The 44,515-nt window shown below is 71.1% G+C and carries 38 protein-coding genes; 18 read left to right on the top strand and 20 right to left on the bottom strand.

All coding sequences use genetic code 11. The annotated features are described in order from the left end of the window. Positions 1-76: 76 nt before the first annotated feature. Entirely contained in the window at positions 77-1,495 is a 1,419-nt protein-coding gene (locus tag E2651_RS11860) for a tetratricopeptide repeat protein (RefSeq protein ID WP_135331044.1), read from the bottom strand. A gap of 176 nt (positions 1,496-1,671) precedes the next feature. On the opposite strand from E2651_RS11860, the gene E2651_RS11855 reads away from it, so the two are divergent. After that, positions 1,672-1,815 (top strand): hypothetical protein, encoded by a 144-nt coding sequence (locus E2651_RS11855; protein ID WP_167828769.1) that lies wholly within the window; start codon positions 1,672-1,674, stop codon positions 1,813-1,815. On the opposite strand, the gene E2651_RS11850 is transcribed toward E2651_RS11855, so the two are convergent. The 4 genes from E2651_RS11850 to xylB form a co-directional block, all read right to left on the bottom strand. After that, complete coding sequence (locus E2651_RS11850; RefSeq protein ID WP_348541628.1) at positions 1,807-2,322, bottom strand: class I SAM-dependent methyltransferase; 516 nt, start codon at positions 2,320-2,322, stop codon at positions 1,807-1,809. The genes E2651_RS11855 and E2651_RS11850 overlap by 9 nt on opposite strands. 41 nt (positions 2,323-2,363) lie before the next feature. Continuing rightward, positions 2,364-2,492 carry a hypothetical protein gene (locus E2651_RS46120; protein WP_348541627.1) on the bottom strand — a complete coding sequence of 43 codons (129 nt, stop codon included), beginning with the start codon at positions 2,490-2,492 and terminating at the stop codon, positions 2,364-2,366. Positions 2,493-2,589: 97 nt separating this feature from the next. Then, positions 2,590-3,789, bottom strand: a complete 1,200-nt coding sequence (locus tag E2651_RS11845) for an ROK family transcriptional regulator (RefSeq protein ID WP_135331042.1) — start codon at positions 3,787-3,789, stop codon at positions 2,590-2,592. 28 nt (positions 3,790-3,817) lie between these two features. Further along, the gene (gene xylB, locus E2651_RS11840) at positions 3,818-5,281 is read right to left on the bottom strand and encodes a xylulokinase (RefSeq protein WP_135331041.1); all 1,464 of its coding nucleotides are present in this window, start codon (positions 5,279-5,281) and stop codon (positions 3,818-3,820) included. 192 nt (positions 5,282-5,473) lie between these two features. On the opposite strand from xylB, the gene xylA reads away from it, so the two are divergent. Continuing rightward, complete coding sequence (xylA, locus tag E2651_RS11835) at positions 5,474-6,640, top strand: xylose isomerase (RefSeq protein WP_135331040.1); 1,167 nt, start codon at positions 5,474-5,476, stop codon at positions 6,638-6,640. Between the two features lie 309 nt (positions 6,641-6,949). Beyond that, the gene (locus tag E2651_RS45215) at positions 6,950-7,219 is read left to right on the top strand and encodes a hypothetical protein (protein WP_135331038.1); all 270 of its coding nucleotides are present in this window, start codon (positions 6,950-6,952) and stop codon (positions 7,217-7,219) included. A 34-nt stretch (positions 7,220-7,253) separates the two neighbouring features. Here the strand turns inward: E2651_RS45215 and E2651_RS11820 are convergent, their stop codons facing one another. The 3 genes from E2651_RS11820 to E2651_RS11810 all read right to left on the bottom strand — a co-directional run bounded on the left by E2651_RS11820 (position 7,254) and on the right by E2651_RS11810 (position 13,247). After that, a complete protein-coding gene (locus E2651_RS11820; protein WP_135331037.1) occupies positions 7,254-8,606 on the bottom strand; it encodes an esterase-like activity of phytase family protein in 1,353 nt (450 codons plus the stop codon). A gap of 454 nt (positions 8,607-9,060) precedes the next feature. Continuing rightward, positions 9,061-10,383 (bottom strand): SWF or SNF family helicase, encoded by a 1,323-nt coding sequence (locus E2651_RS11815; RefSeq protein WP_245238751.1) that lies wholly within the window; start codon positions 10,381-10,383, stop codon positions 9,061-9,063. Further along, positions 10,380-13,247, bottom strand: coding sequence for a DEAD/DEAH box helicase (locus E2651_RS11810; protein WP_135331036.1), 2,868 nt, complete (start codon positions 13,245-13,247; stop codon positions 10,380-10,382). Before E2651_RS11810 ends, E2651_RS11815 begins: the two co-directional genes overlap by 4 nt. A 248-nt stretch (positions 13,248-13,495) precedes the next feature. Here E2651_RS11810 and E2651_RS11805 point away from each other — a divergent pair, with 248 nt between their 5' ends. From E2651_RS11805 to E2651_RS11795, 3 genes are all read left to right on the top strand, one after another. Then, positions 13,496-14,551: an acyl-CoA desaturase gene (locus E2651_RS11805; protein WP_135331035.1), complete on the top strand. Its 1,056-nt coding sequence runs from the start codon at positions 13,496-13,498 to the stop codon at positions 14,549-14,551. A gap of 154 nt (positions 14,552-14,705) precedes the next feature. Continuing rightward, positions 14,706-14,888 (top strand): hypothetical protein, encoded by a 183-nt coding sequence (locus tag E2651_RS11800; RefSeq protein ID WP_135331034.1) that lies wholly within the window; start codon positions 14,706-14,708, stop codon positions 14,886-14,888. Positions 14,889-15,083: 195 nt separating this feature from the next. Then, a complete protein-coding gene (locus tag E2651_RS11795) occupies positions 15,084-18,503 on the top strand; it encodes a hypothetical protein (RefSeq protein WP_135331033.1) in 3,420 nt (1,139 codons plus the stop codon). A gap of 33 nt (positions 18,504-18,536) precedes the next feature. On the opposite strand, the gene E2651_RS11790 is transcribed toward E2651_RS11795, so the two are convergent. Both E2651_RS11790 and E2651_RS11780 read right to left on the bottom strand, forming a co-directional pair. Continuing rightward, the gene (locus tag E2651_RS11790; RefSeq protein ID WP_135331032.1) at positions 18,537-19,409 is read right to left on the bottom strand and encodes a hypothetical protein; all 873 of its coding nucleotides are present in this window, start codon (positions 19,407-19,409) and stop codon (positions 18,537-18,539) included. A gap of 468 nt (positions 19,410-19,877) precedes the next feature. Beyond that, complete coding sequence (locus E2651_RS11780; protein ID WP_135331031.1) at positions 19,878-20,156, bottom strand: hypothetical protein; 279 nt, start codon at positions 20,154-20,156, stop codon at positions 19,878-19,880. 103 nt (positions 20,157-20,259) lie between these two features. On the opposite strand from E2651_RS11780, the gene E2651_RS11775 reads away from it, so the two are divergent. Continuing rightward, positions 20,260-21,165, top strand: coding sequence for an oxygenase MpaB family protein (locus E2651_RS11775; protein ID WP_135331030.1), 906 nt, complete (start codon positions 20,260-20,262; stop codon positions 21,163-21,165). Here the strand turns inward: E2651_RS11775 and E2651_RS11770 are convergent. Then, the gene (locus tag E2651_RS11770) at positions 21,154-21,675 is read right to left on the bottom strand and encodes a PadR family transcriptional regulator (protein ID WP_135331048.1); all 522 of its coding nucleotides are present in this window, start codon (positions 21,673-21,675) and stop codon (positions 21,154-21,156) included. The genes E2651_RS11775 and E2651_RS11770 overlap by 12 nt on opposite strands. 118 nt (positions 21,676-21,793) lie before the next feature. Here E2651_RS11770 and E2651_RS11765 point away from each other — a divergent pair, with 118 nt between their 5' ends. Continuing rightward, the gene (locus E2651_RS11765) at positions 21,794-22,543 is read left to right on the top strand and encodes an alpha/beta hydrolase (protein ID WP_135331029.1); all 750 of its coding nucleotides are present in this window, start codon (positions 21,794-21,796) and stop codon (positions 22,541-22,543) included. A gap of 14 nt (positions 22,544-22,557) precedes the next feature. Here the strand turns inward: E2651_RS11765 and E2651_RS11760 are convergent, their stop codons facing one another. From E2651_RS11760 to E2651_RS11750, 3 genes are all read right to left on the bottom strand, one after another. Then, complete coding sequence (locus tag E2651_RS11760; protein ID WP_135331028.1) at positions 22,558-23,784, bottom strand: cytochrome P450; 1,227 nt, start codon at positions 23,782-23,784, stop codon at positions 22,558-22,560. Positions 23,785-23,885: 101 nt separating this feature from the next. Continuing rightward, positions 23,886-24,737 carry an aminoglycoside 3-N-acetyltransferase gene (gene aac(3) / locus E2651_RS11755; protein WP_135331027.1) on the bottom strand — a complete coding sequence of 284 codons (852 nt, stop codon included), beginning with the start codon at positions 24,735-24,737 and terminating at the stop codon, positions 23,886-23,888. 92 nt (positions 24,738-24,829) lie between these two features. Further along, complete coding sequence (locus E2651_RS11750) at positions 24,830-25,429, bottom strand: class I SAM-dependent methyltransferase (RefSeq protein ID WP_135331026.1); 600 nt, start codon at positions 25,427-25,429, stop codon at positions 24,830-24,832. Between the two features lie 151 nt (positions 25,430-25,580). Here E2651_RS11750 and E2651_RS11745 point away from each other — a divergent pair, with 151 nt between their 5' ends. From E2651_RS11745 to E2651_RS11725, 5 genes are all read left to right on the top strand, one after another. Then, the gene (locus E2651_RS11745) at positions 25,581-26,354 is read left to right on the top strand and encodes an MHYT domain-containing protein (protein WP_135331025.1); all 774 of its coding nucleotides are present in this window, start codon (positions 25,581-25,583) and stop codon (positions 26,352-26,354) included. Between the two features lie 66 nt (positions 26,355-26,420). After that, positions 26,421-28,988, top strand: a complete 2,568-nt coding sequence (locus E2651_RS11740; protein ID WP_135331024.1) for a nitrate- and nitrite sensing domain-containing protein — start codon at positions 26,421-26,423, stop codon at positions 28,986-28,988. Next, positions 28,985-29,419, top strand: a complete 435-nt coding sequence (locus tag E2651_RS11735; protein WP_135331023.1) for a roadblock/LC7 domain-containing protein — start codon at positions 28,985-28,987, stop codon at positions 29,417-29,419. The genes E2651_RS11740 and E2651_RS11735 overlap by 4 nt, the downstream gene beginning before the upstream one ends. A 19-nt stretch (positions 29,420-29,438) precedes the next feature. Then, a complete protein-coding gene (locus E2651_RS11730; protein WP_135331022.1) occupies positions 29,439-29,852 on the top strand; it encodes a DUF742 domain-containing protein in 414 nt (137 codons plus the stop codon). After that, positions 29,833-30,438 carry an ATP/GTP-binding protein gene (locus E2651_RS11725; RefSeq protein WP_135331021.1) on the top strand — a complete coding sequence of 202 codons (606 nt, stop codon included), beginning with the start codon at positions 29,833-29,835 and terminating at the stop codon, positions 30,436-30,438. The genes E2651_RS11730 and E2651_RS11725 overlap by 20 nt, the downstream gene beginning before the upstream one ends. 22 nt (positions 30,439-30,460) lie before the next feature. Here the strand turns inward: E2651_RS11725 and E2651_RS11720 are convergent, their stop codons facing one another. Beyond that, complete coding sequence (locus E2651_RS11720) at positions 30,461-30,889, bottom strand: PPOX class F420-dependent oxidoreductase (protein ID WP_135331020.1); 429 nt, start codon at positions 30,887-30,889, stop codon at positions 30,461-30,463. A gap of 92 nt (positions 30,890-30,981) precedes the next feature. Between E2651_RS11720 and E2651_RS11715 the strand changes: the two genes are divergently transcribed. Together E2651_RS11715 and E2651_RS11710 are read left to right on the top strand one after the other, a co-directional pair. Further along, a complete protein-coding gene (locus tag E2651_RS11715) occupies positions 30,982-31,398 on the top strand; it encodes a roadblock/LC7 domain-containing protein (protein WP_135331019.1) in 417 nt (138 codons plus the stop codon). 110 nt (positions 31,399-31,508) lie between these two features. Then, positions 31,509-32,456, top strand: coding sequence for a DUF6397 family protein (locus E2651_RS11710; protein ID WP_167828768.1), 948 nt, complete (start codon positions 31,509-31,511; stop codon positions 32,454-32,456). A gap of 43 nt (positions 32,457-32,499) precedes the next feature. Here E2651_RS11710 and E2651_RS11705 read toward each other — a convergent pair whose 3' ends face one another. Next, the gene (locus E2651_RS11705; RefSeq protein ID WP_135331046.1) at positions 32,500-32,997 is read right to left on the bottom strand and encodes a tetratricopeptide repeat protein; all 498 of its coding nucleotides are present in this window, start codon (positions 32,995-32,997) and stop codon (positions 32,500-32,502) included. A gap of 187 nt (positions 32,998-33,184) precedes the next feature. Between E2651_RS11705 and E2651_RS11700 the strand changes: the two genes are divergently transcribed. Further along, positions 33,185-35,449, top strand: coding sequence for an MMPL family transporter (locus E2651_RS11700; RefSeq protein ID WP_135331018.1), 2,265 nt, complete (start codon positions 33,185-33,187; stop codon positions 35,447-35,449). Positions 35,450-35,458: 9 nt separating this feature from the next. Here the strand turns inward: E2651_RS11700 and E2651_RS11695 are convergent, their stop codons facing one another. Beyond that, a complete protein-coding gene (locus tag E2651_RS11695; RefSeq protein ID WP_135331017.1) occupies positions 35,459-36,364 on the bottom strand; it encodes an acyl-CoA thioesterase II in 906 nt (301 codons plus the stop codon). Positions 36,365-36,404: 40 nt separating this feature from the next. Further along, on the bottom strand, positions 36,405-38,978 hold the full coding sequence (locus E2651_RS11690) for a DEAD/DEAH box helicase (RefSeq protein ID WP_209446120.1): 2,574 nt from the start codon (positions 38,976-38,978) through the stop codon (positions 36,405-36,407). 61 nt (positions 38,979-39,039) lie between these two features. On the opposite strand from E2651_RS11690, the gene E2651_RS11685 reads away from it, so the two are divergent. Further along, positions 39,040-39,834: a metal-dependent hydrolase gene (locus E2651_RS11685; protein ID WP_135331016.1), complete on the top strand. Its 795-nt coding sequence runs from the start codon at positions 39,040-39,042 to the stop codon at positions 39,832-39,834. 166 nt (positions 39,835-40,000) lie between these two features. Here E2651_RS11685 and E2651_RS11680 read toward each other — a convergent pair whose 3' ends face one another. Continuing rightward, complete coding sequence (locus E2651_RS11680; RefSeq protein ID WP_135331015.1) at positions 40,001-41,782, bottom strand: ABC transporter ATP-binding protein; 1,782 nt, start codon at positions 41,780-41,782, stop codon at positions 40,001-40,003. Next, entirely contained in the window at positions 41,779-43,656 is a 1,878-nt protein-coding gene (locus E2651_RS11675) for an ABC transporter ATP-binding protein (RefSeq protein ID WP_135331014.1), read from the bottom strand. The genes E2651_RS11680 and E2651_RS11675 overlap by 4 nt, the downstream gene beginning before the upstream one ends. A gap of 306 nt (positions 43,657-43,962) precedes the next feature. Between E2651_RS11675 and E2651_RS11670 the strand changes: the two genes are divergently transcribed. Continuing rightward, a partial coding sequence (locus E2651_RS11670; RefSeq protein ID WP_135331013.1) for a hypothetical protein occupies positions 43,963-44,515 on the top strand: 553 nt, incomplete at its 3' end.

The raw sequence follows: 44,515 nt of genomic DNA, 5'->3' as shown, positions 1-44,515 counted from the left end.
CGAAGGAGGATGGGTGGGCGTCGAAGGGGGATATGGGTGAGCGTTGACCGGACCGTTCAGGCTGGGTGCGGCCCCATCACCCCAAGGCTGCGGCACCGGCGGCGGCCTGTTGCTCGGCGCGAGTACGGGCGGCGACGGCCTGGCCGGGGTCGCCAAGGCGGTCGGCCAGCCGCGCCCGCGCCTGCCAGTTGTAGGGGCAGATGGGGCGCAGACTGATCCGCTCGCTGAGCAAGGTGCGCGCGAGGTCGTCGTGTCGGCCGGAGCGGATGGCGGCCTCCACCAGCGTGCGCTGGATGGCGTCCCGCTGCGCGTGGCTGCCGCCGAAGAAGTTGAGGCGGTACCGGATCGGCGCGAGCAGCTCGACGACGCGGGTGTACTGCTCCCGGCGGTGGGCGATGAGCGCCTGGCACACCGGCAGCCCGATCTCGCGCGTCATCGCCTGGTTGGACACCGCGGGGTCGGTGCGGGCGAGCCACAGCTCGCGGTCCTTTACGAGTTGCTCGGCATCGGCGATCCGGCCGGCCCCCGCGTACGCCATCACGGCGTGTACGTCGTTGAAGGCGTAGTACGCGCCGTCCTCCCGCCCCGCCCAGGCATCGGCGAGCGTCGCCCAGCGCGGCCCGACGTCGACACCGGCGAGGAGGAGCCGCCACAACAGGGCCGACGCGTCCAGGAGTTCCATGGCGATGGCGTGCGACGACTCGTTGTGGAGGGTGTTGTCGTAGACGGCGAGGACCCGTTCGATGCTCCCCGACTCCAGCGCGTACAGGGCGTAGTGCCATGAGTTGTGCACGGACAGGAAGTTGCCGTCGGCCCAGTCCGCCGTCCGCGCGTCCATGTAGCGGATCCCGTCGGCGAACCGTCCGCGCATCTCGTACGTGTGGACGACCGCGTGGATGCCCCACACGTCACGCGGATGGCGTTCCACGGCGCGTAGCCCGGTCTCCTCGGCGTGGCTGTAATGCCCGGACTCCTCGAGGCCGAAGGCGTACATCCCCAGCAGCGGGCCGAAGTGCGGGTCATCGGCGTCCCACGACGTCAGCGCGCCGCCGATCCGGTCGCGCAGCCGCTGGGCGTCGCCCGAGAAGAAGTCGATCTGGTGACCGACGGCCAGCGCGAGGGCGTCGCGGGGATGCTCGCAGCTGAGCTCGCCGAGGATCTCCCCCGCGCGGAACATGTCCCCGTCGAGCCAGGCGTCGGCAGCGGCTGCGTGCATGCGCTCGCGCGGTGAGAGCCCCGCGAGGTCGACGGCGCCGAGGAAGGCGCTGAAGGACTTCCGCGCCGCGGCGGCCTCCTTCTCCTCGGTGCCGAGCAGCCCGAGATAGGCGCCGAAGACCTGCGCCATGGCGGACCGGGGAGCGGCCGCCGCCATCGCCTGCGCCTCATCGGCCACCTCCCCCCGGAAGAACAACAGCGCGTCGAGTGCGCGCTCGTAATGCCGCGCGGCTTCATCGCCGGTGCCACTCATGGCGTGGCCATGCCGGTCCATTTCCATGACTGTCCCTGCTCCCGTCGGCTCCCTCGCAGTCTCGCGATTCTGCCCGGGCGATGCCACGACGACGCTCGGTTCACCGGAAGGAGGCTGAGGTACGCACATGCTGACGGAAATGCGCCAGGGCGAGCCCGCGCACAGCCGTGGGCACACTGTGCGGTTCACTGGCCCGTGACGTCGTGGCCGCCGCCTCCGTACGCCGCCCGCGCCGTCGCCGCCGCGCCCATGCCGTCGACGCGGCCCCGCACACGGGAGTCATCCGCGCCCTCGTCACCGAAACGCGGGTGGCCGACGCGCTGTCGGCCACCCGCGCCTCACGCTGACCCGTTGGGCCGCGGGGGTTCCGCGATGCCGACGATGAACTTGCCGGCCACGGTCCGGATGCGGGTCGACCAGCCCAACGCCGTCAGCTCGTCCGTGAGCGTCCGGGGATCGTGGAACACCTCCACGATGCGGTCCCGGCTCCCGTCGTCGAGTCGGCGCACGGCCGCCGGGACGGACCGGTCGGCGTGGACCTCCTCCCGTGCGGCCTCGGCGGGCCCGTCGTCGATGAAGATCGCTTTACCGCCCGGCGCGAGCGCGGCCGCGATGGTGTTCCAGAAGTCGGACAGCCGCCCCGGTGGGACGTGAGAGAGCCAGAAGCCGAAGAAGACCGTGTCGTAGCGCCTCGGCGGCTGCCACGCGAACATGTCGGCCTGGACGAACCGGACGTGTGCAGAAGCGGCACGAGAGCGGGCGAGGGCCAGGGGCTCGGCCGCCGCGTCGACCGCCGTCACCGAACGCGCCCGCGCGGCGAGCATCGCGGTCCACTGACCCGTCCCGCAGGCCAGCTCCAGTACGTCCCTGCCGATCGGGAGGTCGTCGGCGACCGTCAGCAGGTCCTGTAGGTCCTACGTTCCGCGTAGGGCTGGTCGTACTCGGCCGCGCAGGCCCGGTAGGAGGCGATCTGCTCTGCCAGAAGTGCGTCGTCATCCAGAAGCGCGTCGTCATCGCTTCCCATGGCCCGGACCATAGTCAACAGGGGGCGACTGCCCCAGACCATGGGCGAGGGGGAGCGAGGCTGTCCCCGGAGGCCTGCCGAGCCGGTTGGAGGTCCGTCAGGACACCCCCGCCGGATCGTCGAGGACCGCCCGTACGACCGAGTGTGCGGCGCCCAGCAACGGGCCTTCGGAGCCCAGGCGGGAGACCGCGACGCCGCAGGCCGTGCCCGCGGTGCGACGCTCCAACTCGGCCTCCAGCGGCGGCAGCAGCCACGGCGCGAGCCGGGAGAGCGCCCCGCCGAGCACCACGGACCGAGGGTCCAGGAGGTTCACCGCACCGGTGAGCGCGATGCCCAGCGCGGTCCCGGCCTCGCGCAGCGCGCTCCGTACGTCCCGGTCGCCCTGGGCGGCGCGCTCGGTGAGGAGCCCCACCCGGTCCGCGCCAGGGGCAAGGCCCGCCCTGCGCAGCACCGCTTCCTCACCCGCGTACTGCTCAAGACAGCCATGACCGCCGCACGGACACGCCGGGCCATCGGGCCGCACCGGAACATGGCCCAGCTCGCCCGCGAATCCGCGCGTCCCGCGCAGCAGCCGCCCGTCGACGACCAGCGCGGCACCGATCCCGATCTCGGCGGAGACATGGAGAAAGTCCTGCGGCACCTCGTCGCCGAGCCACAGCTCGGCCAGCGCGCCGAAGTTCGCCTCGTTGTCCACCGTGAGCGGCAGCTTGCCCGGCAGCAGCGCGGCGAGGTCGACGTCGTGCCAGTCGAGGTTGGGGGCATGGACGACCTTGCCCGTGTCGCGGGCGACCAGACCGGGCACGGCGACGGCGAGCCCCGCGGGGCGCAGCCCCTCCCGGCCCGCCTCGGTGTTCACCTGCCGCACCAGCGCGAGGAGTTCCTTGAGGACCGGCTCGGGGGAGCGCCCCCGGTTGCTGCCCTGACGCACGGCACGCGCGCGTACCTCTCCGCGCAGATCGACCGCGCACACCGCGAGATGGTCGACGCCCACCTCCGCGCCGATGCCGGCCGGACCGCGCCCGCTGATGGCGAGGGCGGAGCCCGGTCGGCCCACCCTGCCTGGGCGCTCGGGACCCAGCTCGTCCAAGAGCCCCGAACGGATCAACTCGTCCACCAAGGTGGAGACCGCGGCCCGGGTCAGGCCGATCCGGGAGGCCACCGCCGCACGGGACAACGGCCCGTGCGCCGCGACGGCGTGCAGGACACGCGAGAGATTCCGGCGGCGCATCCCCTGCTGGGTGTCGGGCAGCTGGGCGCCGGACGCACCCTGCCGCGTACCGTGCGGTGGTGCGGTCATGCCCCCGTCAGCCCCTGCTCGTCATCACTCATGGTTTTCCCTGCTCATGGGCCGCCTTCTCAAGAAGGGGCGCCGCGTCGGAGATTACCCCGGCGATCCGCGCCAGCGCCGTCTCGTCCCGCTCCACGGGGTCGAGCACGGGCCCCGCGGCCGTGCCCCAGCGGCGAGCGACCGCCGCGGGATCCTCGCCTGTCAGGATGCCGGCGGCCTGCGCGGCGGCCCCGAGCGCGACGAGCTCCCGGGCCTCGGGCACCTGAACAGGACGCCCGGAGAGCCGCCGCACGGTGTCCTGCCAGGCCCTGCCCCGTGCACCGCCGCCGATGAGCAGCAGCGGAGCCGAGCGGTCCGCGTCCGCGTCCAGGACCAGGTCGAGGGCGCCGAGGAGCGAGTGCACGGCCCCGTCGTACGCCGCCTGCAACAGCTGCCCCGGAGTCGTGTCGTGCCGCAGACCGTGCAGCAGCCCGGAGGCGTGCGGCAGGTCCGGGGTGCGCTCGCCGTCCAGGTAGGGGAGCAGGGTGACGGCGCCGCCCGCCTCCACGGCCTCACGGTCCAGGCTCAGGAGCGCGGCCACGCGGTCCACGGCAAGGGTGCAGTTGAGGGTGCAGGCGAGCGGCAGCCAGTCGCCGCGTGCGTCGGCGAAACCGGCCACCGTCCCGGTCGGATCCGTGGGGCGCCTGCCGGAGACCGCGTACACCGTGCCCGAGGTGCCGAGGCTCAGCACCGGAGTGCCGGGACACAGGCCGAGGCCTAGGGCGGCCGCCGCGTTGTCGCCCGTACCGGGGGCCACGAGCGTGCCCTTGGAGAAGGGAAGTTCGCCGCTGCCCCGTACGGTGCCGACGACCTCTCCGGGGCGGGCGACGCGCGGCAGCAGCGCGGGATCCAGGCCGACCAGGTCGAGGATCTCCTCGTCGTACGTCTCCGTAGAGGACGCCCACCACCCAGTGCCGGAGACATCACCCCGGTCGGTCGTGCCGGTCCCGGTGAGGCGCTCGGTCAGGTAGTCGTGGGGGAGGCGGACGGCGGCGGTGGCGCGGGCCGACGCCGGCTCGTGCTCGCTGAGCCAGGCCCACTTGGTCACCGTGAAGGAGGGCCCCGGCACGCTGCCTACCCGCTCGGCCCATGCCTTCGGGCCACCGAGGCGGTCGACCAGGGTGCGGGCCTGTGCCGCCGAGCGCACGTCGTTCCACAGCAGCGCGGGCCGTACCGGCCTGCCGTTCGCGTCCAGGGTGACCAGGCCGTGCTGCTGGCCGCCGACCGATACCGCCGCGGCCTCCCGCGCCGCCTCGCCGCACTGGTGCAGGGCCTCGCCCAGGGCGCTCCACCACTCCTCGGGATCACTCTCGCGTGCTGTGCCCGGGCTGACGCCGTGCGGCGCCTGACCGCTCGCCACCACTCTGCCCGTCGCGGCGTCGACGACCAGGACCTTGGTGGACTGCGTGGAGCTGTCCACGCCGACGACGAGCGGACCGTCGGCTGCTGGTGCTGATGACATCGGGGGTCTCCGTTCCCGCGGCTCTTTCCGGGTGCTTCCGGACTTCTCTCCGTCCGACCTTCCCAGGGATGCCTCCGGATACTAATTTGTTAAGGGCCATGACGAAATAGTCGTGGCGGCCGCATTCGAGCTCACGGCACAGCCGCGCCCGGGCCGCCCCGCCGCCCGCATCCGCCATCCAGGGAGCCGCACATGACGTATCAGCCCACTCCTGAGGACAAGTTCACCTTCGGTCTGTGGACCGTCGGCTGGCAGGGAAGGGACCCGTTCGGAGACGCGACCCGCGCACCCCTCGAACCGGCCGACTCCGTACGGCACCTGGCCGAACTGGGGGCCTACGGAGTGACCTTCCACGACGACGACCTGATCCCGTTCGGGGCCACGGAGACCGAGCGCGAGTCCCACATCAAGCGCTTCCGCCAGGCGCTCGACGCGACCGGCCTCGTCGTGCCGATGGCCACCACGAACCTGTTCACGCACCCCGTCTTCAAGGACGGCGCGTTCACCGCCAACGACCGCGACGTACGCCGCTACGCCCTGCGCAAGACGATCCGCAACATCGACCTCGCGGTGGAGCTCGGCGCTCACACCTACGTCGCGTGGGGCGGCAGGGAGGGCGCGGAGTCCGGCGCCGCCAAGGACGTGCGCGACGCTCTCGACCGGATGAAGGAGGCATTCGACCTGCTCGCCGAGTACGTGACGGAACAGGGCTACGACCTGCGCTTCGCGATCGAGCCCAAGCCGAACGAGCCGCGCGGCGACATCCTGCTGCCGACCGTCGGTCACGCCCTTGCCTTCATCGAGCGCCTGGAGCGCTCCGAGCTGTTCGGGGTCAACCCCGAAGTGGGCCACGAACAGATGGCCGGCCTCAACTTCCCGCACTCCATCGCCCAGGCGCTGTGGGCGGGCAAGCTCTTCCACATCGACCTGAACGGCCAGACCGGGATCAAGTACGACCAGGACCTGCGCTTCGGGGCAGGCGATCTACGGAGCGCCTTCTGGCTGGTCGACCTCCTGGAGAGGGGCGGTTACGAAGGGCCGCGACACTTCGACTTCAAGCCGCCGCGTACGGAGGACTACGCGGGGGTGTGGGATTCGGCGGCGGGGTGCATGCGCAACTACTTGATCCTGCGACAGCGTTCGGCCGCGTTCCGCGCCGACCCGGAGGTCCAGGAAGCCCTGCGCGCCGCACGGCTCGACGAACTGTCGCTGCCCACCGCCGAGGACGGCCTGTCCGGGCTGCTCGCCGACCGTCACGCCTTCGAAGACTTCGACGTCACGGGTGCCGCCGCCCGTGGCATGGCCTTTGAACGCCTCGACCAACTGGCCATGGACCACCTCCTGGGGGCGCGCGGCTGACCCCGAAGCGTCACTGCGGAAGCATCAACTTCTGCACAGGGGTCGCGTCTTGACCGGTGTGAGCCGACTCTTGACGGTATGGCCATGCCGCCCGTACCGCCGCAGCCTCCTCCTCCGCCGGGCGACGCGCCCCCTCCAGGTGATGGCGGCTTCGGACCGCCGGGAGGCGGGTACGGACCGCCTCCCGGCGGCGGGGGCTGGCCTCCTGAAGGAGGCGGCGGCATACCTCCGGACGGAGGCCCCTGGCCGCCGCCCTCATCGTCCGGAGGTCCTTCGGGGCAGCGGAACCGGCTGTTCATCCTGCTCGCCGTGATCATTGCGGTGGGAGCCGTCGTCGCGGTGGTCATGGTGGCCACCAGCGGCGATGAATCCCCGGGCAAGAGGGGCCCTTCCGAGAGCAGCGAGGGCTCGGGCGGCAAGCCCACGCCGTCGCTGAGCATCCCGTCGCAGATCCCCTCGGAACTGCCGACCGAGGTCCCCTCCAACCTGCCGAGCGGGCTCCCGTCGGACCTCCCCAGTGATCTTCCGAGCGATCCGGAAGACCTGGAATCCCTGATCCCTTCGGCCGCGGGCAACTAGTCGCCAGTGGACGACTTGTCGGCCGTGGACAGCTTCAGAGGCCCTTCGGCAGCCGCACGTACGTCACACTGGTCTCGACACCGCTGTCCACCAGGCGGCCGTCCTTGTCGAAGGCCTCCGGGCCGTCCGTCATCCCGAAGTCGTTGTCGTTGATCAGGGCAAGGGTGCGACTGTTCACGAGGGCCACTCCCTCGATCTTGTCGGGCACGCCCTCGATGCCGCCCAGGTCGACCACAAGACGCTTCTTCAGGACGGGCACTCCGGAGTCCGCCGGATCGTCGAGCTGCTCCAGGGAGGGCTTCGTGGCGGCGTCGTCCCACTGGCCGCCGAGGATGTCGGAGCGGCGGTCCAGCTTCACCGTCTGCAGCCGCGCGGCCTTGTCGGTGCGCTCCTCTACGAGGAGCCGGTCGCGGCCGACGGCCACTACGGAGGAGATCTTCAGCTCGGACGTGTCGTCCTCGCCCGGGTCGACCACCCCCACCGCGTCGAAGCGGTACGCGTATTCGGCGGTGACCGCCTGCTTCTTCGGCGAGAAGCGCAGCAGCCGCGTCGTCCGCGAGCCCTCACCGGCGTCCTCGGCGGGGACGGACAGCGGGCTCTGCACCGCCATCACCAGGTCCCCGCCCGGCAGTTGGGCCAGCCCTTCGAAGCCGCGGTTGACCTTGCGGTTCAGCAGGATGCCGGGCAGCGCCTCGACAACGGGGTAGTCGGCGCCGGACAGCTTCAGGCCCTGAGGCACATAGCGCTTGAGCACCTTCCCGCGCGCGGAGACGTGGACGAGCGAGGGTCCGTACTCGTCGACCAGCCAGAAGCTGCCGTCGTCGGCCCGCACGATGCCCTCGGTGTCCAGGCCGTTCGGGTCGTGTGTCAGAGGGGTCTTGGCGTCGTACGTGTACGGAGCCTCATCGCGCCCCTCCTGGTTGGGCAGTCCGGTGACGGGCTTTCCGGAGGACGTCGTCAGCGGCAGCGCGTCGATGACCTTCACGGTGTCTCCGGAGACGCGGATCTTCACGATCGCCGGATCGAAACCGGGGACGGGGAAGGTGCGTCGCTTCTTGCCGTCCACCTTGATCTGGCCGTTGGGTCCCCGGTCGGTGACCGTCCAGAACTCGCCCTTGCGGCCTGCCGGACAGATGTCGCTGCCGATGCCTCCGAGACGCACGTCCCGGTCGTCGTCCACCGTGCCGGGCAGCAAGGAGTTGCTGAAGCCGCCCAGCGGGATGTCGCCGAGCGTCGCGGTGGAAGTGATCCGAGGCGCCTTCTCCTTGCCGCCGGTCTGCGCGCCCGTGGCGGTCCCGGTCACCGCGACCGCCGCGATCACGGCGAACGGCACACCCGCGGCGACGGTACGGCGGACGCGACGCTGACGGGCGGCGTGCGGGGACATGGGTGCCTCCTGGGGCGCGAGTTCGGTGACAGCGGTCAGACTTCGCCGTCGCCACGAACGCAAGGAGGCGGAAAGGTGAACGTCAGGGGGCATGGTGACGGCGCCTCCCGCGAGGGGCAGGAGGCGCCGCCGTCCGTCATCGTCCGGTCAGCAGTGGTTGGGCCTGCGGCCCTTGGTCGCCCTCCCCTCAGGTGGATCGCGCTGACGTGTTCAGGCAGGTCGTGTCCGTGACCCGATGCCCCTGAACCGGTGCGGTCCACGCTCCCGGATGACATGGCCGCGCTCAATCACTGATCAGGGCGAGTCCGCGTGCCGGTGTTCCCGGCGCATGCGCGCCCGGCACGGACGCGCCGGGCGCCGCCGGACGCTTTTCGGTCAAGGGGAGGTGTGTTGTGCCGTGGAGGTTCAGCGGTGGGGTGCGGGCCCTTCTCGGCCCGCACCCCACCGGTCGGTCTCACTCGCCGCCGGTCACCACGGCCAGCGCCGTCGCCGGGTCATGGGTGGCCGGGCCCGCCGGAGTCCAGCGGCCGCGTTCCTTGCGGTAGGGCCACCAGCGGCCGTCGCCCCCGTGCCGCAGTTGGGCGTCGCCGCCGACCACGGTCCAGCGGTTGCGGGCGGCCCGCAGCTGCGGCCGCTCGTCCTCGTCCCAGGCCACGTCGAGGGCGGCACGCGCGCGTGCCAGGGCTTCGGCGCCGGGCGTCCACTCCTCCTCGAGGACGGACAGCGCGGCCGGTCCGCCGAACTCCCAGGCCCGTACCGCCAGCGCGAGCCCGTCCTTGCCCCGGTCGAACGCCGACGCGAGCCGTGTCGCCACCGGTGCGCCCGGCGCCGCGGCGGCCAGGCGCACGGCGTCCTCACCTGGTGTCAACTCGGGTTCGACCGGCTGCTGTTCGTGCCCGGCGGCGAGCGCCTCGGCCAGCAGGCGGTGCGCCTCCGAGGCCGCCTGCGCCGCCAGGAACTCGAGCGCCGCCACATCGATGCCCGGCGCGGGCTCCGCCTCCGTGTCGAGCGAGGGCGGCAGGCCCGGCTCTGAGGGCAGGGGAGGGAGGTCCGGCAGCGGAGGGAGGATGGCACCCTCGGCGTACGCCACAGCGGCGTACACGCCCTCCTGGGCCTCCTCCTGCTCCTCTTCCGGGGCCTCCTCGGCCTCCGCCCGCGCCACGCTGCGTACTTGCAGCTCGTCAAGGAGCTCACGCTCCGCACGGCCGCGCATCAGGAGCAGCACGAACGGATCCTGGTCGAGCAGCCGGGCCATCTGGTAGGAGAGCGCGGCCGTATGCCCGCAGTGGTCCCACGCGTCACAGTCGCACTCGGGCTCCAGGTCGCCGATGCCGGGCAGGAGTTCGACGCCCGCGGCCGCCGCGTCCTCCACCAGATGCGGCGGCATCTCGCGGTCGAGCAGCGCCGCGATGTGCCCGGCGCGCTCCACGGTCATGCCCAGGAAGCGGTCCCACTCGGCCTCGGTCAGCTGCTGCAGCAGCACGTCCGAGCGATGGGCGGTGCCGTCCGGGTCCTGGACGACCGCGGTGATGCGCCCGGGACGCACCGACACCGCGCCCACGGCACCCGCGCGCGCGAGCCTGCGGCCCGCCTTCAGCTGCTGGAGGTCCAGCGCCGTGTCCTCCAGCGCCTTCAGCCAGGCCTGGCCCCACCAGCTCTCCGCGAACCCCCGCCCGTGCGCGGGCGGCAGAGCGTCGAAGGTGCGCTCGTGGCGGTGCGCGCCCTGCCCGGACTCCTCGTGTGTTTCGTCGAACGCCTCGTCGTACGTGTCGTTCATCGCGTCCCCCCTCGCAGCTCCACCAGATCCGACAGCTCGGTGTCGGTGAGTTCCGTCAGCGCCGCCTCTCCGGTGCCCAGGACCGAGTCCGCCAACTCCCGCTTGCGCAGCAGCATGTCGGCGATCCGGTCCTCGATCGTCCCCTCCGCGATCAGGCGGTGCACCTGCACGGGCTGTGTCTGCCCGATGCGGTACGCACGGTCCGTGGCCTGCGCCTCGACGGCGGGATTCCACCAGCGGTCGTAGTGCACGACATGCTCGGCCCGCGTCAGGTTCAGCCCTGTGCCCGCGGCCTTCAACGACAGCAGGAAGACGGGCACTTCACCGTCCTGGAAGCGCTGCACCATCGCCTCGCGCGCCGCGATGGGTGTGCCGCCGTGCAGGAACTGGGAGGGCACGCCACGGGCTGCCAGATGCCGCTCGATGAGGCGCGCCATCTGGACGTACTGCGTGAAGACGAGCACGGCCGCGTCCTCGGCGAGGATCGTGTCGAGCAGTTCGTCGAGGAGTTCCAGCTTCCCGGAGCGCCCCTCGATCCGCGGCTCGTCCTCCTTGAGGAACTGCGCGGGGTGGTTGCAGATCTGCTTCAGCCCGGTGAGCAGCTTGACGATCAGACCGCGGCGGGCGAAACCGTCGGCACCGGAGATCTCCGCGAGCGTCTCCCGCACGACGGCTTCGTACAGACCCGTCTGCTCCGTGGTGAGGGAGACGGCCCGGTCGGTCTCGGTCTTCGGCGGCAACTCGGGAGCGATGCCCGGGTCGGACTTGCGTCGGCGCAGCAGGAACGGGCGTACGAGCTGCGAGAGCCGCTCGGCGGCGGCAGGGTCCTTGCCGCCTTCGACGGCTTGCGCGTAGCGGGTGCGGAAGGTGCCGAGTTTGCCGAGCAGGCCCGGTGTCGTCCAGTCGAGGATCGCCCACAGCTCGGAGAGATTGTTCTCCACGGGGGTGCCGGTGAGCGCCACGCGCGCGCGTGCGCCAATCGTGCGCAGCTGTTTGGCGGTCGCCGAGTACGGGTTCTTGACGTGCTGTGCCTCATCGGCGACGACCATGCCCCAGGGGGCCTTCTCCAGGCTGTCCGAGTCGAGGCGCATGGTGCCGTACGTGGTGAGCACGAACTCGCCGTCGGCCAGGTCCTCCAGGCTGCGCCGGGCGCCGTGGAAGCGGCGCACGGGGGTGCCGGGCGCGAACTTCTCGATCTCGCGCTGCCAGTTGCCCATCAGGGACGTCGGACAGACCACCAGGGTGGGTCCTGCGGACTCGGGTTCCGTCTGCCGGTGAAGATGCAGGGAGATCAGCGTGATGGTCTTGCCGAGGCCCATGTCGTCCGCCAGGCAGCCACCCAGGCCCAACGACGTCATCCGGGCGAGCCAGTTCAGGCCGCGCAGCTGATAGTCGCGCAGATTCGCGGCGAGCGCCGCAGGCTGCCCGACGGGCTCCATGCCCTCCGGATCGGCTAGGCGCTCGCGGAGCGTCGCCAGCCAGCCGGTCGGCTGGACCTCCACACGGTGCCCCGCCACTTCGGTGGTGCCGGTCAGCACGGCGCTCAGTGCGGCGATCGGGGTGACCTTGTGGTCCTGGTGCTCGCGGGCGCGCCGTGCCTCTTCGGGGTCGATGAGCACCCACTGGTCACGCAGGCGCACCACGGGGCGGTTGGCCTCCGCGAGCCGGTCGAGCTCCTCGCGGGACAGCTGCTTGTCGCCCAGCGCGAACCGCCAGTTGAAGGCGAGCAGGGCATCGGCGGAGAGGTGCGACGGGGTGTCCGAGGACGGCTTGTCCGGGTCCTTGGTGTCGTCGTCGGGCGGGCCGATGACCGCGCGGGCGGTGAGGTTGCGCGCCAGCTCCTTGGGCCAGTGCACCTCGACACCCGCGGCGGCGAGCATCCGCGAGCCTTCACCGAGGAGCGCGGTCACTTCCTCGTCAGCGAGCTCGATGGCATCGGGCACGGTGGCCGAGAGCAGCGGGGCGAGCGGCGGCCACGCGCGCGTGGCCCGGCGCAGCGCGAGCAACGCGTCCATCCGTGCGCGCGGTCCGAAGCCCTGCCCCGAGGCGGCCGAACCGGCCCAGACCTCGGCCGCGTCGGCGACGAGCGAGGGGTCGCTGACGCTGTGCATCTGCAGCACGGCGCGGAACGGCAGCCTGCTCTCGTCGGAGGTCTGCGACACCAGGCCGGGGACCTCGACGCGCAGGGAGACGCGTACGCCCGCGTCGTGCCCGGCGGCGACATCCATGGCCCAGGGCCGCTGCTCGGGGATGTGCTGCGGCTGCGGGGCGGCGAAGGCGGGCGCGCCCGCGGCGACCGCGGCGGCGGGGGTGCGCGGCAGCGTGTCGGCCACCGCGTCGAGGAACTGGCGCAGCAGCCGCTCCGGTTGGGGCAGCCGCAGGGGCTCGGTGTCGTCCAGCGGAAGGGCGTGGGCGGCCGGAGGCATCGCCGCCGCGAGGTCGCGCAGGCGCCGCAGGTCGTCGGCGCCCAGTGGGCCCGAGCGCCAGGCGTCGTGGTCACCGGGCGTCAGGCCGGGCAACAGCAGGCCGCGTGCGGCCAGTTGCAGGGCGAGCACGCCCGCCGTCCCCCAGAACGTGGCGGTCGGATGAGCCTCGGCCGCGGCACGCGCGCGTGTCAGCACCGGCAGCGCCGCGCGCACCGGCAGCAGTACGGCCGAGACGTCGCCGAGCCGTGCCCCGTCGTCGCCGGGCACGGCGACGGTGAGCTCCTCGGCGGTGCCGGCCGCGACGGCGGGCGGCGCGTCGCCGTCCGGGTGCCAGAAGGCCACCCGGCCGGTGCGTGCCGGGTCGGCGGGCACGAACAGCACAGAACAACGGGACAGTTCAGAGATCTCGGAAGGTGACACGGTGGGGAGTCTGTGCACAGCGATGGCGCATTCCTCAAACTTGACTACTGAGACCGGAGCGGCCGAGAGTACAGCACGCCGCTGGGCGGACGGGAATCCTCGCGCCGTGATCCCGATCACGCGGCTCCGACGGTGTAGCTAACCCCCCTGCCGGGCGGTGCTGGCCCCCTTCAGAAGACGGGTGAAGGCGCCATGGTTGCCCAAGGTCACCGGCTCATACGTTGAGTGAAGTCCGCCAGATCCAGTCACAGACCGGAGACCTCACCATGCCCCAGGCCGCCGCAGCAGTCGCGGAACGTTCCCCAGGCACCACCGGAAGGCAGCCCGCCGGGAGCGATTTCGCACCCCTGCTGCGCACCGTCAAGGAGCAGGGGCTGCTGGGCCGCCGCACCGGCTGGTACGCCTTGACCATCGCCGTCAACGCGGCGGCGCTGACGGCGACAGCGGCGGGCATGTTCCTGATCGGGGGCTCCTGGTGGGTGCTGCTCCTGGCTCCCGTGCTCTCGGTGCTGTGCGCCCGCACGGCGTTCATCGGGCATGACGCGGGCCACTCCCAGATCACCGGCGACCGCAGGGTCAGCCGCGCCCTCGGCCTCATCCACGGCAACCTCCTCCTGGGGATGAGTTCGGCCTGGTGGAACGACAAGCACAACCGCCACCACGCCAATCCCAACCACATCGAGAAGGACCCCGATGTCGCCGCGGACGTCCTCGTGTGGACGAGCAAGCAGGCCAGCATCCGCGTCGGTTTCCGGCGCTGGCTCACCCGGAACCAGGCCTGGCTGTTCTTCCCCCTGACGCTGCTCCAGGGCGTCGCCATGAAGATCTACGGATTCCAGGACCTGCGACGCCAGAGCCCGCGCGAGCGCGTCGTGGAGGGGCTTCTCCTGGTGGCCCACATCGTCGGCTACGTGACGCTGCTGCTGATCACCATGCCCGTGGGGCACGCCATCGCCTTCGCCGCCATCCACCAGGCACTGTTCGGCCTGCACCTGGGGCTCGCCTTCGCGCCCAACCACAAGGGCATGGAGATGCCTGACCCCGACGGCGAGCGCTGGGGGCACCTCAGCCGCCAGGTCCTGACCTCGCGCAACATCCGGGGCAGCTTCCTGACCGACTGGTTCCTCGGCGGACTCAACTACCAGATAGAGCACCACCTCTTCCCGAGCATGCCCCGCCCCAGCCTGCGGCGCGCCCAGCCGCTGGTCCGTGCCCACTGCGCGGAGCTGGGTATGCCGTACACGGAAGCGGGATTCGTCGACTCCTACCGGCAGGTGCTGCGCCACATGTACGAGGTCGGCGAGCCGCTGCGGGTCGAATAGCCCGGCAGGCCGCCTTCCGGATCCCGGAAGCGGCTCCGGGTCATGTCAGGGTCGCGCCTCAGGGGTCTATCAGGGGAGCAGACTGGAACCGTGGGCGGCGGGATCCCGTTTCTCAAGACAGAGAGCGGCAGCAGCCGCGAAGGAGGCGACGCACATGTCGAAGAACGCGAAGATCGCCGCAGGAGGTGTGGCGGCCGGCATCATCCTGTTGATCTGGCTGCCCTGGTGGGCTGCCCTCCTGATCGTGCTGGGAGTCCCGGCCGCGGCTTATCTGACACTCGACCCGGCCCAGCGGCGCAGGCTGCGCCGCGCCTCACGCAAGGAGATAGGCCACTGACGGGCCGCTTCTGAGGCGGCGCCACGCGGGTCGGTCCGAGCCCGGCGCGCGGCAACCGGCGGCTTCCCCGCTCGTGGATCGGCCCAGGCGGATCCACGAGCGGAAAACCCGTTGCGCCACCCGCGATTCGGCAGTGATCATGGCGTACATGACTTCCCGAGAGGAGGCCGTCCAGCGATCCCACGGTGATCGCTGATGGCCACATACGAGGCGTCGCAGACGCCGTCCCCCCAGCCCGAACCCCAGCCCGTTCCCGCGCCGCTGACGTCGGCCTGGCTGAAGGCCCACTTCGACCCGCTGCCCTTCCCGGCCCGCATGAGCGCCCTGGCACGCTACGCCCGAGCGCTCACACCGGAGGCGTACGCCTCACTCCGCGAGGTCCTCGCCGCAGGTGCACCTGACGAACGGCACACCGCGCTCTTCCTCGCCGTCACCCGGCGTGACCTCGCCTCCATCGCCGAGGCCCTGACCGACCCCCTGCTGCGCCGCCGAGCACTCTCGGCCGCCATCCGGCTCCCCGTGCCCGAAGCGGCCTTGGAGCAGCTCGCGTCGAGCGACATCAAAGCGGCGCGGCACGAGACATTCCGTGTACTGCGACTGAGCCGTCGCCGCGCGCTCGCCGCACGCCTGCTGCCGCAGGTCCACGAACGCCACGGAGCCCGGGAGGCCGCCCAGCTCCTGCCCGCATGCCCCGCCCGGACGGTCGCCGCATGGCTGCCCCGGCTCGATCCACCGCCGGGAGTGCTCAGCACACTGGCCCGCACCGCTCCGTACGCCGTCGCCGAATTCCTCGCCGCACGATGGCAGAACCTCGCCCATCGCGAGCACCACCGCTTCACAGCCCGCTGTCGTGCGGTCGCGAGCATGGCCGCCGAACGCGACCCGGACGCGGGGCTGCTGCTCCTCGAACGGGCACCCGATCTCCTGACGGCACGAGCGGCAGGCTCCCTGCTGCGCCATCCGGCCCGCGTCCTCGCGATCCTGCGCGCCGCGCCACCCGAATCGGACGGCTCACACCGCGAACTGCGGCTCTCCGCAGGCGCCTTGCCACCCGCCACGCGGCGTGCCCTGAGCGAACTCCCGCCGGCGGACCTCGTGGACCTGGCCCGCCGCTGCCTGATGAGGCAGCCGCGGTACCGCGGGCCAGGGCGACAGGACATCGAACCGGACGGCCTGCTGGCGCTGCTGCCCGGCCCGGATCGACGTCGACTGGTCGAAGAACGCATCCGGCGCGGCCGCTCCATGCGCAGCGTCCCCATCGCCACGCTTGCCGCCCTGGAACCGGCCCACCGGGCGGAGATCGTCGGCCCCTGGGTGGAGCGCCGGTCGAACCAGCAGTGGACATCGAGCCGTCTCGCGGTCGCGCTCCCGCTCGCTGTGGGGGAGCCGTTGCTGCGCGACATGGCGGACCAGCACCGCGTCCACCACCGCCTGATGGCCTGGCCCGCGCTGCTGGCCTGTGCGGAACTGGAGGGCGACCCGGACGAGTTCGCGCGGGTCGCCGTCGACTGCGAGCGCGCCTGGCACGACCAGGAAGAGGTACGCAGGGCAGCCCTCCAGCAGCTCGCTGGAACCTCCCGGCGCCTGCTCGCCGCACTGCCCGACCGGGTCCTGCGCGACGCGGTGATCACTACGGTCCAGTCACGGGATTCGACCGCACGCACGCTGAACGCGGCCGAGCGGCTGCTGCGCCGCGCCGTGCAGAGCGCCACGTCGGCCGGCGAGTGGAGGAGGGCCGCGTACGCGACGGAGCTGCTCTGCCAGGTGCTCGCCGACCCCCGCTCGCACCGCCCCGTCGCCTCGCTGCCCATCGACGAGGCATCGGCACGAGCGCTCTGGCCCGCGACAGCGGCCACCACAGGAGCGCGCCCCGATCTCCACACGGCCCTCGCCGAACTCCTCGCGCCCCACCTCACCGCGCTGCCCGATCTCGACACCCTTGTCCGGCGCATCGCCTTGGAGTCCGGCGACCCGGACCTCGCGGCCCGTGCCGCGGCAGCCTGGGTGGCACCCGCGCCGCTGCGGGAACAGCGCAGCGCCGAACTGATCGGCCTCGACGCGTCGTTCATCGAGGTGCCGGTCATCCTGCGCACCCTCGTCACCCGGCGAACCGACCTGCTGGACTCGGTGCTTGCCGCTGCCCGGGACGGACTCTCCGGCCGTGTACGTCCCCGGGCGGCCGCCTGGTCGGGCGCACCGCACCCGGGCCCCACCGGCCGCTGGCTCCCCGTACAGCGCCACGCCTGGGACGAGCACCACGCGCGCGTGGCCACGGACGAACTGGCCCCGCTGCGCACCCGTGCCGACGCGGCGGCTCAACTGCGCGACGCCGAACGGCTCACCGCACTCGCGGAGTCGGCGCCCCAGCCCGTCGCCGCGGCGGCACTCGGGGCACTGGGCGAAGTGGCGGGAGTGGCGTACGACCGTGCCCAGCCCGCCACCGATGCGCTGTTGGAGGTCCTGCTGCGGCACGCCGCGACGGGCGGCGTACGGGGGCGTGCCGCCATGGCATCCGTCCGTCGGCTCCTGGTGTCCCTGCCGGACCCGGAAGCCGTCGCCCTCCTCGCCCCTGTCGCCGGCGCGGCCGACGCCCCCGTGGGCACCCGGAAGGAGGCCGTGCGCGCCCTGTGTGCCCTCACCGGCGACGAGGCGTTCGACGCGCTGGTGCGAGCCTGGGACGCACCGGGCCAACACCGCGACGTACGCGCCGTCATCGCACGCTTCCTCGTTGCCAGGGTCGACCGTCCTGGCATCGCCGACCGCCTCGCGCAGGAGGCGGACGTAGCCGCGGTCAGGGAAGCGGTGATCCAAGGGCGCGGGGGAGCCGTGGGCGAATCCGTGGGTGTCGCCTACACCGCCTTCCTCACACGTCTGGTGAAGGAAGGCACCGAGGAGACCGTCGTCGCCGCGTGCCGGGCGCTGCCGGCCTGGTTCACACCGGAATCGGCCGATGCCATGCGCACCGTGGCCCATGTCATCACCGACCGTCGGCGATCCAGAGGGGAATGGGAGACGGCGGCCCAGCAGTTGCTGTGGTTCCCCTTGGGGGCGGAGGGAGGCCCCATCCTCAGGGATGCCATGCGGACGCTCCAGGAACGCGCGGACGCGGCTGACCCGCGGCTGCGGGCCGACGCGTTGCGTCGCCTCGCGGGCATCGGGGAGTCCCTGCCGATCTCACGCGGCTCTCCGCGCTCGCTCCTTGTCGCCGACGCCGTGGCTCTCTCCCTGCGGGCCGTGGGCCTGTATCGCGAGACGGCCGCGCTGACATGGAAGTCGGCGCTGGCCGCCATCCGGCACGGCGAACACCATGCGCAACGCTGGGAACAGCTCCTCGCCCTGGTCGAGGAACGCCCCGAACGGCTGCCCTTCTCCACGGGGGTATCCGTCGACGTGCCCACCGCACGCGCGCGTGCGGCACTGCTCGCGGCCGTCCGTCTGCTGCGTGAACGCGGCACCCCGGCCTCCGGGTCGCTGGCACTCGACCTGGTCCGCGCCGGAAGCCGGGCGACGTCGTGGGACGAGACCTGGCGAGCTGAACTGGAAGCCCTCCGGAACCACGAGGACCACGACACGGCCATGGCGGCGCTGCTCGTCGACCCGGGACCGCCCCGCTGACGAAGGCCAGAGGCCGGGCCGATCCAGCGGGGATCAGGCGGGGCGCACGGCCATCTTGTCGAGCGCTTCGAGGAGCCCGGGCAGTTCGGGCCCGCGCCCCACGGGCAGCACCTCGCCCGGCTCCTCGTCCAGCAGGATGAACGCGATGTCGTCGGTCCTGGCCACCATCGACCAGCCAGGACCGTCGGCGCGCAGCGTGCGGGCCTCTCCGGAGGCGAACGACGACCGCACGCGGCCCAGCGGCGGGGGAGTGCTCACATACGCCCGTGCCTCCGCCATGACCCGACGCACGCCGGTTAGCGACGCGACCGCGGCATCCGCGTCGTCGCTCTCCGGAGAGGCCTCTTTCCCAGAGTCCTCCTGCGTGGCCTCGGCTGGCGCAGGCGCGTCGTCCGGCAGGAAGTCGGCATCGTCGATCTGGTCGCGCCACGCCGCCCACCGCAAGGCGATCTCGTCGGCGCCGAGCCGCCGTTGGGCGGGTCCCCAGGTGTCGGTCACCGGGGGCGAGAGCGGTGTGAGATCCGGGTCCTCGGGGTCCGGTTCGGGGTCGTGCGGGGCGGGCACACCGGGCGCGGCGACGGCCACCGCCAGAGGCCAGCCGGGCAGCGCGGCGACCACCGTGCGTTCATCGGGCGACAGGTCGTACTCCATGCCGCAGTCCCAGGACGCGATCGCCACGGCCACGAGCGACACATCGTCGACGACTACCGTCCACCGGGCTCCGGCGCCGTCCTGACCGAGCACCAGTCCGTACCCGGCGGCCAGCGGCGCCAGTCCCAGGGCCGCGCACGCCTCCGGATAGTCGTCACCGAGCACGCTCGGGAACTTCGCGGGTGTCAGCAGCACCGCGGTCAGCACGTACAGCGCGTCGTCCTCGGCGGCGACTGCGTCGTCCGTTCCGGCCATGCCAGCCTCCCCATTGCTTCATCCGTCGGCGCACCCTAACCACTGGTCCGCTTGATCGTCGAGGGGTGGATGACCAGGAAATTCACTCGTCGGCCCCGTTCCGCATGCCTAAGCTGGCTGTCATGCCCAGAGCCAGTTCGCACTTCGTGTGTCTGCCGTGCCGCGCTTCTTTCAAGAAGGTGGCCGACTACGGACGCGTGCGCGTCGACATCTGCCCTCAGTGCGGCGGTCAGTTGCTCAACGCGGGCTCCGCGCTGGCGGTGCCCAAGCGACGTGACACGGCGGCATGGCGTGCCCTGAGCGCGGTCCTGACCGCCGGGCTGCGCTTCCGGCAGGACTGCTGCGGCTGGGGTCCCGGCTACCGCCCCCGCACGCCGCGCGACGTACGGGAACGGCTCGCCCACGCGGCCGAGACGGGCAACCCCGTCACCGAGGCGCTGGCCTGCCCCGACCCCACCCACACGGATGTCAGGCGGCAGGCAGGTCGAGGAGCGTACGCGCCACGTCCTTCGGCGACTCGTCGCGCTCCCGGGCGAGGGCGATGACCGCGCGGCACGCCAGCTCGCTGACACCGAAGGACAGGGCTTCCGGCGACACCCAGCCGGTGGCCTCGTCCATCCGGTCCTGGTCGTCCTCGGCACACGCCGCCACATAGACCGCGGCCGCCTCGAAGAGGTTGTGCGCACGCTCCTTCTCGCCGTGCACGGCTCCCTCCGTGCGCCACAACTTGCGGAGCTTGTCGAACATGTGAGCCACCTTCCCCCCGAGGGCGCGGCCGGCGCCGTTGATCATCCATCTTACGTACCCCAAAGTAGAGTTGGAGTTCGGGCGACTGAAGGGGGACCGTGCGGTGAAGCGCTACGAGCGGCTCAAGGAGATCCGGCGTCTCGACCCGGAGAAGGACTCCTTGGAGATCTACCGGCTCAGCGCGGTGTACGAGTTCCCCTGGGACTTCACCCGCGCTCTTGAGATGGCGCTCTATCGCACCTACGCCGTTCCCAGCATCGGCCGACTCCTCGCCGAGACCTCGGAACTGACGGACCGTACGCAGAAGCGGTACGACGACACGTCCCTGCTCCTCGACGCCGTCGTCGAGCACGGCTTCGGCGCGGACGAGGGCCGTGGCGCGATCCGCCGCATCAACCAGATGCACCGCAGCTACGACATCAGTAATGAAGACATGCGATACGTGCTGTGCACGTTCGTCGTGATGCCCAAGCGCTGGATCGACGCCTATGGCTGGCGCCGCCTTTCCCGTCACGAGACGGTCGCCACCGTCGTCCACTACCGCACCCTGGGCCGGCACATGGGCATCCAGGACATCCCGGAGTCCTACGAAGACTTCGAGCGCTGTCTCGATGCCTACGAAGAAGCCCACTTCGCGTGGGACGAGGGCGCGCGCAGGGTCTCCGACGCGACCCTCGACCTCATGGCCTCCTGGTACCCGCGCGCCCTGGCTCCCGTGCTGCGCGCGTCGACTCTCGCGCTGCTCGACGAGCCCCTGCTGCGCGCCTTCCGTTACGAACCGCCGAGTGCCGCCGCCCGCAGGCTGGTCAGGGGTGCCGTCCGGCTGCGCGGCCGTGCCGTGCGCCTGATGCCGCCGCGCACCGCGCCGCACTACGCCCGCCAGAACTGGGAGATCAAGGGGTACCGGAACGGCTATCGGGTGGGCGAGCTCGGCACGTTCCCGGTGCCGGGGGTGCGGGGCTGCCCGGTGCCGCACGGCGACGCGACCGCCCCCGCTTCAGCGGAGTGACTCCAGCGTCGCCCGCAGCCAGTTGAGTTCGGCCCGGCTCGTCGCTCGGGCGATGGTGAGGATGCCGCGCCGGAACGGGTCGTCCAGTTCCTCGGCGCGCAGCGGGCGGTCGCCGTCGTAGAAGAAGCTGGCGGGCTCCTCCAGGAAGGCCAGACGGCGGCGCAGGACCGCGGCTTGTGCTGCCGGATCGTCCAGGTGACGCAGGAACGCGAGGACGGTGAACCAGCGGTTCTCGTCGGTGATGTCCGCCTGCTCCGGTTCCGCGAGTCTGCGGCGCAGCTCGTGCCGCCCTTCCGCGGTGAGACTCAGGACGTGCCGGGGAGCAGCCCCTGATCCGGGCTGCGTCTCGCGGGCGAGAAGGCCGGCCTTCTCGAGCCGCTTGATGGCGGGGTACAGGGTGCTCTCCGCGACCGGGCGCACGTGCCCCGTCAGTGCTGTGATGCGTTTGCGCAGCTCGTAGCCGTGCAGCGGTGAGGCGTAGAGGAATCCGAGGATGGCCAGTTCGAGCATGCCGTGCATTCTGCCGTACAGCCGCTGTACCTCGCCCACGCAATACATCGATCTCGATGTATTGTGTTGAGCGCGATGCAGGATGAAAGAGGCAGGACAAAAGAGCGGGGGAGCGGCGATGCACGAGACAAAGTTCGACGCACAGGGGAACTGCGTCCGCTGGACTGAAGCCGACGGATCCGGCCCGGCCCGGGTGTACGTGCACGGGCTGGGCGCGGCATCGAGCGTCTACCACGCGCACATCGCGGCCAGGCCTGAACTGGCCGGACGCCGATCGCTCTTCGTCGATCTGCCGGGCCACGGCATCAGCGACCGGCCGGCTGACTTCGGCTACACGCTGGAGAACCACGCGGACGCCCTGGCCGCGGTGTTGGACGAGGCGAAGGTTTCCGGCGCGGAGATCGTCGGTCACAGCATGGGCGGCGCCGTGGCCATCGTGCTCGCGCACCGACGCGGCGCCCTTGTGTCACGGCTCGTCCTCACCGAAGCCAATCTCGACCCGAACCCGGTCCCGACAGCGGGCAGCAGCGGAATCGCCACCTACGGAGAGGAGGAATTCGTCACCGACGGCTACGCGCGCGTGCTGGACAAGATCGGCCCCACGTGGGCGGCGACCATGCGGCTCGCTGATCCCCGCGCCCTGCACCGCAGCGCGACGGGACTCGTGAGGGGGACACGGCCCACGATGCGCAAGATGCTCATGGACCTGTCTGTGGAGCGGGTCTTCGTGCAGGGCGCGCTGAGCGGCCAACTCGACGGTCGGGATCAGCTGATCGCATCCGGGGTCCGGGTGATCACCGTTGCGGAGGCCGGGCACAATGTCATGTTCGACGACCCGGATGCCTTCGTGTCCGCTGTGGCCGGGTGACTGACCAGCAGCTCTTACCGGGTCATATGCGTCCAGGTGACCGGCAGTTCGTGGACGCCGTAGATGTTCATGTCCGTCCTGAGCTTCACCTCGTCGGCGGGGATGGCGAGCTCGAGGGTCGGGAAGCGACGCAGCAGTCCGTCGAAACCGGCGCGCATCTCGATGCGGGCCAACTGCTGGCCGAGGCATTGGTGGATGCCGTGGCCGAAGGACGTGTGGCCGCGGGCCTGGCGGTGGATGTCCAGCGTGTCGGGGTCGTCGAAGCGCCGGGGGTCGCGGTTGGCGGCCAGGAGTGAAACAACGACCGTCGCCCCCTCGCCGATTGTCTCGCCGCCGAGTTCGATGTCCTCCGTGGCATAGCGATAGAAGATGTCGGCAACGGACAGGTAGCGCAGGAGTTCCTCGACCGCACCGGGCATCAGGTCCGGGTCGGCGCGCAGTTCGGCGAGCTGCTCGGGGTGCTCCAAGAGCGCGAAGGTGCCGAGGCCCAGCATGTTGGCGGTGGTCTCGTGGCCCGCGAGCAGCAGCAGGAAGGCGGCGCCGGTCAGCTCCTCGATGGTGAGATCGTCGTGGCGGGCCAGGTCGGACAGGATGTCCTCGCCGGGTTCGGCGCGTTTACGTGCGACCAGTTCGGCGAGGTACGTGGTCAGGCCGGTGTACGCGGCCATCTTGTCCTCGAGCCCGATGTCCCTCTCCATGAATGCGGCGGAGTCGGCCTGGAAGGTCTCCCGGTCCCCGTAGGGGACACCGAGCAGTTCGCAGATCACGAGCGAGGGCACCGGCAGCGCGAACTCCTTGACCAGGTCGACCGGTGGGGCGAGGCGCGCCAGCTCGTCCAGTTGCCGCTCGGCGATGTCGATGATGCTCTCTTCGAGCTGCTTCATGCGTTTGACGGTGAAGGCGCCGGTGAGCTTGCGCCGCATCCGGGTGTGGTCCGGCGGGTCCATGGCGATGAACACGCCCGGTATCTGCGGGGACGGTTCGGTCACCGCGGGCATACCGGGGACCTCGTACGGAACGCGGACGGGGCCGATGTCCTGGCGGGAGCTGAACCGGGTGTCGGCCATGAGTTGGCGGACCGCTTCGTAGCCGGTGACGAGCCAGCCCTCGTGACCGTCGGGGAAGACCAGGGGACTGACAGGGCGAGCCTCGCGCAGCGCGGTGATGCGGCTCGGCGGGTCGAAGGCGCCCGCATCGCGCTCCATGGGGAGGCCGTGCGGGATGGGAGGCGTCTGACTCATCGGAATTCCTTCCGTCGCGGTTGTTCCGCCACACTCGCCGACGGACCGGACATACGACTGTCACGGCTCTGACACCGGCCGTGCCGGAGACGCAGTCGGTGTCAGGCGCTGCCCAACTTCTCCTCGATCCAGCTGATCCCGAAGTCCACGACTTCACTGGCTTCGAAGAGGTGGCATTCGGCCGCGCCGACCAGCCCCGCGATGCCGATTCCGGCGCCGCGCATGTCCTGGGCGATGGCATCGAAGGGGTCCTGGCCCTGGGGGACCACGGCTGAGTAGTCGAAGGAGCCCGCCGAGGAGTCGATGTCGTGGAAGCGCCTCCAGACCCGTTCGCCGTCCACAAGGATCGGCTGTTCGTAGTCCACGCTTCGCTTTCCGGGAGCTTCGGCGAGTGCCTCGGCATGGTGCAGGACCGTGAGGGAGTCCAGCGGGGCGCCCAACAGGAGAACCCTGCCGCCCATGGTGACGAGCCGGGCCAAGGGGCTGTCCGGGCCGTGCGGATCGTCCCAGGGGTGGTCGGCCATCAGCGCGGTCGCCGATGCGCCAAGGGCGGCGAAGCCGGCATCGGGATGACGGCTGCGCACCGCCCCTGGCCACCTGCGGAGAGCTTCCGGCAGTCGTCCATAGGCGTGATCCGCTTCGGAGATCCGGGGATCGTACGCGGGGTGCTCGGCCCGCAGAGCGTCCTGCCAGGCTCGCGGCCACTCGGTGAATCCGTAGGGCAGCGCGTCGTTCCAGCCGCAGGTGACCATCAGGGTGCCCGACTCGCCGACGGCATCGCGGAGGGCACCGATGAGTGTGTGGGTGCCGCCGGCCACGTATCCGATGGCAGACATCCGCGTATGGAACATGACGATGTCGCCGTCGGTGAGGCCGAGCGCGGTCAGATCATGGATGAGCCGACTGCGGGTGACCGGGCCGTCGGAGCGCTTGAGCAGGGCCTCTTCGTCCATGCGGCCGACGGTATCTGCCGGGTGTGGGCAAAGGACAACGGAGTGGACCGCTCCGGCCCTAACGGAGATGGAGCGCCGGCGGCCGCCCCGCGTCAGCCCTGTCGCACCGCCAGCGCCAGGAACCGCGCGTCCTCGTCGATGTACGAGGTCATCCGCCACCCCGAAGCGGCAAGCAGCGGGCGGAGGTTGGGCTCGGCGCGCAGGTCGTCCGGGGTGATCTGCCTGCCCTGCCGGGCCGCGAGCGCCGCCCGGCCGATGGGGTGGAAGAGCGCGAGGAGCCCTCCGGGGCGTACGACACGGCTCAACTCCCGCAAGTTCCGCGCCGGATCGGGGAGGTGGGAGATCAGGCCCGCACCGAACACGGCGTCGAGACACTCGTCGCGCAACGGCAGACGCGTCACGTCAGTGAGCAGGAGCTGCCCGTCGCGGTCCCTGCCCGCCCGTACGGTGGCCTCCAGCATGGCGGGTGTCAGGTCGACACCGAGTACGACTCCTGAGGGCCCCACGGCGTCCCTGAGCGCGGGCAGGGCGCGTCCAGTGCCGCACCCGGCGTCGAGGACACGGGCGCCCGGCCGCAACTTGAGGTCGGTGGCCGCGGCCCGGTAGGCGGGGCCGTCGTCGGGGAACCTGCTGTCCCAGTCGGCAGCTCGGGCACCGAAGAACTCACGTACGCGCGTCTGGTCATCGCTCATGTGGACATGATTGCTCAACGACGCGCATGCGCGTCGGGGGCACACGTTCGAGCGTGACGCGATCGTTCACGAACCCCTCTCTGTCATATTCCAACACCTTTCGAACTGCGCCCCCGTTGTGCGCCCCCGCCAGGACTAGCGTCCCGGGGCCATGGGACACCTGGACCACGCCACCTTCGGTTGGCTGACACCCGTGCTGTCGTACGCGATGGCCTGTATCGGCGCCGCCCTCGGGCTGCGCTGCACCGTCCGTGCCCTCGCCGCCACGGGCAGGTCACGACGCAACTGGCTGATCACCGCGGCCTCCGCCATCGGCACCGGCATCTGGACGATGCACTTCGTGGCGATGCTCGGCTTCGGAGTCAGCGGCACGGAGATCCACTACAACGTGCCGCTGACCATCCTCAGCCTGGTCGTCGCCATGGCCGTCGTGGGAGGGGGCGTCTTCGCCGTCGGCTACGGCCGTGACCGCGGGCGTGCGCTGGCTCTCGGCGGGCTCACCACCGGGCTCGGCGTCGCCAGCATGCACTACCTGGGCATGGCCGCCCTGCGGCTGAACGGCGATGTGCGCTACGACCCGGTGCTGGTCGGCCTCTCCGTAGTCATCGCCGTCGTCGCCGCGACCGCGGCCCTGTGGGCGGCGCTCAACATCAAGTCGCCCCTCGCGGTCGCCGTCGCATCCCTGGTCATGGGCGGTGCGGTGAGCAGCATGCACTACACCGGAATGATGGCGGTGAGTGTGCGGGTCAGCGAGTCGGGTGGGGCGCTGCCCGGGGCCACGACGATGCAGTTCATCTTCCCCCTCGCCGTCGGCCTCGGGTCCTACCTCTTCCTGACCTCGGCGTTTGTCGCACTGTCCCCGACCGCGGGGGAACGCGAGGCCTCCGTGTCGGCCCAGCGGCCGGTGGAGAGCGCCGCCCGATAGCGGCGCGCCTGGACCGGTCACGGCCGGGCGGGCACACGCCCTGACATCTCTCCGAGCGAGGAGGCCATGCGTACACCCCGTAGGACCCCCGAAACCGCCGACGGCACCGTGCCGCCGGGGCCCGTGGCACCGGCGCGCGGCCGCCGCGCGCACGCGGGACCGCCCGCCGACGAACGCCCTGACGCGGAAGCCCCCTTGGAGCCCGGACCGCCCACGACCTCCGCTGTCCGCAAGGGACCCTGGTGGCCGCGCCCCCGCACCGTACGAGCCAAAATCGTGTGCCTCCTGATGGTGCCCGTCGTGTCGCTGCTCGCCCTGTGGGGGTATGCGACGGTCAGCACGGCCCAGGACGTGGCGCGCCTGCGGCAGTTGCAGCGCGTCGACGCCCAGGTGCGCGGCCCGGTCGACGCGGCCGTCGCCGCGCTGCAAGCCGAGCGGGTGGCCGCCGTGCGCTACGCGACCGAACCCGCGCCCGACCGCGCCGCCGACCTCAAGAGGCAGGCCGCACGGACCGACCGCGCGGTGGCGAAACTGCGCCGTGGCGATCAACGGACGGTCGCCGATGGCGCCGACCTGCCCACCGGCGTGGCCGCCCGGCTCGAAACGTTCGTCTCCGGAGCGGAGGAACTGAGCACGCTGCGCACCGAAGTGCTCGACCGGGGCACCGGCTGGGACGTGACGTACGGGCAGTACACGCAGACCATTTCGGCCGCCTTCGGAGTGGGCGGAGCGCTCACCGGCATCCAGGACGCCGAACTCGGCTCCGAGGCACGCGTGCTGCTCGAGTTCTCCAGGGCGGGCGAGATGCTGGCACGCGAACACGTGGTGCTGTCCAGCGCCCGGCTCGCCGGCTCGCTCGACGGTGAGCGGCTGCGGCAGTTCACCGGGGCCGTCGACACCCGGCGGACCCTGACGGAGTCGGCCGTGGCGGATCTGCGCGGACCCGAACGAGCGGCGTGGCACCAGCTCGCGGAGGGGAGCGCGTACGCCGATGTGCGCGCCGTCGAGGACAAGGTGCTCGTCGCATCGCCGGGCCGTGCGGCGGCCGACGCGGCTCCGGCAGGCAAGTGGGACACCGCCCACGCCACGGTGCGGGACGAGCTCCGTGCGATCGAGGTGGGCGCGGGCCGCAGCGCCGCCGACCGCGCCGACCCGTTCACCCGAGGTGTGCTCACCGCGGCGGGCGCCGCCGTGCTCCTGGGGCTCGCGGCCGTCGCCGCCTCGCTGGTCATCTCCGTACGCATCGGACGCGGCCTGGTGATCGAGCTGGTGAGCCTGCGCAACGGCGCGCTGGAGATCGCCCGCCACAAACTCCCGCAGGCCATGCGGAGGTTGCGGGCCGGTGAGGAGATCGACGTCCGTGCCGAAGCACCGCCGGGGCCGCCGGCGGAGGACGAGACGGGACAGGTCTACGAAGCGCTCGGCACGGTGCACCGGGCCGCCCTGCGTGCCGCCATCGAGCGCGCGGAACTGGCCAGCGGCATCTCCGGGGTCTTCGTCAACCTCGCCCGCAGGAGCCAGGTCCTCGTCCACCGTCAGCTCAGTCTTCTCGACAACATGGAGCGCAGGGCGGACGATCCGAACGAGCTCAGCGACCTCTTCAGGCTCGACCACCTCACCACGCGGATGAGGCGGCACGCGGAGAGCCTGATCATCCTCTCCGGAGCCGCACCGGGACGAGCCTGGCGCATGCCCGTCTCCCTGACGAACGTCGTCCGGGCCGCCGTCTCCGAAGTCGAGGACTACGCGCGCGTGGAGGTACGACAACTCCCCGGAGCATCGATCGTCGGCACAGCCGTCGCCGACCTCACCCACCTGCTGGCCGAACTCGTCGAGAACGCGGCCCAGTTCTCACCACCGCACACCAAGGTGCGGGTCACCGGCGAACCGGTCGGCAACGGCTACGCGGTGGAGATCGAGGACCGCGGCCTGGGCATGGGCGGGGAGACCCTCGCCGAGGCCAACCGCCGCATCGAGCAGTCCGAAGCGCTCGACCTGTTCGACAGTGACCAGCTCGGGCTCTTCGTGGTCAGCAGGCTCGCCTCCCGGCACGGGATCAAGGTGCATCTGCGTACGTCCCCCTACGGCGGCACCACCGCCGTCGTCCTGCTGCCCACCGCCCTGCTCCAGAGCAGCACAGCAGAGAGCCCTCAGACCCACACCATGGAACGCGAAATCGACCAGCACGAGCACGCGCGCGTGCCGGGTGCGGCGGCGCCCATGCCCATGAACGGCAACTCCGTTCCCGCCGGCGCCGCACGCCCCGCACTCGCCCCATCGGCCGAAGCCCCGGCGGCGACTCCCACACCCCCTGGTGTCACCGCACTCCGGCTGCACAAGCTGCCAGAACCGGACACCGGCGCCGGTCAGGAGGCATCGGACGACCTCCCGCGCCGCGTACGCCAGGCGAGCCTCGCCCCCCAACTGCGCGAACAGCGCCCCGAAGAACCGTCATCCGGGGCGACAGGCATCCGTGAGGACGCCGAACGCAGCCCCGAAGAGGTGCGGGACCGCATGGCCGCCTACCGAGACGGCTGGGCCCGCGGTGGTGGCCGCCGCCCGGGCATCGTCGGCGCGGTCCCCGACACCTCAGGGCTCGAACCGGCCGACAGCACCGAAGGAGACCACGCATGATCCAGGACCAGAGCATCAGCGCCGGCCGGTCCGGCGAACTCGACTGGCTGCTGGACGACTTGGTCCTGCGCGTCGGCGAGGTACGGCATGCGGTGGTGCTGTCCAACGACGGTCTCGCCGTGGGCGCGTCCACCGCCCTCACCCGCGAGGACGCCGAGCACCTCGCCGCGGTCGCCTCGGGGTTCCACAGCCTGGCCAAGGGCGCGGGCCGGCATTTCGGGGCCGGGGGAGTGCGCCAGACCATGGTCGAGATGGACGACGGGTTCCTGTTCGTCGCGGCGGCGGGTGACGGCTCCTGCCTCGCCGTACTCAGCTCCGTGACCGCCGACATCGGCCTGGTCGCCTACGAGATGGCACGCCTGGTCAAGCGGGTGGGCGAGCACCTCCATACCCCGCCGCGGTTCACCGCGCAGCCACCGGCCGTCGGATGAGACAGGGCGATCGACGCAGATGAGCGAGGACAGCGGAGGCACCCCGCGCGACGCGGGCAGCCAGTGGTACGACAACGAGGCCGGACCCCTGGTCCGCCCCTACGCGATGACCGGCGGGCGGACCAAACCGGGTCCCACGGGAGTGCGCTTCGACCTGATCGCGCTCGTCACGCTGGACGACAATGCGCCGGCCCCCGGGGACGACACCGCGCTCGGTCCCGAACACCGGGCGCTCATCGAACTGTGCCGCACCGAGACCCAGTCGGTCGCCGAACTGGCGGCCGGGGCCGATCTTCCCGTGGGCGTGGTCCGGGTACTGCTCGGCGACCTTCTGGAGATGGGCTGTGTGAAGGTGAGCCGACCCGTGCCGCCCGCACAGCTACCCGACGAAAAGATTCTGCGAGAGGTGATCGATGGGCTCCGAGCGCTCTGACGCCACGGGCGGGGACACGACCGCCATGGCGCTGAAGATTCTGGTCGCCGGCGGCTTCGGGGTGGGCAAGACCACCCTGGTCGGCGCGGTCAGCGAGATCCGCCCGCTGCGCACCGAGGAACTGCTCAGCGAGGCGGGCCAGTCGGTGGACGACACCGGCGGCGTCGACCGCAAGACCACGACGACCGTCGCCATGGACTTCGGCCGTATCACCATCAGGTCCGGCCTGTCGCTCTACCTCTTCGGGACGCCCGGGCAGGACCGCTTCTGGTTCCTGTGGGACGAGTTGTCACAGGGCGCGCTCGGTGCCGTCGTCCTCGCGGACACCCGACGGCTCGAGGACTGCTTCCCCGCCGTCGACTACTTCGAGCACCGGCACATCCCGTTCGTGGTGGCCGTCAACTGCTTCGCGAACGCGCGTACGTACGGTGCGCATGAAGTGTCCCGGGCCCTGGACCTCAACCGCGGAACCCCCGTGGTGCTGTGCGACGCACGGGACCGCGATTCGGGAAAGGAGGTGCTGATACGCCTGGTCGAGTACGCCGGGCGGATGTATACCGCCCGGCTGCTCGACACGGTGGGCTGACGCTTCAGGGTGGGCCGACGCCTCAGTCGGAGACGTCGCCCAGCGCGACCACCTTGTCGACCTTGGCGCGCACGAGGAGTTCACCGGGCACGCCGTTGCGCGCGCCGAACTCCTCGGCGCGGTCCTCGCCCATGTACCGGGCGCCGATCCGCGTCGCCCAGTGCCGTACCTCGTCGAGATCGCTGCGCAGCTCGGCGCGCGCCTGCAGCACCACGAACGCGAACGGCGGCCGGTCGTCGTCCACGCAGAGGGCGAGGCGCCCGTCCCGCGCCAGATTCCGCCCCTTGACGGTGTCCGCCCCAGTGTTGAACACCAGATGGTCCCCGTCCAAAAGGAACCAGACAGGTGCGATATGCGGGCTGCCGTCCGCCCGGACGGTCGAGAGCTTGCCGGTGCGGGTGCCGTGCGAGACGAAAGCCCGCCACTGGTCATCAGTCATCTTCTGTGCCATGTCCTCATCATGCTTGCCGGGGCGCCGATGGTGGGGAAGGCTGGAAGGTCAGTTCCCCGGCCAGGGGGAGCAGGACGCGGGGAGACGGGAACATGGGGCAGCAGAACACCGGGCTCGGCTGGTTGCTGGACGATCTGACCAAGCGAATGGAACCCGTACGGCATGCGCTGGTGCTGTCCAACGACGGCCTGGTGACAGGTGCGAGTTCGGATCTGGCGAGGGAGGACGCGGAGCACCTGGCCGCCGTCTCGTCGGGTCTGCACAGCCTGGCCAAGGGGTCTGGGCGGCACTTCCACGCCGGCAGCGTGCGCCAGACGATGATCGAGTTCGATGACGCGGTGCTCTTCGTCACCGCGGCGGGCGACGGCAGTTGCCTGTGTGTCCTCAGCTCCGCCGAGGCCGACATCGGTCAGGTCGCGTACGAGATGACCCTGCTCGTCAACCGGGTCGGCGAACACCTCGGCGTGGGAGCCCGGCAGCCGGAGCGAACACCAGTCGTGGATCTCTGACCTGCGCAAACGCTGCCGCATTCAGAGTTATCCACAGGCTCAGCGAAGATCGCGGTGATCGCGCTACGGTTTTTCCCGAGAGCGAAGACGCTTCACGGGGGAGAACCACCATGACAGGTGACACGATCACGCAATCCGCCGGCGCCACCACCACGGCGGCCGTACCGACATCGGTCGCGACAAGCCGCGCCGCGCGGGAACTGGGACTGAAACGCGGGGAGTTCGAGCTCGCCGTGATGCTGGGGCGCATCCGCACCGTCAGCGACACGGTGGGCGGGCCGCGCCGGGTCACGGTCGAGGAGATCGAGCGCGTCCGCGCCACGGAGGGCTTTCCCGAGGCGTGGATGGAGCGCATCAGAACCGTGGGGACCACGGAGGGCGCGGCGCTCATGGACATCACCACGACCCGCTTCACCCGCCTCAGCCGCGCGGGTTTCGTGACTCCGGTGAAGTTTTATGTGAACCGCTATCGGGCGGTCGTATGGCTCTATCTCGCCGAAGAGCTGAGCCAGTTCGCCGAGTCCGAGGTCAACGCCGCCCTGCTCACCGGGCGGGCGCCCGCCGCGATCCGTGCCCAGCTCGAAGCGGGAGTGGACGTACGGGCGCGCAACTGGCGGGGCCGCCACGCGGGATCGCTGCTGCGCCGGTCCGACGATCCCTGGGAGCGCGCCGCGGCCGTGGCCTCGCTGCTGGATCCGGTGCAGATCGCCGAGCTCATCAAGGATCCGTACGAACGGGCCTATCTGAACAGGCTCATGCCCGACCCCTTCACCCGCGGCACGGCCGAGTCACCTGCGGCGCGGATCATCCAGAAGATCACTACCGCCGACGATCCTGACGAGATCCGCTGGCTGCGGGCGAACCTCACGATCGGCCTCTCCCAGGCCCGCAGGGAGCGCCCGGCGCCACGCCCGGCGCCACGCCCCGCACCGCGTCCCTCGCCGGACGCGCAGCAGGAGCACACGGCGCCACCGGCGGAGCAACCCGACGACGAGACCGAGGAACGGGTGCCAGAGCCACGCGGCCTGCTGAAGTGGCTGCGGCGCAGAGGGGGCTGACCGGGCCGACGAGAGAGGGAGGGCCGGCCTGCGGGCGGCCGCACTACATCGTCGCGTCGAGGTCCTTGGCGTAGTGCTCGATCGCGGGCCGGTAGCCGGCGATGTCCGGGTCCTTGCTCGTGGTGGCGAGCAGGGTCAGCAGGATCTCCATGGCCTCATGGGTCCGGTCGGCGTTGTAGAGGGCCATGGCCAGAAACGTCTTGAGCGCGCCGTCGTCGGGGAATTCCGCCGCCGCGTCGCTCAGGGTCGTAACGGCTTCGGGATAGCGGCCGAGGACGCGGTACGTGCTGCCCAGGCCGAGGAGCGCTCCCCGGCGGTCGTTCGGAGAAAGGCCTGGGCCCTCGACCGCGCGTACGTAGTGCGGCACCGCCTCGGCCTCCAGGCCGAGTGCGTCGTGCACCCACGCGGTCTGATACGCCACCTCCGGGTCCAGGGGGAACTGCTCGCACAGAGCGAGCAGCCGCTCCCGTGCCTCCTCGCGGTGGCCGTCCTCGCGCAGCCGAACGGCCTCGGCAAGCAGGCGGTCGCGGTGCCCCGTCATGTCCTCGTCCCTGGTCAATGCCCCATCCCTTCCTCTGCCGAATCCCTACGGTAGGCCCGTCCCGCCGGCCGACTGACCGGCCTGCCCGGACGAGCTCCCGCAAACGTCACCCGTTTCCCCGCCCCTGGGTGCCGAGAGCACTGCCGTTGCGTTGAATCCGAAGTGACCTATGCCTACGGGAGCAAACATGTCTGTGTCACCTGGGCCGCGTGAGCCACGGCCGAGCGGCTCGTCGCGACAGCGAGGCTTGCTCCGGCGGGTCGGGCAGTGGTGCGCCCGCCACTGCGTGATCGTCATTGTGGCGTGGCTGGCCGCTCTGGTCGGGCTGCAGGTCCTGAACCACGCCTACGGGGGTGAGTACTCCGACAACTTCTCCCTTCCCGACACCCAGTCGCAGAAGGGCCTCGACGTCCTCAAGGCACACGAGCCCGCGGCCGGCGGCTACAGCGCCCAGGTCGTACTGCACGACTCGGACAAGCCCCTCAGCGATGAGAGTGACCAGGTCAGCTCTGCCGTCAGCAGCCTGCAGAAGCTGCCTCACGTGCTGTCCGCGCAGAGTCCGCTGCCCGCGCAGCAGCAGCCCGCGGGCACGCCGAACGTCGGGCCACTGTCCTCCGACGGCAAGACCGGTTACATCACCGTCCGCTTCGACGTGCAGCCCTCCACCCTCGGCGACGACTATCTGGACGGCGTCGACAAGGCGGTGCAGCCGTTGCGGTCCGCCGGTGTGGAGGTGGAGTACGGAGGTCCGCTGGGCGAGCTGGCCCGGCCGGAGCCGGACGACCGGTCGAGCGAGGCCATCGGATTCGGTGTGGCGATCGTGGTCCTGCTGATCGGGTTCGGCAGTGTGCTCGCGGCGCTGCTGCCTCTGGTGACGGCGCTGATCAGCGCGGTCTGCGGCCTTGCCGGCCTGGGCCTGCTGGCGGCCGCGTTCACCTTCGCCACGGTGTCGCCGACGCTGGCCACGATGATCGGTCTCGGCGTCGGGATCGACTACGCCCTCTTCCTGGTCACCCGCCACCGTCAGAATCTCCTGGGCCAGGATCCGTTCGCGGCGGCGGGGCACGCGACGGCGACCAGCGGCCGGGCGGTACTGGTCTCCGGCTGCACAGTGATCATCGCTCTGTCCGGCCTGTGGGTCTCCGGGATCTCGTTCATCGGCAAGCTGGGCCTGGCCGCCGCGGTCACCGTCGTCACGGCGGTGCTCGGCGCGCTGACGCTCGTGCCGGCGCTGCTGGGACTGATCGGGCGGCGGATCGACAAGCTCCGGGTGCGGGCCCCGACCGCCGAGACGAACACCGCGACGGGTGCGGCATCCGAGGGCGGCTGGCACCGCTACGCACAGCGCGTGGAGCGACGGCCCTGGTGGTTCCTCGTTTCAGGCGCCGTCGTGCTGGCCGTCCTGTCGATTCCGGTCTTCTTCATCCAGCTCGGGCACATCGGTGACGGGGCGGACCCGAAGTCCTTCACCGACCGGCGCGCCTTTGACCTGATGTCCTCCGCCTTCGGACCCGGTTCGAACGGGCCGCTGACCCTCGTCATCGACCAGAGCGACGTGCCCCAGTCAGACAGGGCGGCACTGGAGACCCAGGCGCAGAAGGCCCTCACCGGTGTACCCGACGCGGCCGTCATCACCCCGCTCGAGGCCACGTCGGACGGCGACGTCCTGATCTCCACGGCCTACTCCGTGGCCGCTCCGCAGGACGAGCGGACCACAGAGCTGCACGAGCACCTGAGCGACGACGTGCTGCCGCAGGCGGTGTCCGGGACGAAGGCGAGTACGTACGTCACGGGGACAACCGCCGCGCAGGCCGACTTCCTGGAGATCGTCTCCAAGAAGCTGCCACTGATCATCGCGGTGGTCGTGGCCCTGGCCTTCCTCGTCATCCTCGTCGTCTTCCGCGGGCTGCTCGTCGCGGTCAAGGCCGCGGTGCTCAACGTGCTGTCGATCGCGGCCTCGTACGGCTTCGTGGTCGCAGTCTTCCAATGGGGGTGGGGCGGGCCGGCGCTCGGGGTCTCGGGGAAGGTACCGATCGAGAGCTACGTACCGATGATGATGTTCGCCATCGTCTTCGGACTGAGCATGGACTACGAGATCTTCCTCCTGTCCCGGGTCCACGAGGCGTGGCTGCGCACCAAGGACGCGAAGGCGAGCGTCGCCCACGCCCTGGAGATCACCGCACGGGTCATCACCTGTGCCGCACTGATCATGGTGAGTGTCTTCGCCGCGTTCATCATCAGCGACAACATCGTGGTGAAGATGCTCGGGCTCGGCCTCGCGGCCAGTGTGCTCATCGATGCCACCGTGGTCCGCCTGTTGCTGGTGCCCGCGGTCATGACGCTCCTCGGCAAGTCCGCCTGGTGGGCGCCTCGTTGGCTGGACCGGCTGCTCCCGCACATCGATGCCGAGGGAGAGAGCCAGACTTCCGAACCGGGCAAGAGACCGGGCTGACGCGACCGCTTACGAACCCGTCGGCGGGCGACCGTCCATGTGCCGCTCCCCGTAAGGCCGGAAGAGGCCTTCCTGGACGACCGAGACCAGCAGCCTGCCCTCGATGTCGTAGATGCGGCCGCGAGCAAGACCACGGCCGCCCGTCGCGATGGGGGACTCCTGGTCGTACAGGAACCACTCGTCGGCACGGAAGGGCCGATGGAACCACATGGCGTGGTCGAGCGAGGCCATGTCGAAGCCCCGCGGGCCCCACAGGGGCTCCACCGGGATGCGGACGGCGTCCAGGAGCGTCATGTCGCTCGCGTACGTCAGCGCGCAGGTGTGGACGAGCGGATCGTCGCCCAGCGGGCCGACCGCCCGCATCCACACGGCGCTGCGCGGCTCGGCGTCCTTGATCTCCTCGGCGGTCCAGCGCAGCCGGTCCACATAGCGGATGTCGAAGGGTTGACGCCTGGCCATGCGCTCCAACTGCTCCGGAAGCGCGCCCAGATGTTCCTTGATCTCTTCGACGACCGTCGGCAGCGACTCCGGGTCGGGAGCCGAGATGCGCGGCGGCAGCTGGTGCTCGAAAGCGCCCTCCTCGGGCTGATGGAAGGAAGCGGTGAGATTGAAGATGGTGCGTCCCTGCTGGATCGCGGTGACGCGGCGCGTGGTGAAGGAGCGCCCGTCCCGCACCCGCTCGACCTGGTACACGATCGGCACCCCCGGGCGGCCCGGCCGCAGGAAGTACGCGTGCAGCGAGTGCACCGGACGCTCGCCCTCGGTGGTGCGCCCCGCTGCCACCAGGGCCTGCCCGGCGACCTGCCCGCCGAACACCCGCTGCAAGGACTCCTGCGGGCTGCGGCCACGGAAGATGTTGACCTCGATCTGCTCCAGGTCCAGCAGATCGACGAGCCGGTCGGCGGGATTGTTCATGACGGTTCCTCGACTCCTGTCTGAGGGGTGCTCGGGGTGGTCAGAGCTGGCCGACGTCGGTGACCCGGACGACGGCACGGCCTTCCTCGTCGGACGCCGCGAGATCGACTTCCGCGCTGATACCCCAGTCATGGTCGCCGTTCGGGTCGGCGAACGTCTGCCGGACGCGCCACAGACCGTGCTCGGGATCCTCCTCGATGAGCAACAGCTTGGGGCCGCGCGCGTCGGGGCCGGTGCCGAGATCTTCGTACTCGTCCCAGTACTTGTCCATGGCCTCGCCCCAGGCGTCCGCGTCCCAGCCGGATTCGCCGTCAAGATCGCCCAGCTCCTCGACGTGGTCGAGGGCGGCCAGTTCGACCCTGCGGAACAGCGCGTTGCGCACCAGGACGCGGAAGGCGCGGGCGTTGGCCGTGACCGGCTTGACCTGGTCGGCCTTCTCCTGGGCCTCCTCGGCCGTCATGACCTCGGGGTTGGCCAGTTGCTCCCACTCGTCGAGGAGGCTGGAGTCGACCTGCCGGACCATCTCGCCCAGCCAGGCGATCAGGTCCTCCAGGTCCTCGGACTTCAGGTCGTCCGGGATCGTGTGCTCGAGCGCCTTGTACGCGCCCGCCAGGTAGCGCAGGACGATGCCTTCGGTACGGGCCAGTTCGTAGAACGACGTGAACTCGGTGAAGGACAGCGCCCGTTCGTACATGTCACGGATGACGGACTTCGGGGAGAGCGGGTGGTCGCCGACCCACGGGTGGCTCGTCCGGTAGGTGTTGTACGCGTGGAAGAGGAGCTCCTCCAGGGGCTTCGGGTACGTGATGTCCTGGAGCCGCTCCATGCGGTCCTCGTACTCGACGCCGTCCGCCTTCATCAGGGCCACGGCCTCGCCGCGGGCCTTGTTCTGCTGGGCGGCCAGGATCTGGCGCGGGTCGTCGAGGGTGGACTCGACGACGGAGACCATGTCGAGCGCGTACGAAGGGGACTCCTTGTCCAGCAGGTCGAACGCGGCCAGGGCGAACGTCGACAGCGGCTGGTTCAGCGCGAAGTCCTGCTGCAGATCCACCGTCAGGCGCACGATGCGGCCCGTGGCGTCCGGCTCGTCGAGCTTCTCGACGACGCCGCCGGCGAGCAGCGAACGGTAGATGGCGATCGCCCTGCGGATGTGCCGAAGCTGCTGCTTGCGCGGCTCGTGGTTGTCCTCGAGGAGACGGCGCATCGCCTCGAAGGCGTTGCCCGGCCGGGCGATCACCGCGAGGAGCATGGTGTGCGTGACGCGGAAGCGGGAGGTCAGTGGCTCCGGATCGGAGGCGATGAGCTTTTCGAAGGTTCCTTCGGCCCACCCCACGAAGCCCTCGGGGGCCTTCTTGCGCACGACCTTGCGGCGCTTCTTCGGGTCGTCGCCCGCCTTGTTGAGCGCCTTCTCGTTCTCGATCACGTGCTCGGGCGCCTGCGCCACGACCAGGCCCGCGGTGTCGAAGCCCGCGCGCCCGGCGCGCCCGGCGATCTGGTGGAACTCCCGCGCGCGCAGCGTGCGTACGCGCGTGCCGTCGTACTTGGTCAGCGCGGTGAACAGCACCGTGCGGATCGGGACGTTGACGCCGACGCCCAGCGTGTCGGTGCCGCAGATGACCTTCAGGAGGCCTGCCTGCGCCAGCTTCTCCACGAGCCGTCGGTACTTGGGGAGCATGCCCGCGTGGTGCACGCCGATCCCGTGGCGGACGTAGCGCGAGAGGTTGCGGCCGAACTTGGTGGTGAAGCGGAAGTTGCCGATCAGGTCGGCGATCTTGTCCTTCTCCTCGCGGGTGCACATGTTGATGCTCATCAGCGACTGCGCGCGCTCGACGGCCTGCGCCTGCGTGAAGTGCACGATGTAGACCGGCGCCTGCTTGGTCTCCAGGAGCTCGGTGAGCGTCTCCGTGATGGGCGTGAGCCGGTACTCGTACGAGAGCGGGACGGGGCGCGTCGCGGAGCGGACGACGGAGGTGGGGCGTCCGGTGCGACGGGTGAGGTCCTTCTCGAACATCGAGACGTCGCCGAGCGTCGCGGACATCAGGATGAACTGCGCCTGCGGCAGTTCCAGGATCGGGATCTGCCAGGCCCAGCCGCGGTCGGCCTCCGCGTAGAAGTGGAACTCGTCCATCACGACCTGGCCGATGTCGGCGTCCTTGCCGTCGCGCAGTGCGATCGAGGCGAGGACCTCGGCCGTGCAGCAGATGACGGGCGCGTCGGAGTTCACGGACGCGTCGCCGGTCAGCATGCCGACGTTCTCGGTGCCGAAGAGCTTGCAGAGGTCGAAGAACTTCTCCGACACCAGCGCCTTGATCGGAGCCGTGTAGAAGGTGACCTTGTCCTGGGCCAGCGCCGTGAAGTGGGCGCCCGCCGCGACCAGGCTCTTTCCGGAGCCGGTCGGGGTCGACAAGATCACGTTGGCTCCGGAGACCACCTCGATCAGCGCCTCCTCCTGAGCCGGATAGAGAGTGATCCCCTGGTCCTCGGCCCACGAGGAGAAGGCTTCGAAGAGGGCATCGGGGTCGGCATCCGGCGGCAGCTGATCAATAAGGGTCACACCCCCATCTTGCCCTCCTTCGCACTCGATCAGGGAACCGGAGGTCCGTACGAAGATCACGAACGCTACGCTGTGTCGCCAACGGGGCGTCAGCACAACGGAAATGGGGCGGGGAACAGTAATGATGGGACCGGCACACTCACTGTCGGGGGCGGCGGCCTGGCTCGGCGTCGGCGCGGCCGCGGCGGCCGCGGGGCACACGATGCCCTGGCCGGTCCTCCTCGTCGGGGCCCTGATCTGCGCGGGGGCGGCGCTCGCACCGGACCTCGACCACAAGTCGGCGACCATCTCGAGAGCCTTCGGGCCGGTCTCCAAAGGCCTGTGCGAGATCGTCGACAAGCTCTCGGCCGCCGTCTACAAGGCGACGCGGAAGCAGGGCGACCCGCGCCGCGCGGGCGGGCACCGAACCCTCACGCACACCTGGCTGTGGGCGGTGCTGATCGGTGCCGGCACCGCGGCCCTGGCCATCTTCGGCGGTCGCTGGGCGGTCCTCGCGATCCTCTTCGTGCACATGGTGCTCGCCATCGAGGGCCTGCTGTGGCGGGCCGCCCGTGGATCCAGCAGCGATGTGCTGGTGTGGCTCCTTGCCGCGACCAGCGCCTGGATCCTCGCCGGGGTGCTGGACAAGCCGGGCAACGGCGCCGACTGGCTGTTCACGGCACCGGGCCAGGAATATCTGTGGCTGGGCCTGCCGATCGTGCTCGGTGCGCTGGTGCACGACATCGGGGACGCCCTCACCGTCTCCGGCTGCCCGATCCTGTGGCCCATCCCCATCGGCCGCAAGCGCTGGTACCCGATCGGGCCGCCGAAGATGATGCGGTTCCGGGCGGGCAGCTGGATCGAGCTGAAGGTCCTGATGCCGGTGTTCATGCTGCTCGGGGGAGTGGGCGGCGCGGCCGCGCTCAACTTCATCTGAGAAGGGGGATCGGCTGAGAAGGGGGATCGGCTGAGAACGGGGATCGGCTCGGGCGCAGCGCGCGGCGGGCGTGTAGGACACGGCTGACCCACCCCCCCCGCGGGCCGCTCGCACGCCGCCCGCAGGGAGGGCACCCTCGCGCCCGGCTCACCCGTGCGCGCCCGGCTCACCCGTGCCACGACCTCCACAATGCCGCGTACGCGCCGTCCGCGGTCACCAGTTCGTCGTGGCTGCCCAGTTCGCTGATCCGGCCGTTCTCGACCACCGCGATGACGTCCGCGTCGTGCGCGGTGTGCAGCCGGTGGGCGATCGCCACGACCGTGCGGCCGTCCAGGACGCGGGCCAAGGAGCGCTCCAAGTGGCGTGCCGCGCGCGGGTCGAGGAGGGAGGTCGCCTCGTCGAGGACCAGCGTGTGCGGGTCGGCGAGGACCAGGCGGGCCAGTGCGATCTGCTGGGCCTGCGCCGGGGTCAGGGCGAAGCCGCCCGAGCCGACCTCGGTGTCCAGGCCCTCGTCAAGGGCTCGTGCCCAGCCGTCCGCGTCGACCGCGCCGAGCGCCGCCCACAGTTCGGCGTCCCGCGCCCCGGTCCTGGCGAGCAGAAGGTTGTCGCGCAGGGAGCCCACGAAGACGTGGTGCTCCTGGTTGACCAGCGCCACATGCGCCCGCACCGCTTCCGCGGGCATGTCCGACAGCTCGGCGCCGCCCAGGGTGACCCGGCCGTCGCGCGGCGCGTAGATCCCGGCCAGCAGCCTGCCAAGCGTGGACTTGCCCGCGCCGGACGGGCCGACGAGTGCGACGCGCGAGCCCGGCTCGACGGCGAGCGACACCTCCCGCAGTACGTCGACGCCCGCCCGGTAGCCGAAGTGCACGTCGTCCGCGAGCACGTCACGCCCGTCAGGAGCCACCGAGGAGTCGCCCGCGTCCGGTTCGATGTCCCGCACGCCGACGAGCCGGGCCAGCGAGACCTGGGCGACCTGCAGCTCGTCGTACCACCGGAGGATGATCCCCAGCGGATCGACGAGCATCTGCGCGATCAGCGCGCCCGTGGCCAGCTGCCCGACGCTGATCCAGCCCTGCAGGGTGAACGCGCCGCCGATCATCAGCACCGAGCACAGCACGATGGTGTGCGTGAAGGTGATGACCGGGAAGAGGACGGAGCGCAGGTAGAGCGTGTGCCGTTCCCACGCGGTCCACTCCTTGATGCGGCGTTCCGACAGCTCGACCCGGCGCTCCCCGAGCCGGTGCGCCTCCACGGTCCGGCCCGCGTCGATGGTCTCGGCGAGGGCGGCGGCGACGGCGGCGTACCCGGCGGCCTCCGAGCGGTAGGCGGACGGCGCCCGCTTGAAGTACCAGCGGCAGCCCACCACCAGCAGCGGCACCGCGAGAAGCACGGCGGGCGCCAGCGGCGGCGCCGTCACGGTGAGCCCCGCGATCAGCAGCACGATCCACACCACACCGATCGCGAGCTGCGGCACCGCCTCCCGCATGGCGTTCGCGAGGCGGTCGATGTCCGTGGTGATCCGCGAGAGCAGGTCACCGGTTCCGGCCCGCTCGAGCACACCGGGCGGCAGCCCGACCGACCGCACGAGGAAGTCCTCCCGCAGATCGGCCAGCATCCGTTCACCGAGCATGGCGCCGCGCAGCCGCACCTGGTGGACGAAGAAGGCCTGGATGACGAGGGCCAGGGTGAACAGGCCGATGGTGCGCTCGAGATGGAGATCGCGGGCACTGTCGGAGACGCTTTCGACGAGATCGCCGAGTACGTAGGGGCCGACCAACGAGGCGACCACGGCCAGGGTGTTGACGGTGACCAGGGCGACGAACGCCCGGCGGTGCCGCCGCAGCAGCTCGCGGACGTACGCCCCCACGGTCGCCGGCGCGCCGACGGGCAGGGTCTCCGCGGTCGTCGGTGCCGCCGGGTCGTACTCCGGTGGCGCCAGGCCGATCATGCCGTCTCCTCGATGTCGATGTCGCAGTCGTGGTTGGTGATGAGTGCCGGGGCCAGCTCGTCGTCCGTCTCGCGCGTGACGACCGCGCGGTAGCGGGGCTCGCTGTGCACCAGCTCGCGGTGCTCGCCCACCGCCGCGACCTCGCCCTCGTACAGGAAGACGACGCGCTCGGCCCGGTCGAGGAGCAGCGGCGACGAGGTCAGGACCACGGTCGTGCGCCCCCGGCGCAGCTCCCTGATGCCGTCGGCGACCCGCGCCTCGGTGTGCGAGTCGACGGCGGACGTAGGCTCGTCGAGGACGAGGACGCCCGCATCGGTGACCAACGAGCGGGCCAGCGCGAGCCGTTGCCGCTGCCCGCCGGACAGGGAACGCCCGCGCTCCGTGACATGCGCGTCCAGCGGCGCCTTGTCCACCGAGGTCTGCGCCAGGGCGTCAAGGACGTCGGAGCACTGCGCTGCCGTCAGAGCCTCCTCGGCGCTCACCGCTCCCGAAGCGGGGACGTCGAGGAGCCCGCGGAGGGTCCCGGAGAGCAGCACCGGGTCCTTGTCCTGGACGAGGACGGCGGTGCGGGCGGCGGCCAGCGGCACGGCGTCGAGCGCCACCCCGCCGAGCAGCACCGACGGCAGCTCCTCCGCGCCGTCGAACGCGGCGTGCCCGCCGAGCCGTTCCGCGAGCCGTCCCGCCTCGTCCGGGTCACCGCACACGACGGCGGTGAGCCGGCCCGCGGGCGCGAGCAGCCCGGTCGCCGGGTCGTAGAGGTCACCGGCAGGCGTTTCCGTTTCGACGTCCACGTCGCCGTCCACCTCGACGTCCACGTCGCCGTCCACCTCGCCGTCCACGTCGCCGTCCACGTCGCCGTCCGGTCCGCCGGGGTGCGTCACGCGCTCCAGGGCGAGCACGCGGGCGGCGCGCTTGGCCGAGGGGCGCGAGAAGCTGTAGGCCATCGCGATCTCCTCGAAGTGCCGCAGGGGGTAGGTCAGCATCGTGATCGCGCTGTAGACGGTGACCAGTTCACCGATGGTGATCCGTCCTTCGCGGGCCAGGCTCACCCCCTGCCAGACGACCGCGACGAGCAGCAGCCCCGGAAGCAGCACCTGGACCGCCGAGATGGTCGCCCACATCCGGGCGCTGCGCACGGCGGCCGTACGTACTTCCTGCGAGGCGCGGCGGTAGCGGTCGAGGAACAGTTCCTCGCCGCCGATGCCGCGCAGCACGCGCAGTCCGGCCACCGTGTCGGAGGCCAGTTCGGTCGCACGCCCGGCCTTCTCGCGCTGGTGGTCGGCCCGCCGGGTGGCGCGCGGCAGCAGCGGAAGGACGGCGAGCGCGAGCACGGGGACCCCCACCGCGACGAACACGCCGAGCGCGGGCTGGTACACGACGAGCCCGGCACAGACGAGGGCGACCGTGAGCGCGGCCGCCAGGAACCGCGAGCCCGCCTCCACGAACCAGCCGATCTTCTCGACGTCACCGGTGGACACCGCGACCACCTCACCGGCGGCGACGCGTCGCGTGAGCGCCGAGCCCAGCTGTGCGGTCCTGCGGGCGAGCAGCTGCTGGACGCGCGCGGCGGCGGTGATCCAGTTGGTGACCGCCGTGCGGTGCAGCATGGTGTCGCCCACGGCGATGGCGAGCCCGCACAGCAGCATCAGCCCGCCCGCCAGGGCGAGCCGGCTCCCGGAGCGGTCGACCACTGCCTGCACGGCCGCGCCGACCAGGTACGGGAGCACCGCGATGGAGCCGAAGTGCAGCAGCCCCCAGGCGAGCGACTTGAGTTGCCCGCCGAGCTGGTTCCGTCCGAGCCAGAGAAGGAAGCGCGGGCCCGAGCGGGCATCCGGCATGCCCGGGTCGGCGTACGGAAGATCGCGAATCTGCATGACGTCCCAGAGCTAGGAGCGGGGGACCGTCGGTTCGGCGGAGAGAGCCGGCGTGAACGGACGGCCGTGTGCGGGCGGCGGTATGGAGCGTGCGGGCGGCGGTATGAAGCCGGTATGGAGCCGGTATGGAGCCGGTATGAAGCCGGTATGAAGCCGGTGAGGCGGCGGTAACAGGCCGTGAAAGGTTCGCCTCGGACGGTGGGCCGAGGCAAACGGTTTTCTGCCGTGGAGTAAAGATTCGGCCCGTTCTCCGCGCGGGTCAGGGGCTCGGGACGGGTTCCGCGTGCCGGGTGCGACCATGGACGGATGCGTATAGCCGGTGCGGTGCGAGCGGCGGTCGCGGTCGCGGCCTGCGGTGTTCTTCTGACGTCCTGCGGAAGTTCGGACGACGGGGCGAAGGGCGCGGCGAAGAAGGACGACGGGGGCACGGGCCAGGCGAAGGGAGCGAAGGCACCCGCGACCGAGGACCTCGAGCGCATCCCCGACGTCGGCGACCGCCTCCAGGACAAGATCCCCGCGAACGCGCGACAGGTCGTCGCGGTCTACGGACAGGGCGAGGACTCGGCGAAGTCCACCGTCGTCCTGTACACGAAGTCCGGCGACACCTGGGACAAGACCCGCAGCTGGCCCGCCCACAACGGCAAGAAGGGCTGGACCACCGACCACCGCGAGAACGACAAGCGCAGCCCGGTGGGCGTCTTCACGCTCACCGACGCGGGCGGTGTGCTCGCCGATCCGGGCGCCGAATTCCCGTACACGCAAAGCACGTCGATGCAGGCCCCGCACTACTGGCCCAAGACGCACTGGCACGACTTCGACTACGTCATCGCCATCGACTACAACCGCGCCAAGGGCACCC

Source organism: Streptomyces sp. MZ04 (genome assembly GCF_004684775.1).
Classification (GTDB): domain Bacteria; phylum Actinomycetota; class Actinomycetes; order Streptomycetales; family Streptomycetaceae; genus Streptomyces.
The sequence above is the reverse complement of the archived record's forward strand: the minus strand, read 5'-3'. Positions and strand labels throughout refer to the sequence as shown.

Bases quoted from the DNA above. Each gene is read 5' to 3' on its own strand.
- E2651_RS11695 (WP_135331017.1), bottom strand. From the start codon at position 36,364: ATGAACAATCCCGCCGACCGGCTCGTCGATCTGCTGGACCTGGAGCAG.
- E2651_RS11705 (WP_135331046.1), bottom strand. From the start codon at position 32,997: ATGACGGGGCACCGCGACCGCCTGCTTGCCGAGGCCGTTCGGCTGCGC.
- E2651_RS11730 (WP_135331022.1), top strand. From the start codon at position 29,439: ATGAGCGAGGACAGCGGAGGCACCCCGCGCGACGCGGGCAGCCAGTGG.
- E2651_RS11795 (WP_135331033.1), top strand. From the start codon at position 15,084: ATGGCCACATACGAGGCGTCGCAGACGCCGTCCCCCCAGCCCGAACCC.
- E2651_RS11770 (WP_135331048.1), bottom strand. From the start codon at position 21,675: ATGCTCGAACTGGCCATCCTCGGATTCCTCTACGCCTCACCGCTGCAC.
- xylB (WP_135331041.1), bottom strand. From the start codon at position 5,281: ATGTCATCAGCACCAGCAGCCGACGGTCCGCTCGTCGTCGGCGTGGAC.
- E2651_RS11750 (WP_135331026.1), bottom strand. From the start codon at position 25,429: ATGAGCGATGACCAGACGCGCGTACGTGAGTTCTTCGGTGCCCGAGCT.
- E2651_RS11805 (WP_135331035.1), top strand. From the start codon at position 13,496: ATGCCCCAGGCCGCCGCAGCAGTCGCGGAACGTTCCCCAGGCACCACC.
- E2651_RS11845 (WP_135331042.1), bottom strand. From the start codon at position 3,789: ATGACCGCACCACCGCACGGTACGCGGCAGGGTGCGTCCGGCGCCCAG.
- E2651_RS11740 (WP_135331024.1), top strand. From the start codon at position 26,421: ATGCGTACACCCCGTAGGACCCCCGAAACCGCCGACGGCACCGTGCCG.
- E2651_RS11675 (WP_135331014.1), bottom strand. From the start codon at position 43,656: ATGCAGATTCGCGATCTTCCGTACGCCGACCCGGGCATGCCGGATGCC.
- E2651_RS11820 (WP_135331037.1), bottom strand. From the start codon at position 8,606: ATGTCCCCGCACGCCGCCCGTCAGCGTCGCGTCCGCCGTACCGTCGCC.
- E2651_RS46120 (WP_348541627.1), bottom strand. From the start codon at position 2,492: ATGGGAAGCGATGACGACGCGCTTCTGGATGACGACGCACTTCTGGCA.
- E2651_RS11815 (WP_245238751.1), bottom strand. From the start codon at position 10,383: ATGAACGACACGTACGACGAGGCGTTCGACGAAACACACGAGGAGTCC.
- E2651_RS11790 (WP_135331032.1), bottom strand. From the start codon at position 19,409: ATGGCCGGAACGGACGACGCAGTCGCCGCCGAGGACGACGCGCTGTAC.
- E2651_RS11720 (WP_135331020.1), bottom strand. From the start codon at position 30,889: ATGGCACAGAAGATGACTGATGACCAGTGGCGGGCTTTCGTCTCGCAC.
- E2651_RS11780 (WP_135331031.1), bottom strand. From the start codon at position 20,156: ATGTTCGACAAGCTCCGCAAGTTGTGGCGCACGGAGGGAGCCGTGCAC.
- E2651_RS11765 (WP_135331029.1), top strand. From the start codon at position 21,794: ATGCACGAGACAAAGTTCGACGCACAGGGGAACTGCGTCCGCTGGACT.
- E2651_RS11800 (WP_135331034.1), top strand. From the start codon at position 14,706: ATGTCGAAGAACGCGAAGATCGCCGCAGGAGGTGTGGCGGCCGGCATC.
- E2651_RS11760 (WP_135331028.1), bottom strand. From the start codon at position 23,784: ATGAGTCAGACGCCTCCCATCCCGCACGGCCTCCCCATGGAGCGCGAT.
- E2651_RS11700 (WP_135331018.1), top strand. From the start codon at position 33,185: ATGTCTGTGTCACCTGGGCCGCGTGAGCCACGGCCGAGCGGCTCGTCG.
- E2651_RS11710 (WP_167828768.1), top strand. From the start codon at position 31,509: ATGACAGGTGACACGATCACGCAATCCGCCGGCGCCACCACCACGGCG.
- E2651_RS11725 (WP_135331021.1), top strand. From the start codon at position 29,833: ATGGGCTCCGAGCGCTCTGACGCCACGGGCGGGGACACGACCGCCATG.
- E2651_RS11680 (WP_135331015.1), bottom strand. From the start codon at position 41,782: ATGATCGGCCTGGCGCCACCGGAGTACGACCCGGCGGCACCGACGACC.
- E2651_RS11860 (WP_135331044.1), bottom strand. From the start codon at position 1,495: ATGGAAATGGACCGGCATGGCCACGCCATGAGTGGCACCGGCGATGAA.
- E2651_RS11685 (WP_135331016.1), top strand. From the start codon at position 39,040: ATGATGGGACCGGCACACTCACTGTCGGGGGCGGCGGCCTGGCTCGGC.
- E2651_RS11715 (WP_135331019.1), top strand. From the start codon at position 30,982: ATGGGGCAGCAGAACACCGGGCTCGGCTGGTTGCTGGACGATCTGACC.
- xylA (WP_135331040.1), top strand. From the start codon at position 5,474: ATGACGTATCAGCCCACTCCTGAGGACAAGTTCACCTTCGGTCTGTGG.
- E2651_RS11745 (WP_135331025.1), top strand. From the start codon at position 25,581: ATGGGACACCTGGACCACGCCACCTTCGGTTGGCTGACACCCGTGCTG.
- E2651_RS11735 (WP_135331023.1), top strand. From the start codon at position 28,985: ATGATCCAGGACCAGAGCATCAGCGCCGGCCGGTCCGGCGAACTCGAC.